Genomic DNA, 56,498 nt, shown 5'->3' on the forward strand with positions numbered 1-56,498 from the left:
CACCGGAGCAGCTGGCGGACTACTTCAAGGACGAGTCCACGCCGGAGAACCTGGCGACAGCCATGGAACTGGGCTACCTCGGCACGGACGGCGACGAGATCGTGCACATCAGCCGCCGCCTGCTGGAGGTGTCGGCCGAGCTGGTGCGGGAGGGCGTCCCGCTCGCCACCGTCCTCGCCTCCGGCCGCCGCGTCCGCGAGCACGCGGACGCCCTGGCCGACCTCTTCGTGGCCACGCTGCGCGCCCACAGCACGGAGGCCGAACCGCCCCAACTGCGCCCGCTGGCCCGTGCGGTGGTGGACGCGGAACTCTCCATGGCCCTGGACCGGCGCCTGCGCCGCGACGCGCAGACGCCGGGACCGGCGTAGGGGCCTACTGCTCGTACACCACCGACACCGGCGCGTGGTCGCTCCAGCGCTCCGGGTGCGTGGCGGCTCGCTCGACCCACGCCTTCACCGCACGCGCGGCCAGGCCGGGCGTCGCCACCTGATAGTCGATGCGCCAACCCGTGTCGTTGTCGAATGCGCGCCCGCGGTAGGACCACCACGAGTACGGCCCCTCGACGTCAGGATGCAGGGCGCGTACGACGTCGACGTAAGCGGCCTCGTCGAAGACCCGGGTCAGCCACTCCCGCTCCTCGGGGAGGAAGCCGGAGCTCTTCCGGTTGGCCTTCCAGTTCTTGAGGTCGGCCTCCTGGTGCGCGATGTTCCAGTCCCCGCACACGACGACCTCGCGGCCCCCGGCGGCGGCCCGCGTCTTCAGGCCGGTGAGGTAGAGCAGGAAGGCCGCCATGAAACGCTCCTTCTCGTCCTGCCTCTCCGTGCCGACCTCGCCGGAGGGCAGGTACAGGCTCGCGACCGTGACGCCCGGCAGGTCGATCTCGACGTACCGGCCGCTCGCGTCGAACTCCTCGCTCCCCGCGCCCCCGAAGCCGCCGAAGCCGATCTGTACGCGCTCCGGCGCCCGGCGGGAGTAGAGCGAGACGCCGGCCCGGCCCTTGGCGGCGGCGGGTGCGTGGACGGTGTGCCAGCCCTCGGGCTCACGCACCTCTTCGGGCAGCTGCTGAGGCTCGGCCCGTACCTCCTGGAGGCAGATCACATCGGCGTCGGTCTGCGCCAGCCACTCGACGAAGCCCTTTTTCGCGGCGGCGCGGAGACCGTTTACGTTTACGGAGGTCACGGTGAGCATCCCGAAACGATACCGACCCAGCCACTCGCATACATGTACCATTCTCCGTATGAATATCCAGCAGCGCCCTTACGATCACCCCGACGCCGTGAAACTCAACGATCTCGTGCAGCTCGAGTACGCCGAGCGCTACGGGGACGAGGGCGACATCACACCACTGGACGCCACGATGTTCGACCCGCCGCACGGTCTGTACCTGCTCGCCTACGATCCGTCCGGCCGCCCGGTCGCCACCGGCGGCTGGCGCTCGCAGGAGCGCAACGAGGAGGGCTACTCGGACGGTGACGCCGAGCTCAAGCGGATGTTCGTGATAGCCGAGGGACGCGGGCAGGGCCTGGCCCGCCGCATCCTGGCCGCCCTGGAGGCCGACGCCCGCGCGGCGGGTCGCACCCGCATGGTGCTGGAGACCGGCGACCAGCAGCCCGAGGCGATCGCGCTGTACGTCTCCAGCGGCTACACGCCCTGCGAGAAGTTCGGCCACTACCGCACGTACGACAACAGCCGCTGCTTCGCGAAGCCGCTGCAGGGCTGAGGCTCCTCCCGCACGGGTGCGGTGCCTCAACCCGCCGTGAACCGGGTGATCACCGGACCACCCGCCCGACACCCACGTAGAAGCCACTGCGCGCGACGACCGGCGCCGGCTCCTCCCGGTACCACTCGGTCGCGGGAACGAGCCCCGGCTCGACGAGTTCAAGCCCCTCGAAGAACGGCTCGACCTCGGCACGCGTACGTATCCGCAGAGCGATGGCGCCCTTCTTGTACGCCGACTCGGTCTCCTGCTTCAGCTCCGGGTGCTGGTCCATGGTGCCGTGCGAGAGGACCAGGTAACTGCCGTTCGGCAGCGCGCCGACCAGGGTGCGGGTGATGCCGTACGGGTCCTGGTCGTCCGGCAGGAAGTGCATCAGCGCGATCAGTGAGAGCGCGATGGGCCGGTCGAAGTCCAGGAGCTGCACCGCCCGTTCGAGGATCGCCTCCGGGTCTCGCACATCGGCGTGCAGGTAGTCGGTGGCCCCTTCGGGATCGCTGACGAGAAGCGCCTCCGCGTGCCGCAGGACGATCGGGTCGTTGTCCGCGTACACGATCCGGGCCGTCGGCGTGATCGCCTGGACGATCTGGTGGAGGTTGGGCTCCGTGGGGATGCCGGTGCCGATGTCCAGGAACTGGTCGATCCCTTCGCGCGCCAGCCAGGCCGAGGCCCGGTGCATGAACGCCCGGTTCCGCGCGGCGTTCCCCCGCGTCTCCTCCGGCAGGGTCCGCGCGAACTGCCGGTCCGCCGGGTAGTTTTCCTTGCCGCCCAGGAACCAGTCGTAGACGCGGGCGGGGTGAGGCCTGCTGGTGTCGATCGGGGGCTGGGGTTCGGGTATACCTGCCGTCACTGGTCACTCCTCGATGCGGAGAACTTCACGAGCGGTAGACGCGTTCAGCCTAGGGCGTGTTTCGAAAGTAGCGCCGTCCGCCCGGAGGGCGGGCCGGGCGGCGTCTGGTGCGTGCGATCGCAAGGCGCCGGGAAGTCCTCGTAGCGGAGCTACTAGGACTTTTCGGCAACGCCGCGAGCGTGCGTGCCAGACGCCGCCCGGCAGGCGGGACTTTCGAAACACGCCCTAGGGCCTCTCGTCAAACTGCCGTCGTCGCCCGGAGGGCGGCCGCGCGGCGTCACGATCGCGGCGGGTCCGCACGCAGAAGCCACCCATCCCCGTCGTCGAACTCGACGCCGTGGAACGAAGGACCGCTCGCCACGGCAACGAATCCGAGCTCCCGGTGCAGGTCGAGCGAGGCACGGTTCCCGGCGGAGACGAAACACCGAACAGCCGGGCCCGGCCCCGGACCCAGTCCATGCGCCGCAGGGTCAGCAGCTTCGCTATGCCGCGACGCCGCCACGCAGGATCCACGGTGACACCGGTCAGGTAGTAGCCGGCCGGAGCATGGTCCACGGGATGCTCAGGAAGGAACGCCGCGTTCGCGTAGCCGACCGCTTCGCCGGACACCTTCGCGGTGATCACCAGGCTGCGCTCGGCGCTGCGCGCCCGGCTGATGCGCTCCGCCCACTCCTCCGCCTCGCCACCGCGCGCCCGTGCCTGCAGCGCCGCGAGCGCCGGCACGTCGTCGGCGGTCGCCTCCGCCACCACCGCGCGTGCCCGAGTACGCGGGCCGGCGAGGTACGGCACGTAGGCGGCGAACCGCGCGTCCTTCCTTGTCATGCCTTCTCCTTACCCATGCCCCGCCCCTTACCCATGCCCCCCGCCAGGACCCACCGGGGGCGCCTGAAGCGGGTCGGCGACGGCCTCCACGATCGCGGAGGCGCAGTGCGCGAACGGCTCCTGCCCCGATCACCTCCCCGCCGCTCAGGAGCGGCGGTGGTACGCCTTGTTGGCGATGCGCCAGGTCCCGTCGGCGCGTACCAGCAGGAACACGTCGGTGAAGGCGTCCGCGCCATGCGCGAGCTTCATGGTCGCGGTCGCGACGGTGCCGTGTACGTCGACGGCGTCGATGCGTCTGGAGCGGTTCGGTTCGTCCGGGGCCGGGCGGCCGGGGAAGAGCGCGCAGTACTCGTCCAGGGGCCACGAGACGAACACTCCGTCGCGGATTCCCTCGATGTGGGCGGTGGACAGGAACGCCTCGCGGAAGTGCGTGGGGTCGCCCGTGGCGTGTCCGCGGATGTAGGCGCGGAGCGGTTCGAGTACGGCGTCGTCCACGGCGGGGACCGTGGCCGCCACGGCGATGTCGGCCTCGGGGCCGGCCGGGGTGTCCGCCAGGTCGGCCGCACTGCGCAGCGGGGAGTGCGATGCGGCGGCCAGCAGCGCCATGTCCTTGGCCAGGGCGCCGATCGTGAACGTGGCCACGCCGACGGCTGCCGGGCCGGTGAGGAATGAGCGTTTACGGGTCACGAGCCCGCCCAGCAGGCCCAGTTCCAGGACGTCCAGCACCTGGGTGCGGGGCAGGCCGAGGGCGTCGGCCTGTTGGAGTGCGTCGCGTAGTGCGAGTACGGCGCCTGCGAGGCTGCTGTTGGCGATCAGCTTCAGCGCGGCGGCGGTGGGCGCGTCGGCGGCGTACCGCACCGTTCCCAGCGACTCCAGGACCGGCCGGACCCGGTCGCGCGTGTCCGGGCCTGCCGCGGCAAGGATCTGCAGGGTGCCTGCGGCGACAGCAGGTACGGAGCCGAGGACGGGCGCGTGGACGTAGGCCGGGCCGAGGCGCCCGGCCAGCTCCGCCGCTTCGGCGGGGGCGATGGTGCTGGTGTTCAGCACGATCGTGCCGGGCCGCAGCGAGTCGCGTACCTCGTCGAGGACCTGTCGGCAGGCCGGACCGTCGAACAGCGCCAGGAGCACCAGGTCTGCCTTGGCCACGGCGTCGTTCGGGTCGTCCGTCGTCCTGACGGCTTCCGGCGTACGCCCTGAACGTGTCCAGCCGACAACGTCCCGGCCCTGGGCGGCAAGCCGTGCCGCGATCGCGCCGCCCATGCGCCCCAGGCCGAGGACCGCGATCGTGTGTGGTGTGGTCATGCACGCCACAGTGGTGGGTGGCGATGGCTGCGACAAGCGCAGGTGCCGCGGGGCAGCCCTGCGGGACACGCATACCGCCAGCTCATACTGGTGCCATGGATCTGACGGTGTGGCGAAGTTTCGTGACCGTGTGCCGACTCGGATCGCTGTCGGCTGCGGCCGCCGAACTGCATCACACCCAGTCGGCCGTCTCCCGGCAGGTCGCGAACCTGGAGCGGCAGCTCGGGGCGCCCCTGCTGGAGCGCCACGCGCGCGGGGTGCGCCCGACCCCTGCCGGCGAGGTGTTCCGGCGCCATGCGCTCGTCACGCTCAACGAGGCCGACCGCGCGGTTCGCGCCGTACGGGACGTTCGTGACGGGGTGTCCGACCGGCCGCTGGCGGTGGGGGCGACACCTTCACTGGCCGCGGGGATCGTTCCCGAGGCGATCCGGGACCTGTTGCAGCACACCGGACCCCTCAGGTGGAGTCTGCTGCCCGGCCTGAGCGCGCAACTGCACCAGCGCGTGATCACCGGCGATCTCGACATCGCCGTCGTCACCGACGCACCGCCCGGAGTCCCCCATGACCCGCGGATCGACCGGCGGTTCCTCGGACTCGACGACATGGTCGTCGCCCTGCCCGTCGGCCATCCGCACGCCGGGCGCGGCCCCGTGGACATGCAGACGCTGGCCGAGGAGACGTGGGCCGAGGACAACGACGGCTCGGCGGCACTCCTGCGCCTGCACGCCGCCCGCGCCGGAGTCGGCGCCCGCATCGACCTCGCCGCGGCCGATCTGCCCGGCAAGCTGGCCCTGGTCGCGACCGGTCACGCCATCGCGCTGGTCCCCGGGGTGCTGGCGCGTGCGCTGCGCGGCGACGTCACGACCGTGGGCCTCGTCGATCCTCCGACCCGCGGCATCTACGCGATCGGGCCTCGCCGCGACCCCCACCCCTGCGCGGGCCTCCTCCTCGACCGGCTCGCCGCAGCCGTCGCGTCGGCCCGGCCGTCCGAGGCGGCGCGCACTCCAGCGGCCTCCGGCCAGGACACATACCCGGGCGACGTCACGGTTCACCCCGACCGCTCCGGCGGAACCGGTGGCGCCTGCGCCGATGGCGCCTGCGCCGGTGGCGCCTATGCCGATGGCGCCTGCGCCGGTGGTGCCTGTGCCGATGTCGGCGAAGCCTGCTGATAGAGCGCCACCAGCACACCGTGCACCGGCTGGTCCTCCGCGTCCTCCTCTGCCTCGTCGACCAGACGGGCGAGGGTCTCGCCGAGCTCTCTGGCCTTCGCCGGGCTGAGTCGTACATGGCGCAGAGTCAGGTTCTCGGCGGGTGAGCGGTCCAGTTCCTGGGCGACCGCGGCGAGCATCGCGGCGGTGCCTGCCGCCTGGGGTTCGGCGACGACCATGCGGCGGGCCGTCCGTTGGTAGTACTGCTCGGTGCCGCCACGCACCTTGCGGGTCTCGACGACGTGGACCAGCCCGGCTTCGCGAAGCACTTTGACGTGGTGGGCCACGTTGCCCTTCTTCGCATCGAGTTGCGCCGCAAGCCGGCTGATGGTCGCAGGGCTGTGCCCCAGCGCGAAGAGCAGCCGCTGACGCAACGGGTGGGCGAGCGCCGCGAACTGCTCAGGCGCACCGATCTCCTGGACGTCCTCGGAGGGTGGCGGGTGGGAAGGCTGATCGCGCATAAAGAAAGTGTCTAATTTAATTGACGCTTTCGCAAGGGTGGTGCTCTACTCCCTGCCATGACGACACCTACGAAGCTTCTGCCGGCCCCTGTCATCGACGAGACGGCCCGACTCCTGACCGAGCACTACGTCTTCCCCGAGATTGCCGGGCAGCTCGCCGACCTGCTGCAACGACGCCTCGCCGAGGGCGCCTACGACGTCCAGGGCGCCGAGGAGCTCGCCCGGCTGGTCACCGCGGACCTGCAGTCCGTCAACGGCGACCGGCACCTGGGACTGAAGTACCACGCCGACCGGGTACCTCCGGAGCAGGGAGCGGCCGCTCTGGACTCCATGCGCCGGGACTTCGGCACCTCCCTGGGCGGCGCGCCCCGGGTGGAACTGCTCGACGGAGGGGTAGCCGTGGTCCAGCTGGCGCCGGTCCTGTTCCCGCTGGACTGGGCCGCCGAACCGCTGAGCGCCGCACTCACCCTGGCCTCCCGGGCCCGGGCGCTGATCGTGGACCTTCGCGCCAACCGGGGCGGCGCCCCGGACACGGTCGCCTTCGTCTGCAGCTACCTGCTGGATGAGCGCACCCACCTCAACACCATGTACTGGCGCGCCGGCGAGCGCAGCGAGCAGTCCTGGAGCCTGCCGCACGTTCCCGGTGCGCGCTTCGGCGGCAGCAAGCCGTTGTACGTGCTCTGCAGCGACAGCACCTTCTCCGCTGCCGAGGAGCTGGCGTACGACCTGCAGCAGCTCGGCCGCGCCGTCGTCGTCGGCGAGCACACCCGCGGCGGCGCGCACCCGCGGGACGGCTGGACGGTGCACCCGCACCTGGAAGCCACCGTGCCCGTCGGCCGCGCGATCAACCCCGTCTCCGGCACGAACTGGGAGAGAGTCGGCGTCCGGCCCGACATACCCTGCGCTGCCGCCGACTCACTCGACCGTGCTCACGCCCTGGCCCTCGCCCGGCTCGCGGACTGATCGCCCGGCTCCCGGAGACGAGGACGAGGACGGGGGCGGGCCTCCGGACGAGCCCGGGAACGGCGAAGGTCCCGTCCGATCTTGCGATCGGACGGGACCTTCGCCGTGCGGTGGACCTGTGGGGATTTGAACCCCAGACCCCCTCGATGCGAACGAGGTGCGCTACCAGACTGCGCCACAGGCCCTTGCAACGAGTGAAACTTTAGCACCCCGACCGGGGTGCTCGGAAATCCGTTCCGCGCTGGTCAGCCGAGTCGGCGTCGCGGCGGGCGGGGCGGGCGTCTCACTCGTTGGCCGCGCGGGGGCGGTCGTCCTCGTCGTACTGGTCGAAGAGCGGGGTCCGGCCCCGGTCGCGGGCGCGACGGGACTGGGCCGAGCGCTGGCGCGGCGCCGGGTCCACCGGGGTGGCCGCGGGCTGCGGGGTGGCCGGCTGGGTGGGTTCGGCGGTGCTGGAGCGGGCCGCGCTCCAGGTCTCCGGGTTGCCGACCTCGATGCCGCCCGAGGCGCGCGGGGCGACCGGGGCCGTGACATAGGTCGGCAGGGGGACCGGGACCGGCTCCCAGCTGTCGCCCTGGACGCGGCCCCGCTCGCGCTGCTGGTCGACCCACTCCGCGTGGTCCGTCTGCTCGACCAGGGCGCGGCGGCCCGCCTCCTGCGGGGAGACGGTGGGGGTGGGCTCGGGGACGGGGTGACGGGCTTCGGGGTCCTCGTCGGCATCGGCGGGGGCCGTCGCGGGCGGCTGGTGCCGGCGGGGGCGGCTCTCACGGAGCCGCTGCGCCGCGACCTCCGCCCGGCGCCGGTCCATGGTGAAGGCGAACCTGCGCCGCTCCTGGGCACGCAGATGCACGATGTACGTGCTCAGCAGCACGGCGGGGACCGCCGGGGCCCAGAGGAAGCGGAGGCCGCCGACCGCCGCGACGACCGCGCCGAGCGTGAAGCCGAGGAAGAGGAGGACGGTGGTGCGCCGGCGACGTGCGAGGACCTGCAGGCGCTGCGCACGCCGGGCGCGCTCCGCGTCGATTCCGCCGGGGCGCGGACGCCGGGTGGGCGCGGGAACGGAGGCGGGGGCGGAGACGGATGAATCGGAGGGGAACTCGGGGCGATCGCGCGCCGGGCGCTTGCGCGCCGCGCGCTCCTGGGCGGAGTGCTCCGGCGCACGAGCCGGGTCGTGCACCCGGGCCTCGGTGTGCGCCGGAGGCGCGGAAAAGGCCCGGACGTCGACGGAATCCATTCGGTCCGTGACTGCGTCCGGGTCGGCGTCGGGCGCCGCCTCCTCGTCGGTGCGCTCCCGCAGCTCCTTGGCGTACCGGCGCTCCATCGCCGCCCGTCCGGAAAGCAGCCGGATGGCGGTGCTGAAGCGTTCCGTCGGACGGGCTTCGTTGAGCTCGTCCTGCCTGCGGAGCCACATCGGTACCAAGTAGGCGGCCCAGGCCCCGACAATGACTGCGTAGATGAGGCCGCTGCTGCTCACATCTCACACCGTAGAGGGGTTTGCGTGGAGGCATCCACCAATTGACACGGTGTGTCGCACGATCCGGCTGATATCACGGACTTTTTTTGTGATTGTTCGCATCAACAGTCGGTGTTTGCGCGTTCGTTAGCGGTCACCGCCCGATCAATTTCGAACACATATTTTATTTGGCGCGGCGTTCAGGACGTTCAGGACGTTCAGGACGCTCGGGGTACTCAGAGCGCTCGGGGCGCTCCGGGCGACCGCGGTGCCACCTCCGGAGCAGACCGTCGGGCACCTCCTCCGCGGTCAGCGCGTAGATCAGGTGGTCCCGCCAGGCACCGTCGATGTGCAGATAGCGGGGCCGCAGCCCCTCCTCGCGGAATCCGAGTTTCTCCACGACCCGCCGGCTCGGCCGGTTCTCCGGGCGAATGCACACCTCGACGCGGTGGAGTCCGACGACGCGGAAACAATGGTCGACGGCGAGGGCGACCGCGGTCGGCATCACGCCGCGGCCCGCCACCTCCTGGTCCACCCAGTAGCCGACGTGGCCCGAGCACATGGAGCCCCAGGTGATCCCGGCCACGGTCAACTGACCGACCAGCCGGCCCTCGTACTCGATCGCGAACGGCAGCATCCGGCCGGCGTTGGCCTCGCCGCGCAGATGACGGACCATCTGGCGGTAGGTGGGGCGCTGGGCCACCGGACCGCCGGGAGCGGGCGGCGGCACCGTCGCCTCCCAGGGGCGCAGCCAGTCCCGGTTGCGCCGGTTGACCTCGCGCCACATGCGCTGGTCGCGCACCTTTATCGGCCGGAGGGCGACATCGCCGTCCACCAGGATCACCGGCCAGGTCGGGACGTTCAGCTCGGGCTCCCCGGTCGGGGGTGATCGCCACCGCGGAGCTGGTCGACGGCGTGCACCAGAAGTCGGTTCAGGACGGCGAGCCCGTCGCGTACCCCGCCGGTGGAGCCGGGCAGATTGACGACGAGCGTACGGCCGGCCACACCGGCGACACCGCGTGAGAGCGCGGCCGTGGGGACCTTGCCCCGGCCCTCGGCGCGGATCGCCTCGGGGATGCCGGGGACCTCGTGGTCCAGGACGTTGAGGGTGGCTTCGGGGGTGCCGTCGGTGGGCGAGATGCCCGTACCGCCGGTGGTCACGATGACGTCGTACGCGGCGGCCACCCCGTCCCGCAGGGCCTGCTCGACCGGGTCGCCGTCGGGGACGACCTGCGGTCCGTCGACGGTGAAGCCGAGCCCGGCCAGCGCCTCGGCGATCAGCGGGCCGCCCTTGTCGGCGTACACCCCGGCGGCGGCCCGGTTCGACGCGGTCACCACGAGCGCCCGGTAGCCGGCGGAAGCCTGCTCCCCGGCGCTCACGCGTCCGCCGCCCCACCGGACGCCGCGGTGCGCCGGTAGTCGCCGGACTTGCCGCCCGACTTCGCCTCGACCCTGACGTCCGTGATGACCGCGGACTTGTCGACCGACTTGATCATGTCGATGACCGTGAGCGCGGCGACCGACACCGCGGTCAGCGCTTCCATCTCCACGCCGGTGCGGTCCGTCGTCTTCACGGTGGCCGTGATCTCCACCGCGTCGTCGGCCACGCCCAGGTCGACCGTCACGCCGGAGACGGCGAGGGGGTGGCAGAGGGGGATCAGGTCCGGGGTGCGCTTGGCACCCATGATCCCGGCGATGCGCGCGGTGGCGAGGGCGTCGCCCTTGGGGACCCCCTCGCCCCGGAGCAGCTCGATGACACGCGGCGAGACGAGGACCCGGCCGCTGGCGCGGGCGACGCGCGCGGTGACGTCCTTCGCGGAGACGTCGACCATCCGGGCGGCGCCCGCCTCGTCGATGTGCGTCAGCCTGTTCTGCGTACTCAACTAACTCCGCCTAGCGGTAGGGCGCCGGTTGCCCCGGGTGCTGCACCGGGGTGCAGGTCCGGGGTCCGGGGGGTGTCCCCCGGAAGGCACAGCGGCAGATACCGTACCGCCACCGGGCGCCGGTCAGCGGAGCAGGATCACCTCGGTGTCCGCGCCGGGCTCGGCGGAGGTGACGTCCTCGGGCAGCACGATCAGCGCGTCCGCCTTGGCGAGAGCGGCGATCAGATGCGATCCGGAGCCGCCAACGGGGGTGACGGTGCCCGCCTGCGCGTCGTACGTCCCGCGCAGGAACTGCCGCTTGCCTGCCGGCGAGGACAGGGCCTTGTCGGTGACCAGCGACGCCCTGGCGGTCGGGCGGTTCACATCCGGCAGGCCCATCAGGGTGCGGATCGCGGGCCGTACGAAGAGTTCGAACGAGACGTAGCTGGAGACCGGGTTGCCCGGCAGTGCCAGCAGCGGGGTGTGGTCGGGGCCGATGGAGCCGAAGCCCTGCGGCTTGCCGGGCTGCATGGCGAGCTTGCGGAAGTCGACGCCGCCGCCCGGCTCGTCCTCGTCACCGACGGAGGACAGGGCCTCCTTGACGACGTCGTACGCGCCCACGCTGACGCCCCCGGTGGTGACGACGATGTCGGCCCGGATCAGCTGGTCCTCGATCGTGGCCCGGAGCGTCTCGGCGTCGTCGGACACGGCACCGACCCGGTAGGCGATCGCTCCGGCCTCGCGCGCGGCGGCCGTCAGCGCGAAGCTGTTCGAGTCGTAGATCTGGCCGCCGGTCAGTTCCTCGCCGGGCTGGACCAGTTCGCTGCCGGTGGAGATGACGACGACGCGCGGCCGGGGCCGCACCTTCACCGTCGAGCGCCCGATGGCGGCGAGCAGGCCGATCTGGGGCGGCCCCACCACCGAACCGGCGCGCAGCGCCATGTCGCCCGGCCGTACGTCGCTGCCGCGGGCCCTGACGTGGGCGCGGGCCTCGGCCGGACGGTGGACGCGGACCTCGCCGCGCGCACCCTCCGGCGCGTCACTGTGGGCGCGCATCGTGGCGGCGGGCCCGCCGCCCGTACCGCCGTCGGTCCACTCGACCGGGATCACGGCCTCGGCACCGGCCGGGAGCGGTGCGCCCGTCATGATGCGGGCGGCCTCGCCCGGTCCCACGCGCTGGCCGCCGAGCAGACCGGCGTCGCCCGCCGCAACGTCCCCGATGACGGTGAGGACGGCGGGGAACTCCTCGGTGGCGCCCTCCACATCGGCGACGCGGACCGCGTATCCGTCCATCGAGCTGTTGTCGAAGGGCGGCAGGGCGATCTCCACGACGACGTCCTCGACCAGGACGCAGCCCTGGGCCTCGGGCAGTTGCAACTCGATGGGTTCTAGCGGCCTCACCGCGGCGAGGATGTCTTCCAGGTGCTCGTCCACCGACCAGATCGTGCTGCTCAAGGTCCTACATCTCCTCGGTGACGTAACTGCGGAGCCAGGTCCGGAACTCCGGGCCCAGGTCTTCACGTTCGCACGCGAGTCTGACAATGGCACGGAGGTAGTCGCTCCGGTCGCCGGTGTCATAGCGGCGGCCCTTGAAAACGACGCCGTGCACCGGGCCGCCGGCCTTCTCGTCCTCGGCCAGGAGCTGAAGGGCGTCCGTCAGCTGGATCTCGCCGCCGCGGCCCGGCTCGGTCCTGCGCAGTATGCCGAAGACCGCGGGGTCCAGGACATAGCGGCCGATGATGGCGAGATTGCTGGGCGCGTCGGCCGGATCGGGCTTCTCGACCAGGCCGGTGATCCGCACCACGTCGCCCTCGGCGGTCGGCAGGGCGGCCGCGCAGCCGTACTGGTGGATCAGTTCGGGCGGGACCTCCATGAGCGCGATGACGCTGCCGCCCTCGCGCTCCTGGATCTCCACCATGCGCGCCAGCAGCGGGTCGCGCGGGTCGATCAGGTCGTCACCGAGGAGGACCGCGAACGGCTGGTCGCCGACGTGCGGTGCCGCGCACAGCACCGCGTGGCCGAGGCCCCTCGGGTCGCCCTGGCGGACGTAGTGCATGGTCGCGAGGTCGCTCGACTCCTGGACTTTGCGCAGCCGTTCGGCGTCGCCCTTGCGGGTCAGCGCCGACTCCAGTTCGTAATTGCGGTCGAAGTGGTCCTCCAGGGGACGCTTGTTGCGACCGGTGATCATCAGGACGTCGGAGAGTCCGGCGGCGACCGCCTCCTCGACGACGTACTGGATGGCAGGCTTGTCGACGACAGGCAGCATCTCCTTGGGAGTGGCCTTGGTGGCCGGCAGGAAGCGGGTACCGAGGCCCGCTGCCGGGATGACAGCCTTGCTGATCCTGAGGTTCGACCGAGTCATGCGCAGAACCCTAACCGGCGCACATGGGCGGAAGATGAGCCTCCGGTTAACTTTGTACTCAAATAGGCCGGTACGAGAGATCTATAGGTGCCCCGTTGAACACCGACATGTCCGCAAAGGCGCTCTTGCGGCGTGAACTGCTCGCCGCGCGACGCCTCCTGACCGTCGAGGACGTCGAACGGGCCGGCACGGTTCTGGCCCGTCGCGCCCTCGAACTCCCCGAGGTCGCCGGGGCCCGTACCGTCGCCGCGTACGTCTCGGTGGGGAGCGAGCCGGGGACCCGCGCCCTGCTGGACGCGCTGCGCACCCGGGGCGTGCGCGTCCTGCTGCCGGTCCTCCTCGCGGACAACGACCTGGACTGGGCTCCGTACGAGGGGGCGGACAGCCTCAGGAAGGCCGGGCGCGGGCTTCTGGAGCCCGCCGGGACGCCGCTCGGCCCCGACGCCGTCCTGGACGCGGACGTGGTGCTGCTGCCGGGCCTCGCCGTGGACGGGCGCGGGATGCGGCTCGGCCGTGGCGGCGGCAGCTACGACCGGGTGCTGGCCCGCCTCGCGGCGGCCGGGGCGCACCCCGCGCTGATCGTCCTGCTGTACGACGACGAGGTGGCCGCGCGGGTCCCGGAGGAACCGCACGACCACCCCGTGGACGCCGTGGTGACACCGGCCGGCCCGCGGCGCTTCGGCGACGGCTGAAGCGCTGCGGACACCGGCCGGACCGCGGCACTTCAGAGGCGGCCTCCGAAGGCCCGCGGGCCCGCCCCTATGGCTTCAGGGTCAGCGTGTCCTTCGTCGCCCCGGCCACCGCGTTCGTCCCGAAGGACCAGTCGAGCAGTTCGCCGTTGACCCACTTGTCGGTCTGGTCGGTGTAGTGCGCGCTGAACGCGTGCCCGGAGGCGCCGGTGAGGTTGATCCAGCGGGACTTGTCCCAGTCCCCCACGTTGACGACCATCCGCATCGACGGGACCCAGACGACCTCGTAGCCGCCCGCCGCGTTCCACCCGGTGGCGTTCACCGCGGCCTCGCCGCCGCCGAGGTTCCAGGGGCCGCGGTTGAGCGCCCGCTGGAGCAGTCCGGGGCCTTCCGTACCGAGGGTCTGGTTCTTCAGGGTCAGCTGGTGCAGCCGGCCCCAGTTCCAGGTGGTGATGTCCTTGCCGAGCTTGGCCGTCAGCTCCCAGCGGGCGTCCTTCATGGCGCGGGCGAAGAGCTCCTCCCGGCTGTCGGTCGCCTTGTCATTGCGGTTCGCCGGCGCCTTCCACCACTCGCTGTCCGGCTTGTCCATGAGGTTCGCGACCACCTGGTACCAGCGGTCACCGCCGTCCGGCTGCGCCGAGTCCGCATCGCGCTGACCGCATTCACGTACCAGCTTGTCCTGCTCGTCGACCGGACCCGAGCTCTTGGCCGGGGGCACGTTCAGGCACTCACCCTCGACGCGCATCTCCTTGGGCAGCTTGTCGCCGAAGGCCAGCTTGAGGATGTTGCGCCAGACCGCGTTGAAGTACGCGGCGGCCGCCGAGTCGGCCTCCTGGGTGTAGTCCCAGCCCTCCAGCAGCTTCTGCGTCTCGCGGATGTCCTTGTCCGAGATGTTGATCTTCATCAGCTCGGGCACCAGCAGCGCGGCGATCTCGCTGGTGTTGTCCATCTGCATCTTCTGCATGTCTTCGGTCGAGATCTTCCCGCCGCCCTTGATCTTCGACTGGACGAGGTCGTTGATCCGCTGGCTGCGGCTGCCGTAGCCCCAGTCCTTGGTGAGCATGTACGGGTACTTGTCCTCGTCGATCACGGCCTGGTTGGCGGTGACGATGTAGCCACGCGCCGGGTCGTACTCGTACGGGAGCTCGTCGAAGGGGATCGGGTCCTTCTTCCAGCCGTACGCCGAGGACCAGCCGGGGCTGGGCATCGTGCCGTCGCCGGACTTGCGGACCGGGATCTTGCCGGGCGCCTGGTAGCCGATGTGGCCCTTGGTGTCGGCGTAGATGAGGTTCTGCGAGGGAACCTCGAAGTGCTCGGCCGCCGCACGGAAGGAGGTGAAGTCCTTGGCCCGGTTCAGTTCGAAGACGGCGTCCATGGAGTGGCCCGGCTCCAGCGCGGTCCACTTCAGCGCCACCCCGTAGCCGTCCGCCCGGTCGGGGGCGGCGTTGCTGACAGGGGCCTTCTGGCCGACCTTCTCCAGCTCACCGCTGCGGTCGGACACCAGCGGACCGTTGTTCGTCTCGCGCACGGTGATGTGCCGGCTCTTGCCGCCCGCGACCTTGATGGTCTCCTCGCGGACGGTGAAGGGCTTCACCTTGCCGTCGTACAGGTAGCCGTCGCCCGAGACCTTCTCCAGGAAGAGGTCGGTGACGTCCGCGCCGAGGTTGGTGAAGCCCCAGGCGACGTCCTGGTTGTGGCCGATGATCACACCGGGCATACCGGAGAAGGTGTAACCGGCGGTGTCGTACTTGCAGGTCGCCGAGACGGCCCGGCAGTGCAGCCCCATCTGGTACCAGAGCGAGGGCAGCTGCGGCGCCAGGTGCGGGTCGTTGGCGAGCAGCGGCTTGCCGGTGGTCGTGTACTTGCCCGCGACGACCCAGGAGTTCGACCCGATGCCGGTGCCGTTGGGGCCCAGCAGGGCGGGGATCTCGTCAAGGGTGTCGGAGAGCGCGCCGAGCTGGGAGGTGAGCTCCTCGGTGGCGCCCTCGGCAGTCGACGAACCGATGCCGTCGGACGGCGTCGCCTCCGCGTCGAACTTCCCGGTGGCCGGGGAGATGCCGCCCTCGCTGACGATCGGCTTGTGCTTCTCGTACGGGTAGGGCGGGTACAGGTCCTCGATCTGCTGCCCGTCGAGCCGGCTCGTCATCAGCGAACGGTCGATCTCGTCCTGCATGTTGCCGCGCAGGTCCCAGGCCATGGCCTTCAGCCAGGCGACCGAGTCGACCGGGGTCCACTCGGTGGGCTTGTAGTCGTTGGTGAAGCCGAGGGCCGCGTACTCGACGGAGATGTCCGCGCCGTCGCGGTCCTTCAGGTAGGCGTTCACGCCGTCCGCGTACGACTGGAGGTTCTTCTTGGTCTCGTCCGACAGGACGGTGTCGTACTCCTCCTGCGCGACCTTGCGCCAGCCCAGCGTCCGCAGGAAGGAGTCCGTCTCGACCTGGCCGGAGCCGAACATCTCGGAGAGCCGGCCGGCCGTCATGTGACGACGGACGTCCATCTCCCAGAAGCGGTCCTGCGCCTGTACGAAGCCCTGGGCGCGGAACAGGTCGGCGTCGGAGTCCGCGTAGATCTGCGGGATTCCGTAGCTGTCGCGCTTGACCTCGACGTTGCTGTCGAGTCCGGTGAGCTGGATCGTCCCGTTGGTCTGCGGGTACGAAGCGCGCACGGTGGATACGGACCAGTACGTTCCGTAACCGATACCCGCGACGAGCGCCAGCACCAGGACGATCACGAGCAGGCGGGCGCGTCGCCCCTTCTTCTTGCGCGGCCCACCGCCGGTGGTGGCCGTGGAGCCGGAAGAGACGGTTGTGTTGGCGGGCATCGCTGTCCTTCGAGGGGCAGGGTGGTCCTGGGAGTGCAGGAGCAACCATAGGCGCAGCGCCGAGGCCGGTCCGACGCGGTATCGGGATGGTTCGAATTGCGTAGCGATCGTACGAATGCTCGAACGCATCAAGAAAACGTTAAAGATTAGGTAAGGTAACGAAGTAACCCGCCACCGGAAGTCGATCCGGCAGGCGTACGCAGGGAAGGACCGGCCACTGACTGTCCACGCGCTCAACGAACTCCTGCTCGTCTGCTCACTTGTCCTGCTCGTCGCGGTGGCGGCGGTGCGCATCTCGTCGCGCAGCGGGCTCCCCAGCCTGCTCCTGTATCTCGGCATCGGGATCGCCATGGGGCAGGACGGGTTCTTCGACGTCAAGTTCGACAACGCCGAACTGACGCAGGTGATCGGCTACGCGGCCCTGGTCGTGATCCTCGCCGAGGGCGGCCTCGGCACGAAGTGGAAAGAGATCAAGCCCGCGCTGCCCGCTGCCGTCGTCCTCTCGCTCGTCGGCGTCGGCGTGAGCGTGGGCGTGACCGCGGCCGGAGCGCACTACCTGGTCGGTCTGGAATGGCGGCAGGCGCTGATCATCGGCGCGGTCGTCTCCTCCACGGACGCCGCCGCGGTCTTCTCCGTCCTGCGCAAGGTGCCGCTGCCCGCCAGGATCACCGGCGTCCTGGAGGCCGAGTCCGGCTTCAACGACGCCCCTGTGGTGATCCTCGTCGTGGCCTTCTCGACCGTGGGACCGGTCGACAGCTGGTACGTACTCGTCGGCGAGATAGCCCTGGAACTGGCGATCGGCGCCGCAATCGGCATCGCCGTCGGCTGGCTCGGCTCGTACGGCCTGAGGCATGTGGCCCTGCCCGCCTCGGGCCTCTACCCGATCGCCGTGATGGCGATCGCGGTGTCCGCGTACGCGGCGGGCGCGATGCTCCACGGAAGCGGCTTCCTCGCGGTCTACCTCGCCGCGATGATCCTCGGCAACGCCAAGCTGCCGCACTGGCCCGCCACCCGCGGCTTCGCCGACGGACTCGGCTGGCTGGCCCAGATCGGCATGTTCGTCCTGCTCGGACTGCTGGTCACCCCGCACGACCTGGTCGACGACTTCTGGCCCGCCATCATCGTGGGACTGGTGCTGACCGTGGTAGCCCGGCCGCTGGAGGTCTTCATCTCCCTCGCGCCCTTCCGGCTGCCCTGGCAGGAGAAGGCCCTCATGTCCTGGGCCGGGCTGCGCGGCGCGGTGCCCATCATCCTGGCGACCATTCCCATGGTGTCCGGAATCGAGGGCTCCACGCGGGTCTTCAACATCGTCTTCGTCCTCGTCGTCGTCTACACCCTCATCCAGGGTCCGACCCTGCCCTGGCTCGCCAAGGCCCTCAAGATCGCCGACGACCCGTCCGAGACGGCCGACCTGGGCATCGAGTCGGCACCCCTGGAGCGGCTGCGCGGACATCTGCTCTCGGTGGCCATCCCCGCGAAGTCGAAGATGCACGGCGTCGAGGTCGGCGAACTGCGCCTGCCCGCGGGAGCGGCGGTGACGCTGATCGTCCGGGACGACAAGAGCTTCGTGCCCGCGCCGGCGACCGTACTGCGCCGCGGCGACGAACTGCTGGTCGTCACGACCGACCCCGTGCGCGACGCGACCGAGGCCCGGCTGCGCGCGATCGGCGAGGGCGGCAAGTTGGCCGGCTGGCTGGGCACCGGTGCGAACGCGGCCGACGAGGCCCTCACCGGACCGAACGTGGCCAACGCCCTCAAGGCGGTGAAGAAGCTCGGCAGGACGGACGACGTCAGGAAGCACGAGGAACGGGCCGCCCGGGATACCAAGGCGCACCACTGAGGATGCGCGCAAGCACCCTGCGTTCACAGGTGGCAGGGGTTGCGCTGCACACAATCACAGGTGTACCGGCATCTGTGCCTGTAGCATGAAGGAAACCCAGATCGACCTATGATCGACCTTTTGATCCACCAACTCTGCCTGACGCAGAGCTGGCGCGACCGTATGGCGGTCGTGGCGTCCTCCGCCTCTGCTGCGAGCGCCCGGCATCTACCGCAGTTCCGCGCGAAGAGGACAGCTCTCGGCAGCTCCTGACCGGGTCCGCACCCACGTGCCGGCCCGTCCCGCAGGAGCACGGCCACCAGGCGGCAGAAAGGCATGGACCGTGGCGTCCACGGTCTCCGACCGCCCCGGATACGGGCAGTTGCTGCGCACCCCGGGTGCGTGGACCTTCCTCCTGCCGGGCTTCGCCGCACGGCAGCCCTTCGCGATGCTGACCATCGGCATCGTCCTGCTCATCCAGCACACCACCGGCTCGTACGGCAGCGCCGGCGCCGTCGCCGCCGTGACCGGGGTCTCCATGGCCCTGTTCGCCCCGCAGACCGGCAAGCTCGCCGACCGCTTCGGCCAGCGCGCCGTGCTGCTGCCGGGCGTTCTCGTCCACACGGCGTCCGTCTCGGGCCTGACCGCACTCGCCCTGGCGGGCGCTCCGATGTGGGCGCTGTTCGCCGCGGCCGTTCCGACGGGCGCCTCGGTCCCCCAGATCGGCCCGATGGTGCGGTCCCGCTGGGCGGCCGTGCTCGGGGCGGCGCCTGGCCGGGAGGCCTCGCCTCTCATGTCGACGGCGGCGGCCTTCGAATCGGTGACGGACGAGTTCACCTTCGTCATCGGCCCGGTCCTGGCCACCGCGCTGTGCACCGGGGTGCACCCGGCGGCGGGACTGATCGCCGAAGCCGCCCTGACCCTGTTCGGCGGGCTGTTCTTCGCCGCGCAGCGCGCCACCCAGCCCGCGGTACGTAACGCCGGTTCCGCCGGGTCTCAGCCGCACACGTCCGCACTGTCCATCCCGGGCGTACGCGTGCTCGCGGTGGCCTTCCTCGGGATCGGCGCGGTCTTCGGCGGGATGCAGGTCTCGCTGACCGCCTTCGCCGAGGAGATCGGCAGCCCGGGTGCGAACGGTCTGCTGTACGGGGTCTTCGCGGCCGGCAACATGCTGGCCGGCATCGCCTGCGGCGCCATCGCCTGGAAGACCGGTCCGCGACGCCGGCTGATCGCCGGGTACGCGGCCCTGACCCTCACCGCTTCGGGCCTGTGGGCGGTGCACTCCGTACCGCTGCTGGCCGGACTCGGACTGCTGGTCGGACTCTCCATCGCGCCCGCCCTGATCAGCGGCTACACCCTGGTCGAGGCGCTGGTGCCGGGCTCCGCACGGACCGAGGCGTTCACCTGGCTGACGGGCGCGGTCGCACTGGGCCAGGCTGCCGCTGTGACGGTGGCCGGGCAGCTCGCGGACGCCCACGGCGCGAGCACCGGATTCCTGGTGCCGCTGGTGGGCACCGTGCTGGCGCTGGTGACATTGGTGGCGCTGCGTTCACGGCTCCTCCCGAAGGTTTCGGGGCGGACCGTGGCACGTGGGATCGGTCACCGCGGACCGGTCACGGTGGACTGATCCCGCGGAATAGGTCAGTATGGAGCGTCGTTAGCACTCATTGAGTCAGAGTGCCAGGAGGAACAAGTGCCGACCTATCAGTACCAGTGCACCGAGTGTGGCGAGGGCCTCGAAGCGGTGCAGAAGTTCACCGATGACGCCCTCACGGTGTGCCCGAGCTGCGATGGACGCCTGAAGAAGGTGTTCTCGGCGGTCGGCATCGTGTTCAAGGGTTCCGGTTTTTACCGGAACGACAGCCGCGGTTCGTCGTCGAGCAGCACGCCGGCCCCGGCCGCTGCGAAGGCCTCCGGTTCCGGTTCGTCGTCCTCGACGGGATCGGACGCGAAGTCGTCGTCCTCCTCGTCGACGTCCTCCTCCGGTGCGTCCAGCTCTTCCACGGCGTCTTCTTCGTCGTCCTCTTCTTCTTCGTCCTCGTCGAGCGGTTCCTCGGCCGCCTGACGCGCCCGTCCGCCCGCTTCACCTGGTTTCACCGGGACCCCGCCGATCCACTCGGCGGGGTCCTCGGCGTTTCCCCGCCCGGCCGCGTCTGCCGTTGAGTGACCGCCTACTGTGACCGCCTACTGTGACCGCATGGTGAACGCAGAGATCGGTGTGATCGGCGGTTCGGGGCTGTACTCCTTCCTGGAGGACGTCACCGAGGTACGCGTGGAGACCCCTTACGGAGCGCCGAGCGACTCCGTCTTCCTCGGCGAGATCGGCGGCCGCCGGGTCGCCTTCCTCCCCCGTCACGGCCGCGGCCACCATGTGCCGCCGCACCGCATCAACTACCGCGCCAATCTGTGGGCGCTGCGCTCGGTCGGCGTACGCCAGGTGCTCGGCCCGTGCGCGGTGGGCGGGCTGCGGCCCGAGTACGGACCCGGGACGCTGCTCGTACCGGACCAGCTCGTCGACCGTACGAAGACCCGTGTCCAGACGTTCTACGACGGGGAGACCCGGGCGGACGGAGTGGCACCGAAGGTGGTGCACCTGGGCTTCGCGGACCCGTACTGCCCCGAGGGGCGCAAGGCCGCCCTCGCGGCAGCTCGCGGACGGGACTGGGAAGCGGTGGACGGCGGGACGCTCGTGGTCGTCGAGGGGCCGCGCTTCTCGACGCGGGCGGAGTCGCGCTGGCATGCGGCGATGGGCTGGTCGGTGGTCGGGATGACCGGGCACCCCGAGGCCGTACTCGCCCGTGAGCTGGGGCTCTGCTACACGACGATGACGCTGGTGACGGACCTGGACGCGGGCGCGGAGGCCGGCGAGGCCGTCTCCCACGGCGAAGTGCTGAAGGTCTTCGCGGCCAATGTCGACCGGCTGCGTTCGGTCCTCTTCGACGCGGTGGCCGCGCTGCCCGCGGAGGCGGACCGGAGCTGTCTGTGCGCGCATGCGCTGGACGGGATCGACACGGGGATCGTGCTGCCTTAGCGAGCTCGGCCGGCTCCTCAGTGGCCCTCGGATGAGTGAGGGAGTTATCCACATGGTGTGGGCTGTCCACAGGGCTCAGCGGGATTCCCGTGGGTGGTGGATCGTGAGTGCTGTCCGGCCGGCCCTTCGGCCGGGCCACGCGATCCGATTCCTCCGGCCTCTGAACTCCCTCACCGCAGGCGGTGTTTGCCATGCCCTCGTACGGACCCTCCTCCCCTTCCTCCTTCACGTCTCCGCCCCTGCCCGCCCCCGCTCCGCCGCCCTGCGGGGTGCCCCCTTTTCCTCCACTGCGGGTGCGTGGGGGCAGTGGGCACCGGTTGCGGCGGGCGGTGTGGCGGCAGCGGCGGGCGATGGCCGCGGGGCTGGCGCTGACGGCTGCCGCGCTGGCCGCTTCGGGGCTCGGCGGCAGTGGGGCCGGGAGCGGAGGGGGGCCCGGGGCGGGGCACGGGGCGGCCGGCGCGGCCGGGACCGCGTCGCGGCGGGTGCCGGCGCCCGTCCGCCTGGTGTCCGCGCCGGTTCGGATCGCGGATGCGGCGACCGTACGGCTGCTGCGTCCGGGAGACCGGGTCGACGTGATCGCGTCCGAGGACGCCGGAGCCGGCTCCCGGGTGCTGGCGAAGGGCGCGCGGGTGACCCAGGTGCCCCCACCGTCCGCCGAGGGCTCGACGGAGAACGGGGCGCTGATCGTGCTGTCCGTGCCCCGGGCGACGGCGGCGACGCTGGCCGGCGAGGGGATCTCGGCCGGGTTTGCGGTGATCCTGTGCTGATTCGTACTGACGAACTATCACGTCACCTGACAACAGCCGTGGATGAGGCCGATTGCCCTTGTACTGCCGTAAGTTGCGGAGCAGTTAGCTCCCCCCACGGCACTTACGAAGGACGGCTCACGCGTGAGCGAGAAGAAGAAGGTCAGTCTGCTGGAGGGCTTCAAGGCCTTCCTGATGCGCGGCAACGTGATCGATCTGGCGGTGGCCGTCGTCATCGGCGCCGCGTTCACGAACGTCGTGAACTCCATCGTCAAGGGCATCATCAATCCGCTCGTCGGTGCGTTCGGCACCAAGGACCTGGAGAGCTACAACTCCTGCCTCAAGGGCCCCTGTGTGACGGACCCGAAGACCGGCGAGGCGACCGAGGGCATCCGGATCCTGTGGGGTTCGGTGCTCAGCGCCACCCTCGGCTTCCTGATCACCGCCGCCGTCGTCTACTTCCTGATGGTGCTCCCGATGGCGAAGTACCTCGCCAGGCGGGCCGCCATGCAGGCGGCGAAGGAGGGCGTGCAGGAGACGATGGAGGTGAGCGAGCTGGAGGTCCTGAAGGAGATCCGCGACGCTCTGGTCGCGCAGCGCAGCGCCCCGGTCGAGGGGAACCGCGGCGAGGCCCCGGGTCGGGCCGGCCAGGAGTAACAGGAGCAAGGAAGCCGGCTCAGACGTGGTGGGGCGGCTTCTCGTCGAGGAAACGGGCCAGGTCGGCGGCGCTGCCGCCGGAGGGGGCCCGCTCACCCCACCCCCGGTCCGTATCGTCCGCGGACTGCTGGTCCAGTGGATCGTCGAAGATCAGTGCCGGCTTGGGCTTCGGCCGGTCCGGCGAGTTCGGCTTCGCATCGCGCGGTCCGGGGGCGGGGGCGGTACTCATACCTCCCAGGGTACGGCTGTGCTCCGGGAGCGGGGGCGCCCTGCGCCGGCCTTCGGGCCGGGGCGCCCCCGGCGCCGGTCAGCGGTCCTTGGGGTCGAGCCACCAGAGGCCGAGGACGACGAGGAACGACAGGCAGAGGAATCCGGCCCCCCACCAGGCGGTGCCGATGTTGCCCTCCATGTACTCGTCGATGGTGATGGTGAGTCCCCAGAGCTGCCCGATGACGACGGTCATGGCCAGGGTCAGCCGTGCCGTGAGTTTCGAGGACCGCTCCGGTTCCTGGTCGGTGCCCGCTCCCGGCCCCGGCCCGGTGTGGCGGACGCGGGGGTCGCCGTAGCCGCTGGTGGACCGGATCTGCGGGTAGCGCTCGTGGACGGGCCGGTTGAGTTCGGGCCGTGCGCTGCCCGGGTGGTACTCCGGGTACTGCGGGCCGGGGGGCTGCTGGGCGTCGCTCATGTCCGCCTGCCGGAGGTCTCGGGCTCGGTGGCCCCGGTACGGGAGTCGCCGGCGGCCTTGGGTGCTTCGGCGCCCCTGCTGACGCCGGGGCAGCCGATGCGGGAGGCGAGGTCCGGGCGGTCGTCACCGAGCTGGCGGCACAGCCCCTTCTCGATGCTCTCGCCGGAGCGGGTCGTGCCGACGGCCCAGATGCTGCCGTCCGTCTGCTCGGTGAGGACCACCTTGGGCAGCCCGCGGGGCGGCGGTCCTGCGGTGACCTCGCCGGTGCGGGCGTCGAAGACTCCCTCGTGGCACGGGCAGTACAGCTCGCCCTCGGAGCCACGGTCCTTCTGCCACAGCACGGCGCAGGCGAGGTGGGTGCAGATCGCCGAGTAGCCGACGAGGGTGCCGTCGTCGAGCCGGACGGCGACCGCCTTGTCCTCGTCCTCCGGGTAGCTGAAGGCGAGGGACTCCCCGGGCAGCAGCTGGGCGCTGATCCGCTTGGGTGCGGGAGCCTTGTCGTCCTTGGGGTCGCCGTGGCGCGGGAGCATGCCGCCCGCCACGCCGAGCCCGCCGATCGCCAGGCCGCCGGAGACGGTGGCGACGATGCGGAGGTAGTCACGACGGGTGGTGAGGGAGTCCGCGGCGATCCGGTCGTGCAGGGCCTCGCGAGGGTCCCCGGAGGACGGCTGCCGCGGGTCCCCAGGGGACGGCTGTTCGGTGACGGTCATCGGCGGACGTCCTTCCCGTTGATCTCCACGACCGGCAGGCCGCCCGGCACCGGCCACTGGACCCGGTCGGCGGGGACGACCATGGCGACACCGGTGCGGACCTCGGTCTCACCGAAGACGAAGGTGTCCGCGACCTGGACTCCGGGACGTTCGGCCTGGAGCTCCTCGACGGTTCCGTAGAACAGCGCACCGGTCGGGCAGACGGTGGCGCACATGGGAGCGAGGCCGTAGGCGGTGCGGTCGTAGCAGAGGTTGCACTTCAGCTGCAGCTTCGCCTGGAGGTCGATCTTCGGTACGCCGAAGGGGCAGGCGTTGACGCAGTTGGCGCAGCCGATGCAGCGGGTGGTGTCCGCCTGCTGCACCACACCGTCCGCGGTCACCAGGATCGCGTCGGCGGGACAGACCTCGGCACAGGGGGCGACGGGGTCCTCGCAGTGCATGCAGACCGTGGGAAGGGAGGCGACGGACTGGCCCTCGTCGGTGTAGTCGAGGTGGATCATCGACTTGCCGCGGTGCGAATCGCATTCCCGGCAGGCGGAGACACAGGCCTGGCAGCCGATGCAGCGCCCCGGGTCGATAAAGATCGTTCTGCCCATCATGCGGGCATCAGCTCCTCTCCGAGGTGCCACGGCCCTGCGGAGACGTGGGCGGCAGCGGGTCGGTACGGGAGACCTGGGTCTCCGGGTAGGCGACATGGCCCGGCGCGACCGGGGGTGCGGGTACCTCGTCGATCTTCTCGGCGTGCTCGATGCGGCAGGCACACACCTTGTACTCCGGGATCTTGGAGCGGGGGTCCAGGGCATCGATGGTCAGCGCGTTGGCAGCGGTGGGGACCGGCCAGTGGTACGGGATGAAGACGGTGTCGGGGCGGATCGCCTCGGTGACCAGGGCGGGGAAGACCTCGCTGCCGCGCCGGGTGACGACGCGGACCGGTTCGCCGTTGCGGAAGCCGTGGGAGGGGTGGACCTCGGCCCAGGGGCGTGGGGTCTGTTCGACGAGGGCGCCCAGGCGGCGGGTCTGGTTGCCGGAGAGGAAGTGCGCGACGGTGCGGCCGGTGGTGAGGGACATGGGGTGGTCGTCGTCGTACGGGTCCATCGGCAGGTGCCATTCGACGACCTGCATGTGGATCTTGCCGTCGGGGTGGTAGGTCCTGCCGTCCTCGAAGAGCCGGGGGGTGCCGGGGTGATCGGTGGAGGGGCAGGGCCAGGCGATTCCGCCGGTCTCCTCCAGCCGTTCGTAGGTGATGCCGTAGTAGTCGTTGACGGTGCCGGCGGAGGCGATGCGCAGTTCGTCGAAGACCTCGCGGGAGTCGGCGAAGGCGAACTTGTCGCCCGCGCCGAGACGCCTGGCGAGTTCGCACATCACCCAGGTGTCGGTCCGTACGCCGGGGGGCGGGTCCTGGGCCTTGTTGTGCTTGACCACCCGGGCTTCGGCGTTGGCCATGACTCCGTCGTCCTCGGCCCAGGTGGTGACGGGGAAGACCACATGCGCGTTGGCCGCGGTCTCGGAAAGGAAGAAGTCGAACTGAGCGTGGAACTCGGCGGTGTCGTACCCCTCCTTGACCACCTTGTAGTTGGGCAGGGAGACGAAGGGGTTGTTGCAGATGCCGATCAGTCCGCGGATCTCGCGGCGCTGCATCTGCCAGACCATTTCCATCATCGAGGTCCCGGCGGGCGGGAGCTCGGACTCCTCGATGCCCCAGATCTCGCAGATCTGCCGACGGTGCTCCTCGTTCATGATCGAGCGGCCGCCGGGCAGGAGGTCGGACTTCTGGCCGTGCTCGCGGCCGCCCTGCCCGTTGCCCTGGCCGGTGATGGTGCCGTAGCCGGCGCCGGGCTTGCCGATGTGTCCGGTGGCGGTGCACAGGTTGATCACGGTGAGGCAGTTCTCGACGCCCTGCGAGTGGTGCTCGATGCCGCGGGCGTGCCAGGCCATGGCCTTGGGCGCGCGGGCGAAGGTGCGGGCGACCTGCACGATCTGTTCGGCGGGGATGCCGCAGATCTCGGCGGCCCGGGCGGGCGGGTACTCCGCGACCTTGGCCTTCACCTCCTCCCAGCCGGTGGTGTGGGCGGCGATGTAGGCCTCGTCCGTGAGGCCTTCCTCGATGACGACGTGGAGCACGGAGTTGAAGAACGCCGAGTCGGTCCCGGGCTTGAGGGCGACATGGATGTCGGCGGTCCGGGCGATGGCCGTCTCGCGCGGGTCGATGACGATCAGGCTGGCGCCGCGGTCCCGGGCGCCCCACACGTACTGGGTCATCACGGGGAAGCACTCGCCGACGTTGGAGCCCGCGATCAGCAGGCAGTCGGTGAGCAGGATGTCGGAGAAGGGGTTGCCGGCCCGGTCGATGCCGAAGGCGAGCTTGTTGGCGCCTGCCGCGCTGACCATGCAGAGCCGGCCGTTGTAGTCGACGTGCCGGGTCTTGAGGGCGACCCGGGCGAACTTGCCGACGAGATAGGTCTTCTCGGAGAAGAGGCTCGCCCCGCCCAGCAGTCCGAAGGCGTCGTTCCCGTAGGTCTGCTGGATGCGCTTGATCTCGGCGACGGTGAAGTCGAGCGCCTCGTCCCAGGAGACCTCCCGGAACTCCTCGTCCCGGGAGCGCCGCATCAGCGGGGCGGTGAGCCGGTCCGGGTGGTTGACCTGCTGGTAGGCGTTGATGCCCTTGGGGCACAGGCGCATCCGGTTGATGTCGTGGTTGCGGGGTTCGACGCCGAAGACCTTGCCGCCGCGGTCGACGCGCAGATACATCCCGCACTGCACCCCGCAGAAGCAGCAGTGGGTGGGGACGAGCGTCTCGCCGTTCTGGTCGGCGTGCCACTTGTCGGCGGGGATGCCGCCGGCGTCCCGGAAGGCGCGGGTGCCGGGCGGGGCGAGGGAGGGGTCGAGGGGGACGACCGTACGGGTGTCGGCTGCTCGCGGATCCGCGGTCACTTGAAGCCCTTCTTCACCTGGGAGAGATAGGCGCTGCCGCGCAGCACCCGCTTGCAGCGCGGGCAGTATTCGGCCCACTCGTCGAAGCCGAGGCTGAGGTCGCGCATGGTGCCGCGGAGGTTCTCGACGTACGGGGTGGTGTCGATGGGTTCCTCGCAGCGGCGGCAGCTGAAGACCTCCTGGTCCTGCCGGCCGGTGTACTTGAACAGCTGCATGCCCACGGCGGCGGGGCGCTGGACGATGTGGAAGAACTTCCCGAACGGGATGTAGATGAGGGTGAAGACCACCGACACCATGTGCAGGATCGCCAGGAACTCGTACCCGCCGCCGTGCAGGAAGATCGACGAGAAGGTGAGGAGCAGCCCCGTCACGGAGATGACGATCAGCGCGATGAGTGGCACCAGGTCGTAGCCGAACCGCTGGCCGGTGATGGCGCCGCGGTCCTTCATCCGGCGCCACAGGAAGTAGGAGGCGCCGGGGATGACGAGGACGGCGGCGATGTCCAGGCCGTGAAACATCAGCCAGCCGAGGATGTCCAGGGAGTCGAAGCCGATGATCTTGAAGCCCCAGATCCGCATCTCGTAGCCGGGTCCGGAGCCGCTGCCGGAGGTGAAGGTGAACCAGCCCCAGGTCAGCGGGAAGGTGATCAGGGAGGCGAGGATGCAGCCCCAGAAGATCAGCTGGTGGGCGGCCCAGCGTGCGTGGGAGCGGGCGCCGAGGAACTTCTGGAAGCCGAGGTAGGTGGCGATCATCTTCGGCAGGGCGGTGGGTGCCTTGCGGAAGTTGGCAGCCGAGAACAGGCTCCCCCAGCCCTTCTTGAACAGTCGTCGGGCGCCCGGTGCGGACACCCAGACCGTGTAGCGGTAGGCGACGCCGAAGGCGAGGAAGACCGTGGCCACGGCGTACGGCAGGAGCGCGGAGTCGAAGTTCTCCAGGAATCTGCTGCCCAGCACGATGGCCACGATCAGCAGGAGGGAGACGATCACGCCGGCCGCCGTCGCGCGGGCGTTGACGGGCCGGGGGACGGCGACGCCTGAGCGGGCGGGCTCGCCGCCCGGCGGCGGGACGATGGCCGCGCCGGAGGGATCGGTGCTGGCACCGGGTCCGGGCTGCGCTGCTGCGGCAGAGGCTTCTGGTGGCTCGGTCACCCCGTCAGCGTAGGGTTGTATGGGGATATTAGTCCTGTTTTATGGCCCTACGGGGTGAGCGCGTCGCAGCTCGTCGGCGTCCGCGCGACGCGTCGTTCGTACGTCTCACACGGCGTGGAGTCCGTGCGAGGCGAAGATCTCGCGGGCGGCGATGAGCTGTTCGAGGGTGGGCGACGGGGTGTCATGCAGGGTGAACGGCTTGCCCAGCGCCTGCCACTTCGCCTCGCCGAGCTTGTGGAACGGGAGGACGTCGACGCGCGAGACGTTGCCGAGGGAGGCGGCGAAGGCCGCGACCCCGTCGACGTTGGCCGGGTCGTCTGTCAGTCCGGGCACCAGCACGAAGCGGACGTGCACCTCCTTGCCGAGACCGGCGAGGCGGTGGGCGAAGTCCAGGGTGGGCTCCAGCGGCCGGCCGGTGACCTCGCGGTAGGTGGCACGGTCCCAGGACTTGATGTCGAGCAGGACCAGATCGACGTCGCGCAGCAACGCGTCGGTGGCGCGGGACCCGAGGAAGCCGGAGGTGTCGAGGGCGGTGTGCAGTCCCAGTTCGTGCTTCAGGCGGTGCAGCAGCTCACCGGCGAAGACGGGCTGCAGCAGGGGTTCGCCGCCGCTGATGGTGGCCCCGCCGCCGGCGGCCCGGATGAACGTCGTGTACTTGGCCGCCTCGGCCAGCACGTCGTCGGCCGAGGTGCGGGTGCCGCTGCGCATCCGCATGGTGTCCGGGTTGTGGCAGTAGAGACAGGTCAGCGGACAGCCGGCCAGGAAGGTGACGAAGCGGGCGCCGGGGCCGTCCACCCCCGTCGACAGGTCCCAGGAGTGGAATGAGCCGGAGACCGCCCGCTGCGTGGCCGCGCCGGCCGGGGTGGCGGGAGCGGCCGGGGAGTCAGGAGTGACGGTGCTGTCGAGGAGGACGGCCATGACGGGACCTTCTTCGCGGAGGGTCTACGGCCGGCTGGGGCCGCTGGAGGGGTGGAGTGCGCGGCGCCGGGGCGTTGACGGGGGATGGCACCCGGCGCCGCGCGGTTCGGGGGGCTCGGCCGAAGGCTTGGCCACGGGTCCGGGGACCCGGGCCAAGGTTCAGAGCGAGCCGTGGAAGGTGCGGTTGATGACGTCGAGCTGCTGCTCGCGGGTCAGCCGCGTGAAGTTGACCGCGTATCCGGAGACGCGGATGGTCAGCTGCGGATAGTTCTCCGGGTGCTCCATGGCGTCCTGGAGGGTGGCCCGGTCGAGGACGTTGACGTTCATGTGGAAGCCGTCGCTCGCCGTGAATCCGTCCAGCACACCGGCGAGGTTGCGCACGCGCTCCTCAGGGGTCCGGCCGAGCGCGTCGGGCGTGATGGTGTTGGTCAGCGAGATGCCGTCCTCCGCGTCGTCGTACGGCAGCTTGGCGACCGAGAGGGCGGAGGCGATGTAGCCGTGCTCGTCGCGCCCGTTCATCGGGTTGGCGCCGGGGGCGAACGGGGCGCCGGACCGGCGGCCGTCCGGGGTGTTGCCGGTCTTCTTGCCGTAGACCACGTTCGAGGTGATCGTCAGCACCGACTGGGTGTGCACGGCGTCGCGGTAGGTGGGGTGCTTGCGGATCTTCTCCATGAAGTCGTGCACGATGCCGCGCGCGAGGGCGTCGGCCCGTTCGTCGTTGTTCCCGTACGCCGGGTAGTCGCCCTCGATCTCGTAGTCGACCGCCAGTCCGCTCTCGTCCCGGATCACCCTCACCCGGGCGTGCCTGACCGCGGAGAGCGAGTCGGCGGCGACCGAGAGACCGGCGATGCCGCAGGCCATGGTGCGCAGGATCTCCTGGTCGTGGAGGGCCATCTCCAGCCGCTCGTAGGCGTACTTGTCGTGCATGTAGTGGATGACGTTCAGCGCGTGCACATAGGTCCGGGCCAGCCAGTCGAGCATCGCGTCGTACCGCTCGACGAGGGTGTCGTAGTCCAGGTACGCGTCGGTGAGCGGCTCGAAGCCGGCCACCACGAGCTTGCCGGTGCGCTCGTCGCGGCCGCCGTTGATCGCGTACAGCAGCGCCTTGGCGACGTTGACGCGGGCGCCGAAGAACTGCATCTGCTTGCCCATCGCCATCGCGGAGACGCAGCAGGCGATCGCCGTGTCGTCCCCGTACTTCGGGCGCATCAGATCATCGGACTCGAACTGGAGCGCCGAGGTGTCGATGGCCACGCGGGAGGCGAACTCCTTGAATCCGGTGGGCAGCCGGCGCGACCAGAAGACCGTGAGGTTCGGCTCAGGGGCGGGGCCCAGGTTGTAGAGGGTCTGCAGGGCGCGGAAGGTCGTACGGGAGACGAGCGGGCGCCCGTCCTCGCCGATGCCGGCCATCGACCAGGTGACCCAGGTGGGGTCGCCGGAGTAGAGCTCGTTGTACTCGGGGGTGCGCAGGAAGCGGACGATGCGGAGCTTGATGACGAAGTCGTCGATGAACTCCTGTGCCCGCTCCTCGGTGATCGCCCCGCGCTCGATGTCGCGCTGGAGGTAGACGTCGAGGAAGTTGTCGATGCGGCCGATCGACATGGCCGCGCCGTTCTGCTCCTTCACGGCGCCGAGGTAGCCGAAGTACAGCCACTGCACCGCCTCGCGGCCGGTGCGAGCGGGGCCGGAGATGTCGTAGCCGTACGAAAGGGCCATCGCCTTGAGCTCGTTCAGGGCCTTGATCTGCTCGGAGACCTCCTCGCGGTCCCGGATGACGTGTTCGGTCGGCCACTGCTCGCCGAGCGTGGCCTTGTCGGCCTCCTTGGCGGCGATCAGCCGGTCGACGCCGTAGAGCGCGATGCGGCGGTAGTCGCCGATGATCCGGCCGCGGCCGTAGGCGTCCGGCAGGCCGGTGATGATCCCGGACGAGCGGCAGGCGCGGATCTCGGGGGTGTACGCGTCGAAGACGCCCTCGTTGTGGGTTTTGCGGAGGTGGGTGTAGGTGTCCTTGACGGCGGGGTCGGCCTCGTAGCCGTACGCGTGCAGCGCGCCCTCGACCATGCGCCAGCCGCCGTTCGGCATGATGGCGCGCTTGAGCGGGGCGTCCGTCTGCAGGCCGACGATCAGGTCCAGGTCCGCGTCGATGTAGCCGGGGCGGAAGGCGTCGATCCGGGACGGGGTGGTGACGTCCACATCGTGCACGCCCCGGGCGATCTCGTCCGGGAACATGGCGAGGAGCCTCGCCCAGACCGCGGTGGTCCGGGGGGTCGGGCCGGCGAGGAAGGAGCTGTCGCCCTCGTAGGGCGTGTAGTTGTGCTGGACGAAGTCCCGGACGTCGATCGCTTCGCGCCACAGTCCGCCCGTGAAGCCGTCCCAGGCCCCGCTGTCCGTGGTCGCCTCTGCCGCAGTCGCCGTCATGGCCCACACCTTCCGCTGTCGTCCCCGCGTCTTCTTCGCCGCTGCGTCCATTGCACTCCCGCTCGGTGCGCCCGGCGGCCCGCAATGGTCCCCGGTGCAGGACCGTTGGTCCCGGCGATTGCCGGTGCGGGCCTGGCATACATGGTCCGAGCTGGGGTTTTTTCCGGGACCTTGGACCGTCGTCCATTTGTGAATGCATTCACAAATATCTCCGTCCGCCCTGCTTCCCCTCCTTCCCTCCGGGTACGTTCACGGTGAACGGCCCCCGCAGTCAGCCACCCGCACCACAAGGAGCCCCGGATGACCGGCCAGAACACCCCTCCCCCGACTCAGCTCCCGCACCGGAGGGACGCGCTGACCGATGTCGCCGGGGTGCGCGTCGGACATGCGCGGGTCGAGGGCGAGGGCGCGCTCAGCGGCACGACCGTGGTCCTCGCACCCGAGGGCGGTGCGGTCGCGGCCGTCGACGTACGCGGCGGCGGTCCGGGCACCCGCGAGACGGACGCGCTGGATCCGCGCAATCTGGTGCAGCGCATCGACGCCGTGGTCCTCACCGGCGGCAGCGCGTACGGCCTCGACGCGGCGTCCGGGGTGATGGCCTGGCTGGAGGAGCAGGGCCGCGGCGTGCGGGTCGGGGCCGATCCGTCCCAGGTGGTTCCGGTCGTCCCCGCCGCCTGTGTCTTCGACCTGGGGCGAGGTGGTGACTGGCGGGCCCGGCCGGACGCCGCGACCGGCCGGGCGGCGGTGGAGGACGCGGCGGGCACGGAGCCGGGCGCCGCGGTCGCCGAGGGCTGCGTCGGTGCGGGCACGGGTGCGGTCGCCGGGCAGTTGAAGGGCGGGGTGGGCACGGCGAGCGTCCTGCTGCCGTCCGGGATCACGGTGGCCGCACTGGCCGTGGTGAACGCGGCGGGCTCCGTTCTCGATCCCCGTACCGGGGTGCTGTACGGGGAGTACGGCGGCGCCCAGCCGGCCGTCACACCCGCGCCGGAGGTCCACCGGACGGCGCAACAGCGCCTGGCCCAGGCGCACGACGCGAACGCGCGCCCCCCGCTCAACACCACACTCGCCGTCGTCGCCACGGACGCCGGACTCGGCCGCGCCCAGGCGCAGAAGCTCGCGGGGACGGCGCACGACGGGCTGGCGCGCGCCATCCGGCCCGTCCATCTGATGAGTGACGGGGACACCGTTTTCGCCCTGGCCACCGGCACGCGCACACTGGATCCGGCGAACCCGCTCGCACTCGATGACCTGCTGGCGGCGGGTGCGGAGGCCGTGACCCGGGCCATCGTGAAGGCGGTGCGGGCGGCCACGGGAGTCAACGGCCGCGCCGGTGGCGGCACATACCTCGCGTACGGCGATCTCTACAACGGAGCGCGGCAATCGGCACAGCCACCGGGCATGACGGGGCGCGCAGTCGACTCGCCCCCGGCGTAGGGAAGTTCGGGCGACTACGGGAACCTTCTGCGTGCGTCGTACGTTTTTCTCAACCCCGGTCAGGATGTTCAGACCCAGGGACTACGTTGAGCACGCATCAAGTCACACGCGGCGACGGCCTGGAGACAGCACCTTGAGCGATCCGTACGAGACAACCGAGCAGCACCTCGAGCGACTCCTGCGACGGGCTCTCAACTCGTTCGACCTGCCCGACAGTACGGTCGAGCGGCTCGGCACCGCGCTCGCCCACAGCAGCTCCCTGCATTCCTCGCACCACAGTTCCGCCCTGCACCGCGAGACCTACCGGCACACGTACCTGCTGGCCGACGGCACGCCGCTCGCCCTGTGGGAGCTGGTGCACTGCGGCCCGCGCGACGCCGCCGACCCGGGGCACGGCGCGCAGCCCGGCCTGCGGCAGCACGAGCTGTACGACGATGAGGCCGACGCCCACATCGCGGCGGCCCGTCTGACCGGCGGTTTCAGCGACGGCCCGGTCTTCGGGCACGACGGGCCGCAGGCCGACCTGGACATCCTCGACGCCCTGATGGCGGCGCCACCGGCCCCGCTGCCCCGGATGTACGCCCCGGACAACTCCGCGGACCACGCCCGCCGGGTGCTGCGCCGCGCGGAGAACCGGAACGTGCCGGGTGAGGAGACCGCCCTCCTGCTGCGGGCGGCCTTCGCCCACCACATCACCCAGATCTTCGGCCGGCAGTGCCAGGTGGACGGGCGGGACGCGGGGTTCACGCTGTACGAGCACGCCTTCCTGCTTCTCGACGGCAGCGAGACGAGCCTGTGGGAGGTCGAGCACACGGCGACACCGGACGGCCGCCACATGTGCGAGGTGTACGGCGACGAGGACGCCGCGCGCGAAGCGATGGAGAGCCGCACCCGCATCTGCTGACGCGCGGCGCGGCCCGTACGAGCAAGACGGCGCCCGCACCCCCGTCGGGGTGCGGGCGCCGTCGGATTCTTCCGTCCTCCGCTGCTTCCTGCCGTCTGCTCAGTGCGTCAGCACCGGCTCCTTGGCGGGCTCCACGACGGCGTCGGCGATCTCGTCGCCGCCCTCGACGTGCTGCTTGGGCCGGGCCGGCAGCGCGAACATCACCAGGAAGATCACCGCCAGCACGCCGGCCACCCACCACAGCGAGTGCTCGAAGGCGTCCGCGAACGCCGGCCCGATCTGCGGCGGCGTCAGATGGTCGCCCATCGACCCGATGAAGATGACCGAGACGAGCGCGAGCCCCAGCGCATTACCCATCTGCTGCACGGTGTTGAACAGTCCGGAGGCCGATCCCGCGTGCTCCTTGGGCACCTCGGACAGCACCGCGTCGGCCAGCGGGGCCACGATCAGCCCCATGCCGACACCCATGACCACCAGCGGCAGCGCCATCTGCCAGGACGTGATGCCCATGCCGTAGCGGTCGGACTCCCAGATGTAGAGCAGCAGGCCGGCGATCATGAGCAGCGCCCCCGCCTGGAGCACCTTGCGCCCGAAGCGCGGCACCAGCTTCTGTACGGAGATGCCGGCGGCGAACGAGACGGCGACCGAGAACGGGATACCCGTCGTGCCGGCCCGCAGCGCGCTCCAGCCGAGTCCCTCCTGCATGTACAGCGTCCAGACCAGGAAGAAGATGCCGAGGCCGATGCCGAAGGTCAGCTGCACGGCGATGCCCGCGGCGAAGCTCTTGACCCGGAACAGCGACAGCTCGACCAGCGGCGAACCGTCCCGGCGCGCCTTCGCCCGCTCGAACAGCACGAGGGCGGCGAAGACGACGATGCTGCCGGCCATCGACAGGTAGCCCCAGAGCGGCCAGCCGAGCTCCTCGCCACGGGTCAGCGGGTAGATGAGCATGAGCATCCCCAGCGTCACCAGCACCACCCCGACCAGGTCGAGGCGCAGCGCCTTCGGCGCCTTGGACTCGGTGATGAACTTCCGTCCCAGGATCAGACCCGCGATGCCGACCGGCAAGTTGATCAGGAAGATCGGGCGCCACTCGAGACCGGCGATGTTCCACTCGGTGAGCAGTGCGCCCAGCAGCGGCCCGGACACGGCACCGAGGCCGACGATCGCGCCGAAGAGGCCGAAGACCTTGCCGCGCTCGTGCGCGGGGAAGGTGGCGTGCACGATGGACAGCACCTGCGGCACCATCAGCGCGGCCGTGCCGCCCTGGAGGATGCGAGAGGCGACGAGCATCTCCGGGTTGGCGGCGAATCCGCAGAGCGCGGAGGCCACGGTGAAGCCGCCGATCCCGATGAGGAAGAGCCGCTTGCGGCCGAAGATGTCACCGAGCCGGCCACCGGTGATCAGACCGGCTGCGAAGGCCAGGGCGTACCCGGCGGTGATCCACTGGATCGAGCTGAACGAGGCGCCGGTGTCTTCCTTGATGCTCGGGATGGCGATGTTGACGATCGTGACGTCGACCAGGTCCATGAAGGCCGCGGTCATCACGATGGCCAGTGCGAACCACCGGCGGCGGTCCGACGGATCCGGGGACACCGCCGAGGCGTCCGCCGGTGACGGCAGGGATGCGGAAGAAGTCATATGAGGAAGTTAAACGTCGATTAGGTCAGGTCATGACCCAATGGGCGGGCATCCTGAGTGACATGACCGACACCCCGGCACGACTGCTGAACCTGCTGTCACTGCTCCAGACGCCGCGCGAGTGGCCGGGCAGTGAACTCGCCGACCGGCTCGACGTCAGCCCGCGCACCATCCGCCGCGACATCGACCGCCTCCGTGACCTGGGCTATCCCGTCGAGGCGTCCCGCGGCTCGATCGGCGGCTACCGGCTGGTGGCCGGTACGGCGATGCCGCCGCTGCTGCTGGACGACGAGGAGGCGGTGGCCATCGCGGTGGGGCTGCGGGCCGGGGCCGGCCATGCCATCGAGGGCGTCGACGAGGCCTCCGTACGGGCGCTGGCCAAGCTGGAACAGGTGCTTCCCTCCCGGCTGCGCCACCGGGTCTCCACCCTGCAGAACGCGACGATGCCGCTGGCCCGCGGGGACGGCTCGACGATCGACCCGCAGACGCTGACCGTGATGGCGTCGGCGGTCACCGGGCGGGAGCGGCTGCGGTTCGCGTACCGCGCGGGGGACGGCGCCGAGACGAGGCGGCAGGTGGAGCCGTACCGCCTCGTCAGCACCGGGTGGCGCTGGTATCTCGTCGCGTACGACCTGGAGCGGGAGGACTGGCGCACCTTCCGGGTCGACCGGGTGAGTGACCCGTTCGCGACCGGCGCCCGTTTCACGCCGCGGGAGCTGCCGACCGGCGATGCGGCGGAGTTCCTCACCAGCTCCATGGCGCGCCGGCAGCCGGAGCTGGCGGTCGACGTGAGCTTCGCGGCCCCCGCCGAGTTCGTGGCCTCGCGGCTGCCTGCCTCGATCGGGCCGCTGGAGCAGACCGGCGAGCACAGTTGCAGGCTGCGGGCGGTGCTGGCCGACTCGCTGGAATGGGTGGCACTGCGCCTGGCACTGGTGGACTGCGAGTTCACCGCGCACCAGCCGCCGCAGCTGGTGTCGTATCTGAGCGACCTGGGCGGCAGGCTCACCCGCGCGGCGGCGACGCCTGCCGCATAGCGGGCCTGCCCTTCGCGGGACCGGAAAAAAGAATGAGCCCCGGCGCCAGGGGGGGGTGGGCGCCGGGACTCAGCTCTAGGGGGCCACCGATGTGAAGCGGCCCAATTCGGAGGTTACTGGACGAGGGCTCATGCCGCAGCGTCAAAGCCCGTGTCGTGAGCCATTCGCTTCAGTTCGAGCAGCGCGTGCTTCTCGATCTGGCGGATCCGCTCGCGGGTGAGCCCGTGCTGCTTGCCCACCTCGGTCAGGGTCCGCTCACGGCCGTCCTCGATGCCGTACCGCATACGGATAATCGACGCGGTGCGGTTGTCGAGCTTGCCGATCAGCTCCTCCAGCTCCTCGCTGCGCAGCAGCGTCATCACGGACTGCTCGGGTGACACCGCGGAGGTGTCCTCCAGGAGGTCACCGAACTGCGTGTCGCCGTTGTCGTCCACCGACATGTTGAGACTGACCGGGTCGCGGGCCCAGTCCAGGACGTCGCTGACCCGCGACGTGGTCGAGTCCAGCTCGGCGGCGATCTCCGAGTGCTCCGGGTCCCGCCCGTTCTCACGGTTGAACTCGCGCTGGACACGGCGGATCCGGCCGAGCTCCTCCACCAGGTGGACGGGGAGCCGGATCGTGCGGGACTGGTCGGCTATGGAACGGGTGATGGCCTGCCGGATCCACCAAGTCGCATACGTCGAGAACTTGAAGCCCTTGGCGTAGTCGAACTTCTCGACCGCGCGCACCAGACCGGCGTTGCCCTCCTGGATCAGGTCGAGCAGGGGCAGCCCGGCCCGCGGATAGCGGCGGGCGACGGCGACGACGAGCCGGAGGTTGGAACGGATGAATACGTCCTTGGCGCGCTCGCCCTCGGCGACCAGCGCCTCCAGCTCCTCGCGCGAGGCCCCGCCGGCTTCGCTCTCCACCGCACCGTCGAGGACCTGTCGCGCGAAAACTCCTGCTTCCAGGGTCTGCGACAGCTCGACCTCCTTGGCGGCATCGAGCAGCGGCGTGCGCGCGATCTCGTCCAGGTACATGCCGACCAGGTCGCGATCGGCGATCTCCCCGCCCACGGCGCGAACACTGCTTGCCCGGTTGGTCCCGCCGGTGGCGGACGAACGACGGGCGACGGCACGGGTTGCCATGCGAGCTCCCTTGCTGAGTAGGTCGCGACACCCTTTCGGGTGCCCTGCATCCGATGGAAACAACGACTGGAATCCGGACAGAATTCCCACGACCGGCATTCATTTTCGCGATCATGCAGTACCCTGTCGCGCCACCAGGGAGGGCACATGACACAACTGGACACGGAAGTGCAGGTCAGGACGGGCATCGAGAGTGATCTGGAGGCCGTCACGGACATCTACAACCATTACGTACGTGAGACCGCCCTCACATTCGACACGACCCCCTTCACCCCCGGGCAGCGCCTGCCGTGGCTGCTCTCCCATCCTGAAGACGGCCCACACCGTCTTCTGGTTGCTCAGGATGTCCGTAATGTGGACGAAACGAGCGGGGCGGGCCCCCGGATCCTGGGCTACGCCACCAGCAGCGCGTTCCGCCCCAAGGCGGCGTACTGCACTTCCGTCGAGGTGAGCGTCTACTGCTCCCCCGACGCCACGGGACGGGGCATCGGCAGCCTCCTCTACTCGGCGCTCTTCGAGGCCCTCGCCGGTGAGGACCTGCGTCGCGCCTACGCGGGCATCACCCAGCCCAACGATTCCTCGGTCCGGCTGCACGAACGCTTCGGCTTCCGCCACATCGGCACGTACGAGGAGGTCGGCCGGAAGTTCGACCGGTACTGGGACGTCGCCTGGTACGAGAAACGTCTGGGACCGCAGACCTAGTCCCGGCACCCGCCCCATCCGGGACCGCAGCCGGTTACCGGGCGCCGGCGCCGCGCCTACCGTGATTCCGCATGGACCCCACGACGTACACCCCGTCCGACACCTCCGGCACGCTCGACGAAGCACTGGAGCGGCTCCACACCTTCGGCCCCGAGCGCGGCGGCTGGCTGAGCAATCACGCCCCGATGGCCGTCGAGGCGCTGGTGCGCCACGGCCGGGCGCCGGAGGTGCACCGGTGGCTCGACCACTACCGGGAGAAGCTGGAGGACATGCCGGACCCGGCCGCCGAGGTGACCCCCGAGAACTGGCAGGAGGCGCTCGGCGATCCGCGGCGCATCGCCGACTGGGCGGTGTACTTCGAGCGCGAGACGGCCGACCGCCCGTGGCGCGAGGTCCTCGCCGAGTGGTGGCCGCGACTGCTGCCCGGCATCGCGGCCGGGGCGACGCATCCGGTGATCCGGGTGGGCCACAGTGTGCGCACCTTGCTGGGCGCGCCGGAGAACGCGCCTCGCGTGACCGAGCTGGCCCACGCGCTCGGCTACTGGGCGGCCCGCCACCAGCCGCTGCCCCCGCTGTCCTGGCTCGCTCCGGCAGCCGACGCCGCCACCGCGCTGGATGCCGTGGCGCGGGTGCCCGACCAGAGCGGCGGCATCCGGAACCGGCTGGGTCAGCTGACCGCCTTCCCCGCGTGGCCGGGCCACGCCGTCACCGATCCCGACACCGCCCGCGCCCGGCTGGAGGAACTGGTGCGGGCCGCCACCCATCGCTACGCGGCGTACGGATACGGCGAGCCGATCATGCTGGTGCACGCCGCCACCGCGCCCAACGCCGTCCTGCGCACCCTTCCCGCGCTCCCCCGCGAGCTGTGGGCGCCGAGCCTGGGGGCCGCCTGGGCGGCGAGCGCGGCGGTCACCGCCGCGTACTGTCCGGCGCGGCCCGCCGAGCGCGCGGCCGAGTCCGGCGGACTGTCCCCGGAAGAGGTCTTCGCGCGGGCGGCCGCGCACGGCGACGACCACACCATCAAGTTCACCGACACCGCACTGGATGTCGGTGACCCCACCGCACTGGCCGCCGCACTCCGGTCGGTCGAGCTGAATCCTCCGGCGCTCTGACCAGCCACCTTCGCCTGCCGGGCGGCCCGGCAGGCGAGGCCCGCGCCTCAGCCGAACTGCAGCGAGCGCTTGGCCAGGCCCAGCCAGAAGCCGTCGATCACGCTGCGCCCCTGGTCCAGCTCCTGCTCCGCGGCCCCGAGCGTGACGAAGAGGGGGGCGAAGTGCTCGGTGCGCGGGTGCGCCAGGCGGCCGGCCGGTGACTTGTGCTCGAAGTCCAGCAGCGCGTCGATGTCCTGCGCCTGGAGCGCGCGGTGCCCCCAGTCGTCGAACTCCGTGGACCAGGCGGGGGTGCCGCCGCCCGGATGCCGCAGCGCGGCGAGGTTGTGGGTGAAGAAGCCGCTGCCGACGATCAGGACGCCCTCGTCGCGCAGCGGCGCGAGCTTGCGCCCGATGTCCATCAGCTTCTGCGGGTCCAGCGTCGGCATGGAGATCTGGAGCACCGGGATGTCGGCCGCCGGGAACATCTCCACCAGCGGGACGTACGCGCCATGGTCGAGGCCCCGGTCCGGGATGTCCTGGACCGGCGTACCGGCGCCGCGCAGCAACTTGCGGACGCTCTCGGCCAGGGCGGGGGCGCCCGGCGCGGCGTACTGCACCTGGTAGTAGTGCTCGGGAAAGCCCCAGAAGTCGTAGACGAGCGGGATCGTCTCGGTGGCGCCCAGGGCGAGCGGGGCCTCCTCCCAGTGGGCGGAGACCATGAGGACGGCGGTGGGGCGCGGCAGCCCGGCGGACCAGGCGGCCAGTTCGCCCGGCCAGACCGGGTCGTCGGCGAGCGGCGGCGCGCCGTGGGAGAGATAGAGGGCGGGCATGCGCTCCGCGGTGACTGTCATGACACTCCCCATCCACTGCTACTCAAGGTAAGTCTTCTACAGGGCCTTCCATAGGAACTTTTCTTTAATCTTCAAGTTCCTACCCTTGGAGACCTTAGCTCTATCTAGTTCAACTTTCAAGAAAAGGTCGTACAGTGGAGTACATGACCACGGCATCCACCGGTGGGCCGCGCTGGCTCTCCGACGAAGAACAGAGCGTCTGGCGTGCGTATCTGCACGCCACCACGCTCCTGGAGGATCACCTCGACCGCCAGTTGCAGCGCGATGCCGGCATGCCGCACATCTACTACGGACTGCTCGTCCAGCTCTCCCAGGCGCCCCGACGCCAGATGCGGATGACCGAACTGGCCAAGGACGCCAAGATCACCCGCTCCCGGCTCTCGCACGCCGTCGCCCGACTGGAGAAGAGCGGCTGGGTGCGCCGCGAGGACTGCCCGTCCGACAAGCGCGGCCAGAACGCGGTCCTCACCGAGGAGGGCCACGAGATGCTCCGCCGCTCGGCACCCGGGCACGTCAGCGCCGTACGCCAGGCGATGTTCGACCGGCTCACCCCCGAGCAGGTGCGCACGCTGGGCGAGATCATGCAGGTCATGGCGACCGGGCTCCAGCCGGAAGGCACCGACGCGGACCTCCCCTGGCTCCGCTGACCACACCCGCGCACGCTCCCGCACGCGCCTCTGCCCCGGCTCCGTGGATACGGAACCGGGGCAGAGCTCGCTTCACACCGCGTCACAGGAGTCGCGGGCCTTCACGCACGGGTGTCAGTGCGCGACGACCGGAACCCTGAACTCGTCCTCGACGCCCTCGGCGTCACCGGAACCGGTGCCCCCGGACGTCGTGGTGGCCGACGGACGGCCGGCCTTGATGAAGGTCCCCGCGATCGCGGCGGCCACCACCAGGATGCCGACGGCCCACCAGATGGCACCGGTGAAGCCGTGCACCATCGACTGGAGCTTCAGCAGTTCCGGGTCGGTGGCACCGAGCGCGGCGTGCGAGGTGGCGTACGCCGTTGCGGCCGAGGCGGCGATGGTGTTGAGCAGCGCCGTACCGATCGCGCCGCCGACCTGCTGCGAGGTGTTGACCATCGCGGAGGCGACACCGGCGTCACGCGGCTCGATGCCGTGCGTGGCCAGCGACATGGCGGGCATGAACGCCGTACCCATACCGAGGCCCAGCAGGAGCTGGCCCGGCAGGATGACCGCCGCGTAGGACGTGTCGATCTCCAACTGCGTGAGCAGCAGCATGCCGATGCCGGCGGTCAGGAAGCCGGGGGCCATCAGCATGCGGGCCGGGACCCGCGTCATCAGCCGGGCGCCGATCTGCGTCGAACCGGTGATCATGCCGACGATCATCGGCATGAAGGCGAAGCCCGTCTTGATCGGCGAGTAGCCCTTGACGACCTGCAGGTAGTACGTGAGGAACAGGAACAGGCCGAACATCGCGATGATGGCCAGACCCAGCGAGAGGTAGACGCCACCGCGGTTGCGGTCCATCACGACGCGCAGCGGGAGCAGCGGCGACTTGACCTTGGCCTCGGTCAGGACGAACGCCAGCAGCAGCACAGCCGAGGCGATGAACGTACCGATGGTCAGCGTGTCCGACCAGCCGCTGGACTCGGCGCGGGTGAAGCCGTACACCAGCGAGACCAGACCCAGCGCGGACAGGACGACGCCCGGGATGTCGAGCGACGAACGGTTACGGCTGCCGGCCGGCTCGCGGATCACGAAGTACGCGCCCAGGGCCGCGACGATCGCGAACGGGATGTTGACGAAGAACGTCCAGCGCCAGTTCAGCGTCTGGGTGAGAAGACCGCCGAGGATCAGGCCGACGGCGCCACCGCCACCGGCGATCGCCCCGTAGATGCCGAACGCCTTGGCGCGCTCCTTGGCATCGGTGAACATCACCGCGAGCAGCGAGAGGGCCGCCGGGGCGAGCAGCGCGCCGAACACACCCTGAAGGGCGCGGGAGCCGAACAGCATGCCCTGGTTCTGCGCCGCGCCGCCGAGTGCGGACGCCAGCGCGAAGCCGATCAGACCGACGACGAAGGTGCGCTTACGGCCCCAGAGGTCGGCGATCCGGCCTCCGAAGAGCAGCAGTCCGCCGAAGGCGAGGGCGTAGGCCGTGATGACCCACTGCTTGTTGGCATCGGTGATGCCGAGGTCCGTCTGGGCGTGCGGAAGCGCGATGTTCACGATCGTGGCGTCGAGGACGACCATCAACTGCGCGAGTGCGATGAACGCCAGCGCTTTCCAGCGACTGGGGTCCGGGAGTCGGATATCAGCTGTTTTTGACATGGGGGTAGCCACCTAAGGACGCGCGAAGGCGCGCGAGGTCGTGAACCGTGCGTTCGGTGAAGGCCGGGGAACCCGGTGGAGGCCGGGCGAAAACGGAAGCGAGGGTGGGGTGGTGGGTGAGTTCCGGTCAGGAAGAAGGGGGTGGTCGAGGCGTCGCGGACAGGCGGCCGGGCATCCGGTTCAGGATCCCGGCGCGGAGGTCAGGCGCGGCGCCGCAGGTCCTCCAAGGTCGCCGCCGTCCCGGGCAGTCGGGACCGGGCCGGAGCCTCCAGTCCGTCCAGGAACAGCTGGATGTGGCGGTGGGTGAACCGGTCGATGTTCAGACAGGCGATGCCTGGCAGCGGCCGGGTGAGCTGTGAGAGGACGACCAGTACGTCGCCGACGGCGATGTCGGTGCGCAGGCGTCCCGCGGACATGGCTCGCTCGACGAGCCCGTCGACGGCCTCTTCGAGGCGCCGGCGCTCGGCGAGCAGTTCGGGATGGTCCTTGTCGAAGCCGCCGGACAGCATGGGGCACAGGGCCCCGATCCGTTCGTCGGCCGCCGCGTGCACGAAGCGGCTGAGCGCGACGAAGGGATCCTGCTCCTCGTTCGCAGCCTCCTCGGCGCGGTCGGTGGTGCGGGAGGTGACCGCGAGGACGACCTCATGGGTCAGTGCGGCCCGGTCGGGGAAGTTGCGGTAGAGGGTGGCGTTGCCGACGCCTGCGCGGCGGGCGACCTCGTCGAGCGGCACATCGGGGCCGAACTCGACGAACATCTCGCGCGCGGCCGTCACGATCCGCTCCCGGTTGCGCAACGCGTCGGCCCTCGGGCGGGCCGTACGCGGCTGCGCGGTTCCGGCTGCGGTGCGGGCGACGGTGTCCACGGCGGCGCTCCTTCTCTTCCTGGTCTTCCGCTTGCGGTCCTCCGCGTAACCGGGGAACGCCTCCCCGTTTCACAGGGACACCGGTGCAAACGGGGAAATGATCCCCGGTTATTTCCCGCCCCCATGTGACCTGAGTCACATTGCCCGAACCGGGAAAAACCAACCGATCGGCGCACCCAACGCGCGGCGCCGCACCGCCCGGCTAAGGCTGATCGACAGAGCGCAGTCAGGGTCGGCCGACTGCCGCGGACCCGAAGGCGCCTCTATGCAGCAGCCCCGCCACCGGATACGCAAGCACCGCCACCCGGTCGCCCTCGGCGCGGCAACGGCCCTGGTCATCGCAGCCCTGGCCTCGGCCAGCAACACCCTGCCCCTGCCCAGCCGGGCCTCCGCCGGACCGATGACCACCGCACAGCCGGCCGGTCTCGGCCCGTGCCGGATATCGTCGACCATGGGGGTGCAGATGTCGGAGGGCATGCCCACACAGCCGGGCTATGCCCGTTCCACCGGCCAGGTCCACGCGTTGAACCTGATGATCGACTTCCCTGACGCGCCGGGGACCGAGCCGGCCATGGACCGGCTCGCGGAGTTCTTCCCGCAGACCACGGACTGGTTCCGCACCAGTTCCTACGGGCGGCTCACCTACGTGCCCGAGGCCCCGGTGAAGTCCTGGCTGCGCATGCCGCTGCCGTTCTCGGAATACGGGATCGAGCGCGGATCGCCGTACGAGCCGGGCTACCGCCACCTCGTCAAGGACATCGTCGCCGCCGCCGACCCGAAGGTGGACTTCACCGCATACGACCTCGTCAACATCCTGGTCACCCCCAACGCCGGGCCTTCGGCCCTGGACACCGTGCTGTCCGTGACCTTCTCCGGCAACGACGACGCCCCGTACGCGGACGGCGTACCGCTCTCCAACACGTCCTTCGTCTACAGCCGCCAGGACGACGGCTCGGGCTCCTACTCCCAGACCGGCTACCGCGTCCTGCCCCACGAGAACGGCCATGTCTTCGGCCTGCCCGACCTCTACACGATGGAGGGCGGAGGCTCAGTCGGGCACTGGGACATCATGTCGGAGGACTGGGGCGCCAACAACGACCTGCTGGGCTGGCACAAGTGGAAGCTCGGCTGGCTCGACAACAACCAGATCAGCTGCGCCTCCCTGCCCGGCACCAGCGACCACGTCCTGGAACCGCTGGCCACCCACGGCGGCACGAAGCTGGCGTTCGTGCCGCTGACCGCCGAATCCGGCTATGCGGTGGAAGTACGGACCCAGGCGGGCAACGACCAGGAGGTGTGCCGCCCAGGTGTGCTGATCTACAAGGTGAGCTCGGACGTCGACACCGGCCAGGGGCCCGTGTCCGTCACGGACAGCACCAAGGACAGCAGCGGCTGCACCCGGCTGCCCAACGTCCACGCCGAACTCTCCGACGCCCCGTTCCAGCCCGGCCAGTCCTTCACCGACCGGGCCAACGGGATCCGCATCTCGGTACTCGACAAGGACTCCAAGGGCGACTACCGCGTACGCATCACTCGCCTCTGACCCGCTCCACCCCGGCCTCCACCTGTCCGCGCAACTCACGCTTGAGGACTTTTCCGGTGGCGTTACGAGGCAGCGGGCCCTCCGACACCAGCACGTGGGCGGGAACCTTGAACGCGGCCAGGTTGCGCCCCACGTGCTCCCGCAACTCCTCGGCCGTGGCGCCGGCCCCGGGGCGGAGCCGGACGACCGCGGCGACCTCCTCGCCGAGCACCGGGTGAGCCACCCCCAACACTGCCGCGTCCTCCACGTCCGGGTGGTCGTGCAGCACCGACTCGACCTCGACGCAGTACACGTTCTCGCCGCCGCGGACGACCATGTCCTTGATCCGGTCGACGACGTCGACCCGCCCCTCCCGCGTCACCGCCAGGTCTCCGGTACGGAACCAGCCGCCGGTGAACGCCTGCGCCGTGGCCTCCTCGTCCTGCCAGTAGCCACGGACCAATGCCTGGCCTCGTAGCCACAGCTCGCCGGTCTCCCCGTCGGGCAGCGCCTCGCCCGCCGGACCGGCGATGCGCACCTCGGTGCTCGGCGTCGGCCGCCCCACGCTGCCCGGATGGAGCCGGTACTCGGCACCGAAGTTCGCCATCACACCGCCGCCGGTCTCGGTCAGCCCGTAACCGTTGCGCGGCTCGATCCGCTCCCCGTAGCGGGCGGTCAGCTGCGCGACCAGGTCCCGAGGTGCCGCCGCCCCACCGGTGTTGAGCATCCGAAGGCTCTCCAGCCGGTCTCCTGTCCCGGCTGCCGCGGCAAGCAGTTGCAGGGCGGTCGCCGGCACCCCGGCGTAATGCGTGACGCGATGCTCCCGGATCAGCCGCAGCGCCTCCTCCGCGTCCCACTTGTGCATCAGGACGACGGCGCCGCCGGCCGACATCGCCGCATAGAGGCTGGTGAACGCGGCGACGTGGAAGAACGGGAACGTCAGCAGCGTGACGGGTGCGGGCCCCTGCCCGGGGATGACCCCTCGGGCGAGCGCGGAGGCCGCCGCGTGGAAGCGGGGGTTGCGCGCTGCACCTGCCTGGGCGAGCTGAGTGGCGACGGCGCCCTTGGGCCTGCCGGTGGTGCCCGAGGTGTAAATGATCGTCGCGTCGTCCTCGGGCCGGATCTCGACCTCGGGCGGCGCGGCGAACGGATCGGGCGCCGGCAGGTCCTCATACCTCTCGATGCCCTCGGCATACCGTCCGGCGACCTCACCCCGCTCGGCCGTCCCGGCGCGGCCCTCGTGCGCGTGGTGCTGGTCCTCGCCGTGGAAGACGATCACGCGCGCCCCGGCCTTCCGTGCCCAGTCCGCCACCAGCGGCAGCCGCTCACCGTCGACCAGCAGCACCCGCGGCCCGGAGTCGTCGAGCGCGTACGTGAACTCGCCCTCCGTCCACCATGCGTTCAGCGGAACGGCGACCAGCCCGGCCAGTTGGGCGGCCCAGAACGCGATCTGCCACTCCGGATGGTTGCGCATCGCGACCACGGCCCGGTCTCCCGGGCGGAGCCCGTACGTCTCGCTCAGGCGGCACGCCAGCGCGGACGCGGCGGCGAAGAACTCCCCGTACGCATAGCTGCGCTCCCCCGCGATCAGGAACGGCTGGTCCCCGAACGCCCACGTGGTCTCCACGAACTCACGGAGCGTCCTGGGCCCGTCCGCGTACACCAGCGAGCCCGCCTGCGGCCCGTCCTCGGCCCGTACGACAGCGAACGGACCCCCGGGCCCGGCCAGCGTGGCATGCACACGGGCTGCCACCTCGGCCGCTGCCGCTGGGTCGGCCGCCGCTGCGGGGTGTGCCGCCGCTGCGGGCTCGGCCTGTGCCGTGGTCTCGGCCTGTGCCGTGGGCGGCTCGGATGGGGGTGGCGTGGCTGGGGTCCGATCGGTGTGCGGCAAGAACGACCTTCCTAGTCACATGCTCACGATCTTCGCGACGCTAGGCCCGCACCCACACCCCGTCAAGACACCGCCTGCCACACCCCCACCTGCCACCGCGCGTCCCACACCGCGCGCCGTAGGCAGAATCGCTACGCCTTGCCCTTCCCCGGCGCCGCCTTCATCCCGTCGACCACGGCCCGCTCAGTGATCGCAGTCCGCGCGGTCACGGTGCCCGCCGCTATTCCATTGGCCTCCCGGACCTGAACAGTGCGCTCACCGAGATACGAGAACGACTTCGCGTCAAAGATCCACTCCGTGCGCTCCCCGCTGTGCTCGTCGGCCCGCGCGATCGCGATGCCGCCGCGCCCCACCGCGTCCCTGGCCTCGTCCACCAGCACCACCCCCGGAATCTTCGCCGTGGCCCGATACAACGCCGCCGTCAGCTCGGGTGTCATCAGCTGCTCCCTCACCAGGTCGCCGATGACGGTGAAGGCCTCCTGATCCTTGCCGTTGCCCATGCCCTCGGATTCGGCGTAGATCTTCTTCAACAGCGCATCCGGATCGGTCGGCAGAGTCTTGAGGTAGTCGTAACTGGGGGCGGACAGATACGGGTCGGCGTCGCTGTCCAGGCCCATGCCCTCCTTCGACGTGTTGCCGTTGCCCGTCTCGATCAGCCAGCCCTTGTGACCGTCCGGCGACAGCCACACCTCGCGCGGATGCAGCTTCTGCACCCAGGTCCGCGTCTCGCCCGAGTCGACGTTGTTGTCGGTGGAGAGCCAGGACACCTGACTCCTGATGTAGATGAACTGCCCCGGCCCCGGCTCCGTCTGCCGCTCCTTGCCGGCCGCCACCGAGATCCGGTCAACGGTGCTGCCCAGCCCCTGCGTCGTCCCCGGCACCACTCGTACGACAGGAGCGGGCACCATCGCCTGCCCTCCACCCTCGCTCTCCCGTCCCGGACCCAGCCGGCCCAGACCCACCGCACCGGCGAGCACAGCCACCGCCACGGCCGCACCGATCAGCGCAATCCTGCGGCGGGACCGGCGCTCCACCACCGGAGGCGGCGGCGGAAAGAGGGCTGCCGACCGCTCCGACTGCGGATCCGACTGCGGCCATGGCTGCGGCTGCGGCTGCGGCTGCGGCTGCGGCTGCGGCTGCGGCTGCGGATCCGACTGCTGCCGGGCCTGATGCTGCTGAATCTCGTTCATCAAGTGCTCCTCCAGGGCTGTCAGGCGGTCTCGAGGCAGCTCGGGATCACCCGGGCCCGGCAACAACCCGGCGAGCTCCACACGGTCGAGCGGCTCACGCCGTCGCCAGGGGGTGCGCATCATCGGCCACTCTCCTCGTTCGACCGGACCGCAGCGATGCGGTCACCCTGTACTTGTCCGCGCGGCACGGCCGGTTCCAACTTTTCCCGCGAACTCCGCAACTCCCCGTCCGTCAGCTTGCGCAGCCGGACCCGGGCCCGCGACAGCCGCGACCTCACCGTCCCGACAGGTACGCCCAGCGCCTCGGCAGCCTCCGCGTAGCCGAGCCCCGACCAGACGCACAGCGTGAACACCTCGCGCTCGGACCGGCGCAGCTTCCCCAGCGCCACCTTGGCCGCGGCCAGCTCCTCGGAATCCGCTATGCGCCCGACCAACTCGTCCGCGAAGTCCGGCAGTACGTCACGCAGCGGCAACCTGGTCAGCGCCCGGTCATGGCGCCGGGCGGCACGCCCCGTATTACGCAGCACATTGACCGCAATGCCCATGAGCCATGGCCGGGGCGTCTCCCCCTCGTCCCTCAGCTTCTCCCGCAGCCGCCACGCCTCCAGGAAGGTCAGGGACACGACGTCCTCGGCCGCGGCCCAATTGCCCGTACTGCGCACGGCATGCCGGTAGACCAGCTGCGCGTAGTCACGGAATAGCTCCCTGAAGGCTTCCGGATCCCCCGCGCGAATGCGCGCGTGCATCGAGTAGTTCACGTCCTGTCTTGTCCGCACAGCCATGCAAGTTCCAGTGACGCACGTCACATCACTAACGCCCCGATTCACGAGAAGTGCGAAAATGCCCCGGGGTGACCAACGGTCGGAAGCCGCAAACCTGGGCGCGCGCCCAGGTGTCCGCTGGTGTGCACGAACGCGGTGTCCATCTCCGTTACCGAGCGACAGTCTGGAGCGTCCGTGCCCCTGCCACCCGCAGCCTCCCCCACCCCTCCCGCCTCCCGCGGCCCTTCCGACTCCTCCGCAACCCCCACCCTGATCGGCTCCGTGCAGCGCGCCCTGCGGCTCATGGAGGCTGCGGCGGACCATCCACACGGCGCCACAGCGAAACACCTGGCCCGCCGCGCCCAACTGCCGCTCAGCACGACGTACCACTTGCTGCGCACCCTGGTGCACGAGGGCTATCTGCAACGCGACCAGGGCCAGTACCTGCCCGGGCACGCCACCCTCGGCCGCCCCGCCGCCCCCGGTTCCGACCCTCTGCACTGGCTGGCCGACGTGGCCCACGAACTGGACGCCGCGGTCTACTACGCGCTCTACCTGGACGGCGAGGTACGGCTCACGCACGCCGTGCCCGGCCCCTCCCACGCATGTGTCGAGGAGGTCGCACCCTTCGGTGCATCCGCCCACGCCCACGCCATCGGCCAGTGCCTCCTGGCCCAGCTCGACGAGGCTTCCCGCCGGGACCACCTGGACCGCCATCCGCCCGTTCCGCTGACCCGGAACACGGTGACGGAACCCGAAACCGGCCTCAGCCGCCTGGCCCGCGCCCGCAGGGGCGAGCCCGTGCACGAGATCGGCGAGTACGCGATGAACACGGTCTGCGCCGCCGTACCCATCACCATCGGCGCCGTCCCCTCGGCCATCGCGCTCTCGCTTCCGCCGGCCGAGACGCACCGGCTGCACGGGGCCGCCCAGCAGCTCAAGGCGCGCAGCGAACGGACTCTGACCTCGTTCACGTTCACCGTCACCGGCTGACCGCAGAAACGAGCGAGCGGCGTACGGCCGACGGCCTGCCGGACGGGCGCTGAACCGGTCAGGAATCAAGAAGCACCCGCGGCAGGGTCACATCTAGCGTGAAGCACATGACCTCCATCGAAGCCCTCACCCTCGAGGTGGCCGACACCACGGCCGCCCACCGCTTCTACACCGCCTTCGGCCTGGACGAGCGCGTAGGCCTCCGGGCCTCGGATGCCCCCACCACGGGATTCCGCGGGTTCTCGCTGTCACTCACGGTCGCCCAGCCGGCCGACGTCCGCGGCTTCGTCGACGCCGCCGTCGCCGCCGGCGCCACGGCCCTGAAGCCTGCCTCGAAGTCATTCTGGGGCTACGGCGGCGTCGTCCGGGCCCCCGACGGAACGATCTGGAAGATCGCAACCTCCGCGAAGAAGGACACGGCCCCGGCCACCGGTCAGATCGACCAGATGGTGCTCCTGCTGGGCACCGCGAGCGTGACCGCCAGCAAGCGCTTCTACGTCGAGCGCGGGCTCACCGTGGCCAAGAGTTTCGGCAGCAAGTACGTCGAGTTCGACACCCAGGGAAGCCCCGTCAAGCTGGCCCTGTACGGGCGCCGCGCCCTCGCCAAGGACGTCGGCGTCCCCGTCGACGGCACCGGTTCGCACCGGATCGCGCTCGTCGGCGATGCCGGCGCGTTCACCGACCCGGACGGATTCGGGTGGGAGGCCGCGTCCCTGACGTTCGCACCTTGATCCGGCTCCGGACAGACCGCCCCTCGGGAGGCTGTACCTCTTCGCCGCATCGCACCATGGGCGCACTCGGGCGCCGCCGGGCCGGGTGCCCGGCGGGCCACGGGCGCCTAGCGCGTAGACCGCCACCGGGCCGGGCGTCCATGGCGCGATCCAGATGCTGGCCGACATGGCGTTCTCCTTGCGAAAGAGGGGCGATGGACTCCCCGGGGACATATAACAGCACGGTCGTTCGTGCTAACTTGCATGCCCTGACGCCTATCGAGGAGTACTGGACATGGTCCGCACCGAGTCACTTGCCGGCGCCGCGCTCAACACCGCTTCCCGGGTCCCGGGCGGACTCGCGGGCGCGGGCGCCTGCGCCCTGTTCCACATGCCGCTCGCCCGGAGCGGCATGCGTGCCACGGAACGAGAGCTGTTCGCCGGCGCGGACACCAAGCGACTGAAGATCAATGGCAAATCCGCAGTGACCTACCGGTGGGGCAACGGCGAACGGCCCGTACTCCTGGTGCACGGCTGGCAGTCGCGCGGCTCACACCTTGCCGACTTCGTCCCCGGACTCCTCAGCCGGGGCTACAGCGTCATCACTTTCGACGCACCCGGCCACGGCGACGCCACCGGCCGCAGCACCACGATCCTCGAGTACTGCGACATCCTCACAGAACTCCAGTGTCAGCACGGGGAGTTCGAGGCCGTGGTGGCGCACTCGCTCGGCGCCCTCGGCTCGCTCTTCGCGTTGCAGGGCGGGGTGAAGACGAAGAGGATCGTCACCATCAGCGGGGTCTGCGACTTCGACTATCTGGTCGACGAGTTCTGCTCCGCCCTCAAACTGCGCCACCGGCTGAAGGCCCAACTGCACGACCGCATCGCGAAGAACCTCTTCCCCGGCATACCGGCCGACCGGACGCCGTTCTCCGCCGTGAACACGGTCAAGGACCTGGAGCCCCCACTCCTGATCATTCACGACGAGGACGACACCAGGATCAGCGTGGGACAGGGGCGCCGGCTCGCCACCGCATTCGGTGATCAGGCACGCCTGATCATCACGAGCGGCCTCGGGCACCGCCGGATCCTGGGTGACCCCGACGTCGTACGCGCCGTCCTGGACTTCGTCGAGCACGGTCCGGACCGTCAGGCCCGGCCCACGGGCGCGGACCCAGGCGTAGACGCAGACACAGCCGCCGACGCCGGAGCGGCCGCCACACTGACCGCACGATCGTCCGCCTACTCGGTAGACTGAGCCCCCGGCGGCGGCACCATGAGGGTTCGGCCCTGGGGATGGGCGGGACATGCCGGCGACACACACCGACGGACGGATCGCGCGCGGGAACCAGACGCGTCAGCTGGTCCTGAAGCGCGCCGTGGAGATCGCCTCCGTCGAGGGCCTGGAGGGCCTCTCACTGGGCCGGCTCGCGACCGAGCTGAAGCTCAGCAAAAGCGGCGTGTTCGCACTGTTCGGCTCCAAGGAGGACCTGCAGCTCGCCACGGTCCGGGCGGCCATCAACGTCTATCTGGCACACGTCGTCCAGCCGGTCAGCGACCTGCCACCCGGCCTCGACCGCCTGTGGCGGTTGTGTGCCGGCTGGCTCGACTACTCACGGCAGCGGGTCTTCCCGGGCGGCTGCTTCTTCTACTCGGTCTCGGCCGAGTACGACGCCCGCGAGGGCAAGGTCCACGACGCCCTCGCCGCGGCCCGTACCGACTGGTTCACCTTCATCGAGCAGACCGTGCGCGAAGCGCAGCAGGTAGGTGAGATCGACGAGGGCGCCGACGTACCCCAGCTCGTGTTCGAGCTCGCGGCGCTGATGGAGATGGCCAACGCCGAATCCGTCCTGCACAACGAGTTCACCTGCTATGACAAGGCGACCAAGGGCATCCTGAACCGCCTGCGCGACGTGGCCACCGACGCGTCATCACTCTCCACCCCCTGACACAGCGGCAGTTGATCGGGGCCCTCGCCCGCCACTACGACAGCCACGAGGCGAAGGGCAGCCTCGCGCCGCGATGGCGCGCATCCCCCTCAACGCGCCCGACCGCCCCCGCAAGGTCCATCCACACTCACCCCCAAGGCCAAAGTGAACGGACGGTCGCGCTAATATCTTCTCAGTCAACTCTCCCTTTGGAGGTCGGCATGACGCACCCGCACCGCCCTTCGCACATGAACCGAGCGATCGACGCGACCCCCCGCCCGAACCAGTGGATCAAGGACCACTTGGACGGCGTGATCGATGCGCATTTCCTGCCGGACTGCCCCGCGCCCGTCGCCACCGCCCCGCCGAAGCCCGGGAAGGAGCTGCGGCCGACACCCTGATCACGCCGCCTCCAGCCCGCCCACCCCAGGGGACACCACCCAGGTCGGACGACACGCCGCGAACCCACGGCGCCGCCCAGCGGCAACGGGGGCGACCTCCGCAACCCTCATCCGCTAGGCTGTCAGCGGTCAGTCGACCTTCTGTGCGCCTGCTCGGGAAAGTGTCCTTCCGGACCCTGAACCGGCACCGCCGCAAGGGAGCATGACCAGGGCGCCTGTCTCATTCCGCCCGGCATTCCCCCCTGGGGTTTCCGGCAAGGTTTTCGGCAAGCCCCCGCCTTCGTGGGATGTGTCGAAAACCCCCGAGGCCCAGGTCAGCGCCTTAACGCGGACGCCTCCAAAACGGCCCACCCCGCATTTCAAAACGCCCCCAGCTTCTACGCATCCACCCCAGCGCTCGGGTGCCCGCTGCGGGGACCGGCCCGAAGGCATCAGCACAGGACCTCGCCGTGCCGTGCACCAATCGATAGCAGCTCGCGCTGCGCTGGCCCTCGTGTGCGCTGCGTGGGATTCGCCCTTCGGGGCGATGGGCCCCGTCCTTCGGGGCGATGCGCCCCGTCCTTCGGGGCGATGGGCCCCGTCCTCGATGCACCAAGTAGTGCGGGACGCAGGTCTCGGCACCCTTGCGGAGCTTCACTGCGCGGTCCCGATAGGCGGATCCCGCGTCGATCAACTCGGTGCGTCGGGGCGCCGCAGGGAGACAGTCCAAGTTCTTCGCGAATCAGCCTTCCGCGGGCACCCCTAGCGATTGCGGACCGAGTCCAGGGCTAGATCGTTTCGGAGGACCAGGCGCAGGCCACTGTAGATCGGCTTCCACTCGTGGAGCAGTTCGGCGATCGGGGTAGACCATTCGGGGACGTCGCACTCCGTGGCGCTCTCCGCCAGCGACATCGCCGACGCCAGATAGGCGAACGCCGTCACACGGTTCGCCCGGTCCGAGGCGACGGCCACGTCGAAATGCGCTGGTGGAATTCCTGCCACCGGTTGTCGCGCTGGCCGGCAAAGGTTGGCCTTGTTGATCAGGATGGTGCCGCAGGTGATCCGGGTGAACGCGTCGTCCAGCGGGTTAACGGCCCGTTCGGGTGTTCTACCCCCGGGCAAGCTGCCATGAAGTCAGATGGCGTCCCAGGCCCCTGCCGTTCTCGACGGCCCGTCGCCGCTCGAGCCCCGGCAGGCTCAGTCCAGCATGCGCTGGTACTCCTAAAGCGTCACGTTGGTGCGGATCGATGCGAGATCACGGTTGGTCTCGGGATCGACGGCCGTGGCTGTGTCGATCGACTCGTGCGGATCGATGCCGATCAGCGTCATGGGCGGTCCTCTTTCTCGGCTGTCGTGTCAGTGGAATCCGCAACTGACATCCCGACTTCTAGAACGTGGAGTGGCCTCATGCCTCTGTTGAGTCAGCCGCAACGGTCGACACACCCAAAGAGAGCCAGCCCTCCCGAGCGGCATGAAGTACGCGAGTCAGCCTGCCCGGCGCCCTGCGGCACGATACGGGCGGCCAACCCGATCACGAACACGACCACCACTGATACAAGTCAGAAAGTACTGACGCAGCCGGCCGTTGGTGGTTTCATGCGAGCCGCGCCGCCATGGTGAGCGTGCATCGCAGAGGTAGAAAACCTGTGAGCGCTCGATATCCTCATGCAGTGTCAGGTTGCGTCCTCTATCCCAAGTGAGGGTTGGTGCGGTGTGCGGTGACCCTACGTCTCGTGATCGCAGACCGGATCGGCGCACCCGGGCGGGGTGACTGTCAGAGGTGGCGTTTACGCTTCAGGCTGCCGGATGTGAGCGCCCTGTGAAGGAAGTGTGATGTCAAGGCTGAGGGTGGGGAACTTTGTTCGCTTCTTCGGTTCCCCGGGGGTTGGGCGAGTCGTGGCAGTCGAGGGCGACAAGGCGAAGGTCGACTTCTTTGAATCGATAGCGGAACCAGTTGCGCAGACGCAGTGGGTAGCCGAGAGGTTGTGTACCCCGGTGAGCCTGCCGGATGAGACCCGCGTCTATCGGCGTGATCCGAGCACGGGCGTCTGGCTCGTGGGGCGGGTACAGGGGAACGACCCAGGCGTGTACTACGTTCGCTTCCCCAACCACCCGAATGTACATCCGCCTGTGCGAGCAGCGGAGTTGCACGTGCGCTGGGATCAACCGGTGAAGAACCCGGTAGCAACGTTGGGCGCTGGAGGCAACGAGTCCGGTTACTACCATGATGCCCGCCTGCCGATGCTGCACGGCCTCATCGCCCAGCGCGGCGCCAGCGGAAGCATTCCGGCGCTGCTGTCTTCTGCTGCCGAGATCTACCCCCACCAGATCCAGGCCGCGCTGACCGTTCTTTCCGACCCCGTGCAGCGCTACCTGCTGGCCGATGAGGTCGGGCTTGGGAAAACCGTCCAAGCGGGCTACATCCTTCGTCAGACGCTGATCGACAACCGGCGCGCGCGGGTTGTCGTACTCGCACCGGCCCCCCTAGTGAGGCAGTGGCGCAGCGAAATGCTGGAGAAGTTCTTCATCGATGACTTCCCCGAGGCACACATCACCTTCACTGCTCACGAAACCCCGGACAAGTGGGCTACCTACCGCGACGCCGACCTGCTGATCGTCGATGAGGCGCATCTCCTCGTCCACAACATCAGGGAACCGATGCAGTCGCCCTACCGCGAACTGTGCGGCATCGCCCACTCGGCCACGCGCCTGCTGCTGTTGTCGGCCACCCCAGTGACCTCTCATTACGTCACCCACCTTGGCCTGCTGCACCTCCTGGACAAGCACCTGTACCGCTGGGACGACCGCGCCGCCTTCGAAGAGCGTTACCGGCGGCGCAAAGACTTTGCCAACGGCGCCTTCCAGTTGGATGCCTACTTCCCGGCACTGCTGCCGATGACCATCCAAAACCTGCGCGAATTGGTGCCCCACGATGGCTACTTCGACCGTCTGGCCACCGAGGTGCTGGCGCTGCTCACCGACGACGACCAACTGGCGGACGAGGAGCAGGCTCCGGAACTGGAAGTGCGCGTCGAGGCACTGAGGGCTCATCTCAGTGAGACCTACCGCCTGCATCGACGAGTGATCCGCCACCGCCGCGCCTCCGTGCTGCGCGACGATGAAGCATCGGCTCTGGTGCCCTATGAAGTGCGGGGGCGTACCCGCCCGCGCCTGCTCGCGGTGGAATCCGGGGAACACCAGTTGGCCCAGGCGCTGCTGCTGCAATGGCGCACCCTGATCGCTGATCACCTGCTGGATACCCAAGCCGACGAAACCCAGCACAGCGCCTACGGCATAGCGCTGGCGGTACTCGCCTCACGGGCCGGAGCCCTGTTCAAGGACGTGCTGTCTGCCTTGCGCTGGCGCGTGCACCACGATGGCCAAGCCGCCGACCAGGCAGGACTCACCGATCAGGAACGCGGCTACGTGGCCGCGCCGGCCCCGGTGCCCGGCGAGAGTGACCTGCTGGACGCCTACACCCAGGAGCACGCCGACCACTCCGGTGTACCGGCCAGTACGGTGCTGGCTAAGGCGTTGCTGTCGGTGGTCCGACCCGGAACGAGGGCGGTGATCTTCTGCGGCCCCGGAAGCCTGGCCGGGCAGGTCGCCGATGTG

Annotated in this window: 52 protein-coding genes, 1 tRNA gene and 1 pseudogene (2 of these 54 cut by a window edge); 24 read left to right on the top strand and 30 right to left on the bottom strand. The window is 70.2% G+C overall.

Features of this window, described 5'->3' with window-relative positions:
* Positions 1–368: the 3' portion of a MerR family transcriptional regulator gene (locus ACIBJG_RS12225; protein ID WP_399307637.1), read on the top strand. Its footprint begins 271 nt before the window's first position; 368 of the gene's 639 nt are visible here — the last part of the coding sequence; its start codon lies beyond the left edge, outside the window; its stop codon occupies positions 366–368.
* Positions 369–372: 4 nt separating this feature from the next.
* Here ACIBJG_RS12225 and ACIBJG_RS12230 read toward each other — a convergent pair whose 3' ends face one another.
* Positions 373–1,188: an exodeoxyribonuclease III gene (locus tag ACIBJG_RS12230; protein WP_399307412.1), complete on the bottom strand. Its 816-nt coding sequence runs from the start codon at positions 1,186–1,188 to the stop codon at positions 373–375.
* Positions 1,189–1,237: 49 nt separating this feature from the next.
* Here ACIBJG_RS12230 and ACIBJG_RS12235 point away from each other — a divergent pair, with 49 nt between their 5' ends.
* A complete protein-coding gene (locus ACIBJG_RS12235) occupies positions 1,238–1,720 on the top strand; it encodes a GNAT family N-acetyltransferase (RefSeq protein WP_399307414.1) in 483 nt (160 codons plus the stop codon).
* Between the two features lie 49 nt (positions 1,721–1,769).
* Here the strand turns inward: ACIBJG_RS12235 and ACIBJG_RS12240 are convergent, their stop codons facing one another.
* The 3 genes from ACIBJG_RS12240 to ACIBJG_RS12250 all read right to left on the bottom strand — a co-directional run bounded on the left by ACIBJG_RS12240 (position 1,770) and on the right by ACIBJG_RS12250 (position 4,688).
* On the bottom strand, positions 1,770–2,564 hold the full coding sequence (locus ACIBJG_RS12240) for an SAM-dependent methyltransferase (protein WP_399307416.1): 795 nt from the start codon (positions 2,562–2,564) through the stop codon (positions 1,770–1,772).
* A gap of 225 nt (positions 2,565–2,789) precedes the next feature.
* Positions 2,790–3,386 carry a GNAT family N-acetyltransferase gene (locus ACIBJG_RS12245; RefSeq protein ID WP_399307418.1) on the bottom strand — a complete coding sequence of 199 codons (597 nt, stop codon included), beginning with the start codon at positions 3,384–3,386 and terminating at the stop codon, positions 2,790–2,792.
* Between the two features lie 144 nt (positions 3,387–3,530).
* On the bottom strand, positions 3,531–4,688 hold the full coding sequence (locus ACIBJG_RS12250) for a nuclear transport factor 2 family protein (protein ID WP_399307419.1): 1,158 nt from the start codon (positions 4,686–4,688) through the stop codon (positions 3,531–3,533).
* A 95-nt stretch (positions 4,689–4,783) separates the two neighbouring features.
* Between ACIBJG_RS12250 and ACIBJG_RS12255 the strand changes: the two are divergent.
* Positions 4,784–5,683, top strand: a pseudogene (locus tag ACIBJG_RS12255) (LysR family transcriptional regulator); the annotation flags it as partial.
* A gap of 116 nt (positions 5,684–5,799) precedes the next feature.
* Here the strand turns inward: ACIBJG_RS12255 and ACIBJG_RS12260 are convergent.
* Positions 5,800–6,357, bottom strand: coding sequence for an ArsR/SmtB family transcription factor (locus ACIBJG_RS12260; RefSeq protein ID WP_399307420.1), 558 nt, complete (start codon positions 6,355–6,357; stop codon positions 5,800–5,802).
* A 57-nt stretch (positions 6,358–6,414) separates the two neighbouring features.
* Here ACIBJG_RS12260 and ACIBJG_RS12265 point away from each other — a divergent pair, with 57 nt between their 5' ends.
* Positions 6,415–7,320, top strand: coding sequence for a S41 family peptidase (locus tag ACIBJG_RS12265; RefSeq protein WP_399307421.1), 906 nt, complete (start codon positions 6,415–6,417; stop codon positions 7,318–7,320).
* A gap of 111 nt (positions 7,321–7,431) precedes the next feature.
* Here ACIBJG_RS12265 and ACIBJG_RS12270 read toward each other — a convergent pair.
* The 7 genes from ACIBJG_RS12270 to galU all read right to left on the bottom strand — a co-directional run bounded on the left by ACIBJG_RS12270 (position 7,432) and on the right by galU (position 12,994).
* Positions 7,432–7,505, bottom strand: a tRNA-Ala gene (locus ACIBJG_RS12270).
* Between the two features lie 98 nt (positions 7,506–7,603).
* On the bottom strand, positions 7,604–8,791 hold the full coding sequence (gene glpR / locus ACIBJG_RS12275; RefSeq protein WP_399307422.1) for a gephyrin-like molybdotransferase receptor GlpR: 1,188 nt from the start codon (positions 8,789–8,791) through the stop codon (positions 7,604–7,606).
* Positions 8,792–8,954: 163 nt separating this feature from the next.
* The gene (locus ACIBJG_RS12280; protein WP_399307423.1) at positions 8,955–9,614 is read right to left on the bottom strand and encodes a GNAT family N-acetyltransferase; all 660 of its coding nucleotides are present in this window, start codon (positions 9,612–9,614) and stop codon (positions 8,955–8,957) included.
* 17 nt (positions 9,615–9,631) lie between these two features.
* Entirely contained in the window at positions 9,632–10,150 is a 519-nt protein-coding gene (locus ACIBJG_RS12285) for a molybdenum cofactor biosynthesis protein B (protein WP_399307424.1), read from the bottom strand.
* Positions 10,147–10,653: a cyclic pyranopterin monophosphate synthase MoaC gene (gene moaC, locus ACIBJG_RS12290; protein ID WP_399307425.1), complete on the bottom strand. Its 507-nt coding sequence runs from the start codon at positions 10,651–10,653 to the stop codon at positions 10,147–10,149. The genes ACIBJG_RS12285 and moaC overlap by 4 nt, the downstream gene beginning before the upstream one ends.
* A 123-nt stretch (positions 10,654–10,776) precedes the next feature.
* Positions 10,777–12,087, bottom strand: coding sequence for a gephyrin-like molybdotransferase Glp (glp, locus tag ACIBJG_RS12295; protein WP_399307426.1), 1,311 nt, complete (start codon positions 12,085–12,087; stop codon positions 10,777–10,779).
* Between the two features lie 4 nt (positions 12,088–12,091).
* Positions 12,092–12,994, bottom strand: a complete 903-nt coding sequence (galU, locus tag ACIBJG_RS12300; protein WP_399307427.1) for a UTP--glucose-1-phosphate uridylyltransferase GalU — start codon at positions 12,992–12,994, stop codon at positions 12,092–12,094.
* 107 nt (positions 12,995–13,101) lie between these two features.
* On the opposite strand from galU, the gene ACIBJG_RS12305 reads away from it, so the two are divergent.
* Positions 13,102–13,686: a 5-formyltetrahydrofolate cyclo-ligase gene (locus tag ACIBJG_RS12305; protein WP_399307638.1), complete on the top strand. Its 585-nt coding sequence runs from the start codon at positions 13,102–13,104 to the stop codon at positions 13,684–13,686.
* 67 nt (positions 13,687–13,753) lie between these two features.
* On the opposite strand, the gene ACIBJG_RS12310 is transcribed toward ACIBJG_RS12305, so the two are convergent.
* On the bottom strand, positions 13,754–16,504 hold the full coding sequence (locus ACIBJG_RS12310) for a penicillin acylase family protein (RefSeq protein WP_399307428.1): 2,751 nt from the start codon (positions 16,502–16,504) through the stop codon (positions 13,754–13,756).
* A gap of 277 nt (positions 16,505–16,781) precedes the next feature.
* Between ACIBJG_RS12310 and ACIBJG_RS12315 the strand changes: the two genes are divergently transcribed.
* From ACIBJG_RS12315 to ACIBJG_RS12340, 6 genes are all read left to right on the top strand, one after another.
* Complete coding sequence (locus tag ACIBJG_RS12315) at positions 16,782–18,344, top strand: potassium/proton antiporter (RefSeq protein WP_399307429.1); 1,563 nt, start codon at positions 16,782–16,784, stop codon at positions 18,342–18,344.
* Between the two features lie 322 nt (positions 18,345–18,666).
* Positions 18,667–19,950, top strand: a complete 1,284-nt coding sequence (locus ACIBJG_RS12320; protein ID WP_399307430.1) for an MFS transporter — start codon at positions 18,667–18,669, stop codon at positions 19,948–19,950.
* A gap of 66 nt (positions 19,951–20,016) precedes the next feature.
* Positions 20,017–20,388, top strand: a complete 372-nt coding sequence (locus tag ACIBJG_RS12325; protein ID WP_399307431.1) for an FmdB family zinc ribbon protein — start codon at positions 20,017–20,019, stop codon at positions 20,386–20,388.
* Between the two features lie 132 nt (positions 20,389–20,520).
* Entirely contained in the window at positions 20,521–21,354 is an 834-nt protein-coding gene (locus ACIBJG_RS12330; RefSeq protein WP_399307432.1) for an S-methyl-5'-thioadenosine phosphorylase, read from the top strand.
* 191 nt (positions 21,355–21,545) lie between these two features.
* Positions 21,546–22,121: a hypothetical protein gene (locus tag ACIBJG_RS12335; RefSeq protein WP_399307433.1), complete on the top strand. Its 576-nt coding sequence runs from the start codon at positions 21,546–21,548 to the stop codon at positions 22,119–22,121.
* 174 nt (positions 22,122–22,295) lie between these two features.
* On the top strand, positions 22,296–22,757 hold the full coding sequence (locus ACIBJG_RS12340; RefSeq protein WP_399307639.1) for an MscL family protein: 462 nt from the start codon (positions 22,296–22,298) through the stop codon (positions 22,755–22,757).
* 19 nt (positions 22,758–22,776) lie between these two features.
* Here ACIBJG_RS12340 and ACIBJG_RS12345 read toward each other — a convergent pair whose 3' ends face one another.
* The 8 genes from ACIBJG_RS12345 to pflB form a co-directional block, all read right to left on the bottom strand.
* Complete coding sequence (locus ACIBJG_RS12345; RefSeq protein ID WP_399307434.1) at positions 22,777–22,986, bottom strand: hypothetical protein; 210 nt, start codon at positions 22,984–22,986, stop codon at positions 22,777–22,779.
* A 78-nt stretch (positions 22,987–23,064) separates the two neighbouring features.
* On the bottom strand, positions 23,065–23,442 hold the full coding sequence (locus ACIBJG_RS12350; protein WP_399307435.1) for a hypothetical protein: 378 nt from the start codon (positions 23,440–23,442) through the stop codon (positions 23,065–23,067).
* Entirely contained in the window at positions 23,439–24,152 is a 714-nt protein-coding gene (locus tag ACIBJG_RS12355; protein ID WP_399307436.1) for a Rieske (2Fe-2S) protein, read from the bottom strand. Before ACIBJG_RS12355 ends, ACIBJG_RS12350 begins: the two co-directional genes overlap by 4 nt.
* Positions 24,149–24,751 (bottom strand): 4Fe-4S dicluster domain-containing protein, encoded by a 603-nt coding sequence (locus tag ACIBJG_RS12360; RefSeq protein ID WP_359086450.1) that lies wholly within the window; start codon positions 24,749–24,751, stop codon positions 24,149–24,151. Before ACIBJG_RS12360 ends, ACIBJG_RS12355 begins: the two co-directional genes overlap by 4 nt.
* A gap of 7 nt (positions 24,752–24,758) precedes the next feature.
* Complete coding sequence (locus ACIBJG_RS12365; RefSeq protein WP_399307437.1) at positions 24,759–27,083, bottom strand: molybdopterin oxidoreductase family protein; 2,325 nt, start codon at positions 27,081–27,083, stop codon at positions 24,759–24,761.
* Entirely contained in the window at positions 27,080–28,231 is a 1,152-nt protein-coding gene (locus ACIBJG_RS12370; RefSeq protein ID WP_399307438.1) for an MFS transporter, read from the bottom strand. Before ACIBJG_RS12370 ends, ACIBJG_RS12365 begins: the two co-directional genes overlap by 4 nt.
* A 105-nt stretch (positions 28,232–28,336) precedes the next feature.
* Positions 28,337–29,149 (bottom strand): pyruvate formate-lyase-activating protein, encoded by an 813-nt coding sequence (gene pflA / locus ACIBJG_RS12375; protein WP_399307439.1) that lies wholly within the window; start codon positions 29,147–29,149, stop codon positions 28,337–28,339.
* Between the two features lie 159 nt (positions 29,150–29,308).
* Positions 29,309–31,567 (bottom strand): formate C-acetyltransferase, encoded by a 2,259-nt coding sequence (pflB, locus tag ACIBJG_RS12380; protein WP_399307440.1) that lies wholly within the window; start codon positions 31,565–31,567, stop codon positions 29,309–29,311.
* A 300-nt stretch (positions 31,568–31,867) separates the two neighbouring features.
* Between pflB and ACIBJG_RS12385 the strand changes: the two genes are divergently transcribed.
* Positions 31,868–33,001 carry a P1 family peptidase gene (locus tag ACIBJG_RS12385; protein WP_399307441.1) on the top strand — a complete coding sequence of 378 codons (1,134 nt, stop codon included), beginning with the start codon at positions 31,868–31,870 and terminating at the stop codon, positions 32,999–33,001.
* Positions 33,002–33,134: 133 nt separating this feature from the next.
* The gene (locus ACIBJG_RS12390; protein WP_399307442.1) at positions 33,135–33,905 is read left to right on the top strand and encodes a DUF6227 family protein; all 771 of its coding nucleotides are present in this window, start codon (positions 33,135–33,137) and stop codon (positions 33,903–33,905) included.
* A gap of 99 nt (positions 33,906–34,004) precedes the next feature.
* On the opposite strand, the gene ACIBJG_RS12395 is transcribed toward ACIBJG_RS12390, so the two are convergent.
* Complete coding sequence (locus tag ACIBJG_RS12395) at positions 34,005–35,546, bottom strand: MFS transporter (RefSeq protein ID WP_399307443.1); 1,542 nt, start codon at positions 35,544–35,546, stop codon at positions 34,005–34,007.
* 62 nt (positions 35,547–35,608) lie between these two features.
* Here ACIBJG_RS12395 and ACIBJG_RS12400 point away from each other — a divergent pair, with 62 nt between their 5' ends.
* Positions 35,609–36,580: a helix-turn-helix transcriptional regulator gene (locus tag ACIBJG_RS12400; RefSeq protein ID WP_399307444.1), complete on the top strand. Its 972-nt coding sequence runs from the start codon at positions 35,609–35,611 to the stop codon at positions 36,578–36,580.
* A gap of 128 nt (positions 36,581–36,708) precedes the next feature.
* On the opposite strand, the gene ACIBJG_RS12405 is transcribed toward ACIBJG_RS12400, so the two are convergent.
* Complete coding sequence (locus ACIBJG_RS12405; protein WP_399307445.1) at positions 36,709–37,707, bottom strand: RNA polymerase sigma factor RpoD/SigA; 999 nt, start codon at positions 37,705–37,707, stop codon at positions 36,709–36,711.
* A 147-nt stretch (positions 37,708–37,854) separates the two neighbouring features.
* Between ACIBJG_RS12405 and ACIBJG_RS12410 the strand changes: the two genes are divergently transcribed.
* Together ACIBJG_RS12410 and ACIBJG_RS12415 are read left to right on the top strand one after the other, a co-directional pair.
* Positions 37,855–38,409 (top strand): GNAT family N-acetyltransferase, encoded by a 555-nt coding sequence (locus ACIBJG_RS12410; protein WP_399307446.1) that lies wholly within the window; start codon positions 37,855–37,857, stop codon positions 38,407–38,409.
* A gap of 71 nt (positions 38,410–38,480) precedes the next feature.
* Entirely contained in the window at positions 38,481–39,521 is a 1,041-nt protein-coding gene (locus ACIBJG_RS12415) for a questin oxidase family protein (RefSeq protein WP_399307447.1), read from the top strand.
* 47 nt (positions 39,522–39,568) lie between these two features.
* Here ACIBJG_RS12415 and ACIBJG_RS12420 read toward each other — a convergent pair whose 3' ends face one another.
* On the bottom strand, positions 39,569–40,351 hold the full coding sequence (locus ACIBJG_RS12420; protein ID WP_399307448.1) for a dioxygenase: 783 nt from the start codon (positions 40,349–40,351) through the stop codon (positions 39,569–39,571).
* A gap of 134 nt (positions 40,352–40,485) precedes the next feature.
* Between ACIBJG_RS12420 and ACIBJG_RS12425 the strand changes: the two genes are divergently transcribed.
* Positions 40,486–40,998 carry a MarR family winged helix-turn-helix transcriptional regulator gene (locus ACIBJG_RS12425; protein ID WP_399307449.1) on the top strand — a complete coding sequence of 171 codons (513 nt, stop codon included), beginning with the start codon at positions 40,486–40,488 and terminating at the stop codon, positions 40,996–40,998.
* A gap of 114 nt (positions 40,999–41,112) precedes the next feature.
* Here the strand turns inward: ACIBJG_RS12425 and ACIBJG_RS12430 are convergent, their stop codons facing one another.
* Both ACIBJG_RS12430 and ACIBJG_RS12435 read right to left on the bottom strand, forming a co-directional pair.
* A complete protein-coding gene (locus ACIBJG_RS12430; protein ID WP_399307450.1) occupies positions 41,113–42,645 on the bottom strand; it encodes an MFS transporter in 1,533 nt (510 codons plus the stop codon).
* Between the two features lie 200 nt (positions 42,646–42,845).
* Positions 42,846–43,508: a TetR/AcrR family transcriptional regulator gene (locus ACIBJG_RS12435; protein ID WP_399307451.1), complete on the bottom strand. Its 663-nt coding sequence runs from the start codon at positions 43,506–43,508 to the stop codon at positions 42,846–42,848.
* Between the two features lie 265 nt (positions 43,509–43,773).
* On the opposite strand from ACIBJG_RS12435, the gene ACIBJG_RS12440 reads away from it, so the two are divergent.
* Positions 43,774–45,051: a M6 family metalloprotease domain-containing protein gene (locus ACIBJG_RS12440; RefSeq protein ID WP_399307452.1), complete on the top strand. Its 1,278-nt coding sequence runs from the start codon at positions 43,774–43,776 to the stop codon at positions 45,049–45,051.
* Here ACIBJG_RS12440 and ACIBJG_RS12445 read toward each other — a convergent pair.
* The 3 genes from ACIBJG_RS12445 to ACIBJG_RS12455 all read right to left on the bottom strand — a co-directional run bounded on the left by ACIBJG_RS12445 (position 45,038) and on the right by ACIBJG_RS12455 (position 48,857).
* Positions 45,038–46,771 carry a class I adenylate-forming enzyme family protein gene (locus ACIBJG_RS12445; RefSeq protein WP_399307453.1) on the bottom strand — a complete coding sequence of 578 codons (1,734 nt, stop codon included), beginning with the start codon at positions 46,769–46,771 and terminating at the stop codon, positions 45,038–45,040. The two genes, ACIBJG_RS12440 and ACIBJG_RS12445, sit on opposite strands and share 14 nt — an antisense overlap.
* Positions 46,772–47,052: 281 nt before the next feature.
* Positions 47,053–48,111 carry a CU044_5270 family protein gene (locus ACIBJG_RS12450; RefSeq protein ID WP_399307454.1) on the bottom strand — a complete coding sequence of 353 codons (1,059 nt, stop codon included), beginning with the start codon at positions 48,109–48,111 and terminating at the stop codon, positions 47,053–47,055.
* A 119-nt stretch (positions 48,112–48,230) separates the two neighbouring features.
* Positions 48,231–48,857, bottom strand: coding sequence for an RNA polymerase sigma factor (locus ACIBJG_RS12455; RefSeq protein ID WP_399307640.1), 627 nt, complete (start codon positions 48,855–48,857; stop codon positions 48,231–48,233).
* A 210-nt stretch (positions 48,858–49,067) separates the two neighbouring features.
* Here ACIBJG_RS12455 and ACIBJG_RS12460 point away from each other — a divergent pair, with 210 nt between their 5' ends.
* The 5 genes from ACIBJG_RS12460 (at position 49,068) to ACIBJG_RS12480 (ending at position 52,904) form a co-directional block, all read left to right on the top strand.
* Positions 49,068–49,865: an IclR family transcriptional regulator gene (locus ACIBJG_RS12460; protein ID WP_399307455.1), complete on the top strand. Its 798-nt coding sequence runs from the start codon at positions 49,068–49,070 to the stop codon at positions 49,863–49,865.
* Positions 49,866–49,972: 107 nt separating this feature from the next.
* Positions 49,973–50,596, top strand: coding sequence for a glyoxalase (locus tag ACIBJG_RS12465; protein WP_399307456.1), 624 nt, complete (start codon positions 49,973–49,975; stop codon positions 50,594–50,596).
* Positions 50,597–50,870: 274 nt separating this feature from the next.
* Complete coding sequence (locus ACIBJG_RS12470; RefSeq protein WP_399307457.1) at positions 50,871–51,833, top strand: alpha/beta fold hydrolase; 963 nt, start codon at positions 50,871–50,873, stop codon at positions 51,831–51,833.
* Between the two features lie 49 nt (positions 51,834–51,882).
* Positions 51,883–52,524: a TetR/AcrR family transcriptional regulator gene (locus ACIBJG_RS12475; protein ID WP_399307458.1), complete on the top strand. Its 642-nt coding sequence runs from the start codon at positions 51,883–51,885 to the stop codon at positions 52,522–52,524.
* A gap of 227 nt (positions 52,525–52,751) precedes the next feature.
* Positions 52,752–52,904, top strand: a complete 153-nt coding sequence (locus ACIBJG_RS12480; RefSeq protein ID WP_399307459.1) for a hypothetical protein — start codon at positions 52,752–52,754, stop codon at positions 52,902–52,904.
* A 741-nt stretch (positions 52,905–53,645) separates the two neighbouring features.
* On the opposite strand, the gene ACIBJG_RS12485 is transcribed toward ACIBJG_RS12480, so the two are convergent.
* The gene (locus ACIBJG_RS12485) at positions 53,646–53,855 is read right to left on the bottom strand and encodes a hypothetical protein (protein ID WP_399307460.1); all 210 of its coding nucleotides are present in this window, start codon (positions 53,853–53,855) and stop codon (positions 53,646–53,648) included.
* An 861-nt stretch (positions 53,856–54,716) separates the two neighbouring features.
* Here ACIBJG_RS12485 and dpdE point away from each other — a divergent pair.
* Positions 54,717–56,498 carry the 5' portion of a protein DpdE gene (gene dpdE, locus ACIBJG_RS12490; protein WP_399307461.1) on the top strand. The gene runs 1,548 nt beyond the window's last position, so only the first 1,782 of its 3,330 coding nucleotides appear in the window; it begins with the start codon at positions 54,717–54,719; its stop codon lies beyond the right edge, outside the window.

The sequence above is a fragment of the Streptomyces sp. NPDC050422 genome (assembly GCF_044458665.1).
Lineage (GTDB): Bacteria > Actinomycetota > Actinomycetes > Streptomycetales > Streptomycetaceae > Streptomyces.

Bases quoted from the DNA above. Each gene is read 5' to 3' on its own strand.
- ACIBJG_RS12475 (WP_399307458.1), top strand. From the start codon at position 51,883: ATGCCGGCGACACACACCGACGGACGGATCGCGCGCGGGAACCAGACG.
- ACIBJG_RS12395 (WP_399307443.1), bottom strand. From the start codon at position 35,546: ATGACTTCTTCCGCATCCCTGCCGTCACCGGCGGACGCCTCGGCGGTG.
- ACIBJG_RS12440 (WP_399307452.1), top strand. From the start codon at position 43,774: ATGCAGCAGCCCCGCCACCGGATACGCAAGCACCGCCACCCGGTCGCC.
- ACIBJG_RS12305 (WP_399307638.1), top strand. From the start codon at position 13,102: ATGTCCGCAAAGGCGCTCTTGCGGCGTGAACTGCTCGCCGCGCGACGC.
- ACIBJG_RS12480 (WP_399307459.1), top strand. From the start codon at position 52,752: ATGAACCGAGCGATCGACGCGACCCCCCGCCCGAACCAGTGGATCAAG.
- ACIBJG_RS12335 (WP_399307433.1), top strand. From the start codon at position 21,546: ATGCCCTCGTACGGACCCTCCTCCCCTTCCTCCTTCACGTCTCCGCCC.
- ACIBJG_RS12330 (WP_399307432.1), top strand. From the start codon at position 20,521: ATGGTGAACGCAGAGATCGGTGTGATCGGCGGTTCGGGGCTGTACTCC.
- ACIBJG_RS12430 (WP_399307450.1), bottom strand. From the start codon at position 42,645: ATGTCAAAAACAGCTGATATCCGACTCCCGGACCCCAGTCGCTGGAAA.
- ACIBJG_RS12450 (WP_399307454.1), bottom strand. From the start codon at position 48,111: ATGAACGAGATTCAGCAGCATCAGGCCCGGCAGCAGTCGGATCCGCAG.
- ACIBJG_RS12410 (WP_399307446.1), top strand. From the start codon at position 37,855: ATGACACAACTGGACACGGAAGTGCAGGTCAGGACGGGCATCGAGAGT.
- ACIBJG_RS12420 (WP_399307448.1), bottom strand. From the start codon at position 40,351: ATGACAGTCACCGCGGAGCGCATGCCCGCCCTCTATCTCTCCCACGGC.
- ACIBJG_RS12400 (WP_399307444.1), top strand. From the start codon at position 35,609: ATGACCGACACCCCGGCACGACTGCTGAACCTGCTGTCACTGCTCCAG.
- ACIBJG_RS12250 (WP_399307419.1), bottom strand. From the start codon at position 4,688: ATGACCACACCACACACGATCGCGGTCCTCGGCCTGGGGCGCATGGGC.
- ACIBJG_RS12345 (WP_399307434.1), bottom strand. From the start codon at position 22,986: ATGAGTACCGCCCCCGCCCCCGGACCGCGCGATGCGAAGCCGAACTCG.
- ACIBJG_RS12405 (WP_399307445.1), bottom strand. From the start codon at position 37,707: ATGGCAACCCGTGCCGTCGCCCGTCGTTCGTCCGCCACCGGCGGGACC.
- pflA (WP_399307439.1), bottom strand. From the start codon at position 29,149: ATGGCCGTCCTCCTCGACAGCACCGTCACTCCTGACTCCCCGGCCGCT.
- ACIBJG_RS12465 (WP_399307456.1), top strand. From the start codon at position 49,973: ATGACCTCCATCGAAGCCCTCACCCTCGAGGTGGCCGACACCACGGCC.
- ACIBJG_RS12360 (WP_359086450.1), bottom strand. From the start codon at position 24,751: ATGATGGGCAGAACGATCTTTATCGACCCGGGGCGCTGCATCGGCTGC.
- ACIBJG_RS12265 (WP_399307421.1), top strand. From the start codon at position 6,415: ATGACGACACCTACGAAGCTTCTGCCGGCCCCTGTCATCGACGAGACG.
- ACIBJG_RS12415 (WP_399307447.1), top strand. From the start codon at position 38,481: ATGGACCCCACGACGTACACCCCGTCCGACACCTCCGGCACGCTCGAC.
- pflB (WP_399307440.1), bottom strand. From the start codon at position 31,567: ATGACGGCGACTGCGGCAGAGGCGACCACGGACAGCGGGGCCTGGGAC.
- ACIBJG_RS12455 (WP_399307640.1), bottom strand. From the start codon at position 48,857: ATGCACGCGCGCATTCGCGCGGGGGATCCGGAAGCCTTCAGGGAGCTA.
- ACIBJG_RS12260 (WP_399307420.1), bottom strand. From the start codon at position 6,357: ATGCGCGATCAGCCTTCCCACCCGCCACCCTCCGAGGACGTCCAGGAG.
- galU (WP_399307427.1), bottom strand. From the start codon at position 12,994: ATGACTCGGTCGAACCTCAGGATCAGCAAGGCTGTCATCCCGGCAGCG.
- ACIBJG_RS12385 (WP_399307441.1), top strand. From the start codon at position 31,868: ATGACCGGCCAGAACACCCCTCCCCCGACTCAGCTCCCGCACCGGAGG.
- ACIBJG_RS12470 (WP_399307457.1), top strand. From the start codon at position 50,871: ATGGTCCGCACCGAGTCACTTGCCGGCGCCGCGCTCAACACCGCTTCC.
- ACIBJG_RS12310 (WP_399307428.1), bottom strand. From the start codon at position 16,504: ATGCCCGCCAACACAACCGTCTCTTCCGGCTCCACGGCCACCACCGGC.
- ACIBJG_RS12230 (WP_399307412.1), bottom strand. From the start codon at position 1,188: ATGCTCACCGTGACCTCCGTAAACGTAAACGGTCTCCGCGCCGCCGCG.
- ACIBJG_RS12350 (WP_399307435.1), bottom strand. From the start codon at position 23,442: ATGAGCGACGCCCAGCAGCCCCCCGGCCCGCAGTACCCGGAGTACCAC.
- ACIBJG_RS12340 (WP_399307639.1), top strand. From the start codon at position 22,296: ATGCGCGGCAACGTGATCGATCTGGCGGTGGCCGTCGTCATCGGCGCC.
- ACIBJG_RS12355 (WP_399307436.1), bottom strand. From the start codon at position 24,152: ATGACCGTCACCGAACAGCCGTCCCCTGGGGACCCGCGGCAGCCGTCC.
- ACIBJG_RS12245 (WP_399307418.1), bottom strand. From the start codon at position 3,386: ATGACAAGGAAGGACGCGCGGTTCGCCGCCTACGTGCCGTACCTCGCC.
- ACIBJG_RS12235 (WP_399307414.1), top strand. From the start codon at position 1,238: ATGAATATCCAGCAGCGCCCTTACGATCACCCCGACGCCGTGAAACTC.